Origin of the sequence: Elioraea tepida (assembly GCF_019203965.1) — a bacterium.
GTDB lineage: Bacteria > Pseudomonadota > Alphaproteobacteria > Acetobacterales > Acetobacteraceae > Elioraea_A > Elioraea_A tepida.
Window position 1 is genome coordinate 894,954 of the sequence record NZ_CP076448.1, and the last position, 47,547, is coordinate 942,500.

The 47,547-nt window shown below is 70.3% G+C and carries 47 protein-coding genes, 3 tRNA genes, 2 rRNA genes, 3 pseudogenes and 1 riboswitch (2 of these 56 running past the window's edge); of the genes and pseudogenes, 31 read left to right on the top strand and 24 right to left on the bottom strand.

The features are described 5' to 3' along the window. On the top strand, window positions 1-475 hold the 3' portion of the coding sequence (gene thiE / locus KO353_RS04315; RefSeq protein WP_218286517.1) for a thiamine phosphate synthase. The gene continues 182 nt to the left of window position 1, outside the view; only the last 475 of its 657 coding nucleotides appear in the window; its start codon lies beyond the left edge, outside the window; it ends in the stop codon at window positions 473-475. Continuing rightward, window positions 472-1,017, top strand: coding sequence for a hypothetical protein (locus KO353_RS04320; protein WP_218286518.1), 546 nt, complete (start codon window positions 472-474; stop codon window positions 1,015-1,017). The genes thiE and KO353_RS04320 overlap by 4 nt, the downstream gene beginning before the upstream one ends. Window positions 1,018-1,058: 41 nt before the next feature. Here the strand turns inward: KO353_RS04320 and KO353_RS04325 are convergent, their stop codons facing one another. Together KO353_RS04325 and KO353_RS04330 are read right to left on the bottom strand one after the other, a co-directional pair. Beyond that, window positions 1,059-2,048 carry a M14 family metallopeptidase gene (locus tag KO353_RS04325; RefSeq protein WP_218286519.1) on the bottom strand — a complete coding sequence of 330 codons (990 nt, stop codon included), beginning with the start codon at window positions 2,046-2,048 and terminating at the stop codon, window positions 1,059-1,061. A 262-nt stretch (window positions 2,049-2,310) separates the two neighbouring features. Beyond that, a complete protein-coding gene (locus tag KO353_RS04330) occupies window positions 2,311-2,682 on the bottom strand; it encodes a hypothetical protein (protein ID WP_218287453.1) in 372 nt (123 codons plus the stop codon). 36 nt (window positions 2,683-2,718) lie between these two features. Between KO353_RS04330 and KO353_RS04335 the strand changes: the two genes are divergently transcribed. The 9 genes and pseudogenes from KO353_RS04335 to KO353_RS04370 all read left to right on the top strand — a co-directional run bounded on the left by KO353_RS04335 (window position 2,719) and on the right by KO353_RS04370 (window position 12,107). Next, entirely contained in the window at window positions 2,719-3,690 is a 972-nt protein-coding gene (locus tag KO353_RS04335) for an ArsR/SmtB family transcription factor (protein WP_218286520.1), read from the top strand. A 12-nt stretch (window positions 3,691-3,702) separates the two neighbouring features. Further along, window positions 3,703-7,204, top strand: a pseudogene (gene metH / locus KO353_RS04340) (methionine synthase). 140 nt (window positions 7,205-7,344) lie between these two features. After that, window positions 7,345-8,232, top strand: a complete 888-nt coding sequence (locus KO353_RS04345; protein ID WP_218286521.1) for a cation diffusion facilitator family transporter — start codon at window positions 7,345-7,347, stop codon at window positions 8,230-8,232. Beyond that, complete coding sequence (locus KO353_RS04350; RefSeq protein WP_218286522.1) at window positions 8,216-8,899, top strand: ABC transporter substrate-binding protein; 684 nt, start codon at window positions 8,216-8,218, stop codon at window positions 8,897-8,899. The genes KO353_RS04345 and KO353_RS04350 overlap by 17 nt, the downstream gene beginning before the upstream one ends. A 246-nt stretch (window positions 8,900-9,145) precedes the next feature. Continuing rightward, window positions 9,146-9,883: an iron chelate uptake ABC transporter family permease subunit gene (locus KO353_RS04355; protein WP_268906227.1), complete on the top strand. Its 738-nt coding sequence runs from the start codon at window positions 9,146-9,148 to the stop codon at window positions 9,881-9,883. After that, window positions 9,832-9,945 (top strand): hypothetical protein, encoded by a 114-nt coding sequence (locus tag KO353_RS16660; RefSeq protein WP_268906228.1) that lies wholly within the window; start codon window positions 9,832-9,834, stop codon window positions 9,943-9,945. The genes KO353_RS04355 and KO353_RS16660 overlap by 52 nt, the downstream gene beginning before the upstream one ends. Window positions 9,946-9,986: 41 nt before the next feature. Then, window positions 9,987-10,667, top strand: a complete 681-nt coding sequence (locus KO353_RS04360; RefSeq protein ID WP_235692023.1) for an ABC transporter ATP-binding protein — start codon at window positions 9,987-9,989, stop codon at window positions 10,665-10,667. Then, entirely contained in the window at window positions 10,664-11,482 is an 819-nt protein-coding gene (locus KO353_RS04365) for an energy transducer TonB (protein WP_218286524.1), read from the top strand. Before KO353_RS04360 ends, KO353_RS04365 begins: the two co-directional genes overlap by 4 nt. A 32-nt stretch (window positions 11,483-11,514) precedes the next feature. Then, window positions 11,515-12,107, top strand: a pseudogene (locus KO353_RS04370) (cob(I)yrinic acid a,c-diamide adenosyltransferase). Here KO353_RS04370 and KO353_RS04375 read toward each other — a convergent pair. The 3 genes and pseudogenes from KO353_RS04375 to KO353_RS04385 form a co-directional block, all read right to left on the bottom strand. After that, a pseudogene (locus KO353_RS04375) lies at window positions 12,108-12,878 on the bottom strand (TonB-dependent receptor plug domain-containing protein); the annotation flags it as partial. 30 nt (window positions 12,879-12,908) lie between these two features. After that, complete coding sequence (locus KO353_RS16825; protein WP_218286526.1) at window positions 12,909-13,946, bottom strand: TonB-dependent receptor; 1,038 nt, start codon at window positions 13,944-13,946, stop codon at window positions 12,909-12,911. A 277-nt stretch (window positions 13,947-14,223) separates the two neighbouring features. After that, window positions 14,224-14,441, bottom strand: a riboswitch (cobalamin riboswitch). A gap of 55 nt (window positions 14,442-14,496) precedes the next feature. Next, window positions 14,497-15,180, bottom strand: a complete 684-nt coding sequence (locus KO353_RS04385) for an exopolysaccharide biosynthesis protein (RefSeq protein WP_218286527.1) — start codon at window positions 15,178-15,180, stop codon at window positions 14,497-14,499. A 226-nt stretch (window positions 15,181-15,406) separates the two neighbouring features. On the opposite strand from KO353_RS04385, the gene KO353_RS04390 reads away from it, so the two are divergent. The 17 genes from KO353_RS04390 (at window position 15,407) to KO353_RS04470 (ending at window position 27,320) form a co-directional block, all read left to right on the top strand. Further along, window positions 15,407-16,093 (top strand): DUF1194 domain-containing protein, encoded by a 687-nt coding sequence (locus tag KO353_RS04390; RefSeq protein ID WP_218286528.1) that lies wholly within the window; start codon window positions 15,407-15,409, stop codon window positions 16,091-16,093. A gap of 68 nt (window positions 16,094-16,161) precedes the next feature. Continuing rightward, window positions 16,162-17,301: a 2-aminoethylphosphonate--pyruvate transaminase gene (locus KO353_RS04395; RefSeq protein WP_218286529.1), complete on the top strand. Its 1,140-nt coding sequence runs from the start codon at window positions 16,162-16,164 to the stop codon at window positions 17,299-17,301. Between the two features lie 392 nt (window positions 17,302-17,693). Beyond that, complete coding sequence (locus KO353_RS04400; protein WP_218286530.1) at window positions 17,694-18,758, top strand: tyrosine-type recombinase/integrase; 1,065 nt, start codon at window positions 17,694-17,696, stop codon at window positions 18,756-18,758. Between the two features lie 16 nt (window positions 18,759-18,774). Then, window positions 18,775-18,957 carry a site-specific integrase gene (locus KO353_RS04405; RefSeq protein ID WP_218286531.1) on the top strand — a complete coding sequence of 61 codons (183 nt, stop codon included), beginning with the start codon at window positions 18,775-18,777 and terminating at the stop codon, window positions 18,955-18,957. Then, on the top strand, window positions 18,941-19,516 hold the full coding sequence (locus tag KO353_RS04410) for a hypothetical protein (RefSeq protein ID WP_218286532.1): 576 nt from the start codon (window positions 18,941-18,943) through the stop codon (window positions 19,514-19,516). Before KO353_RS04405 ends, KO353_RS04410 begins: the two co-directional genes overlap by 17 nt. Window positions 19,517-19,621: 105 nt before the next feature. Next, window positions 19,622-19,828: a helix-turn-helix transcriptional regulator gene (locus KO353_RS04415; protein WP_218286533.1), complete on the top strand. Its 207-nt coding sequence runs from the start codon at window positions 19,622-19,624 to the stop codon at window positions 19,826-19,828. A gap of 158 nt (window positions 19,829-19,986) precedes the next feature. Next, entirely contained in the window at window positions 19,987-20,349 is a 363-nt protein-coding gene (locus KO353_RS04420; RefSeq protein ID WP_218286534.1) for a hypothetical protein, read from the top strand. Next, a complete protein-coding gene (locus KO353_RS04425) occupies window positions 20,349-22,433 on the top strand; it encodes a hypothetical protein (RefSeq protein ID WP_218286535.1) in 2,085 nt (694 codons plus the stop codon). The genes KO353_RS04420 and KO353_RS04425 overlap by 1 nt, the downstream gene beginning before the upstream one ends. Further along, the gene (locus KO353_RS04430) at window positions 22,415-23,395 is read left to right on the top strand and encodes a hypothetical protein (protein WP_218286536.1); all 981 of its coding nucleotides are present in this window, start codon (window positions 22,415-22,417) and stop codon (window positions 23,393-23,395) included. Before KO353_RS04425 ends, KO353_RS04430 begins: the two co-directional genes overlap by 19 nt. A 2-nt stretch (window positions 23,396-23,397) precedes the next feature. After that, a complete protein-coding gene (locus KO353_RS04435; protein WP_218286537.1) occupies window positions 23,398-24,579 on the top strand; it encodes a hypothetical protein in 1,182 nt (393 codons plus the stop codon). Next, window positions 24,576-24,869, top strand: a complete 294-nt coding sequence (locus tag KO353_RS04440) for a hypothetical protein (protein WP_218286538.1) — start codon at window positions 24,576-24,578, stop codon at window positions 24,867-24,869. The genes KO353_RS04435 and KO353_RS04440 overlap by 4 nt, the downstream gene beginning before the upstream one ends. Before the next feature lie 64 nt (window positions 24,870-24,933). Beyond that, complete coding sequence (locus KO353_RS04445; RefSeq protein WP_218286539.1) at window positions 24,934-25,530, top strand: hypothetical protein; 597 nt, start codon at window positions 24,934-24,936, stop codon at window positions 25,528-25,530. Continuing rightward, entirely contained in the window at window positions 25,530-25,736 is a 207-nt protein-coding gene (locus KO353_RS04450) for a hypothetical protein (protein ID WP_218286540.1), read from the top strand. Before KO353_RS04445 ends, KO353_RS04450 begins: the two co-directional genes overlap by 1 nt. Further along, a complete protein-coding gene (locus KO353_RS04455) occupies window positions 25,733-25,954 on the top strand; it encodes a hypothetical protein (RefSeq protein ID WP_218286541.1) in 222 nt (73 codons plus the stop codon). Before KO353_RS04450 ends, KO353_RS04455 begins: the two co-directional genes overlap by 4 nt. Before the next feature lie 404 nt (window positions 25,955-26,358). Beyond that, window positions 26,359-26,688 carry a hypothetical protein gene (locus tag KO353_RS04460; RefSeq protein WP_218286542.1) on the top strand — a complete coding sequence of 110 codons (330 nt, stop codon included), beginning with the start codon at window positions 26,359-26,361 and terminating at the stop codon, window positions 26,686-26,688. Beyond that, window positions 26,685-27,008 carry a hypothetical protein gene (locus KO353_RS04465; RefSeq protein WP_218286543.1) on the top strand — a complete coding sequence of 108 codons (324 nt, stop codon included), beginning with the start codon at window positions 26,685-26,687 and terminating at the stop codon, window positions 27,006-27,008. The genes KO353_RS04460 and KO353_RS04465 overlap by 4 nt, the downstream gene beginning before the upstream one ends. A gap of 162 nt (window positions 27,009-27,170) precedes the next feature. Then, the gene (locus KO353_RS04470) at window positions 27,171-27,320 is read left to right on the top strand and encodes a hypothetical protein (protein WP_218286544.1); all 150 of its coding nucleotides are present in this window, start codon (window positions 27,171-27,173) and stop codon (window positions 27,318-27,320) included. Between the two features lie 33 nt (window positions 27,321-27,353). On the opposite strand, the gene KO353_RS04475 is transcribed toward KO353_RS04470, so the two are convergent. The 14 genes from KO353_RS04475 to lepA form a co-directional block, all read right to left on the bottom strand. Beyond that, window positions 27,354-27,926: a DUF6456 domain-containing protein gene (locus tag KO353_RS04475; protein WP_218286545.1), complete on the bottom strand. Its 573-nt coding sequence runs from the start codon at window positions 27,924-27,926 to the stop codon at window positions 27,354-27,356. A gap of 100 nt (window positions 27,927-28,026) precedes the next feature. Further along, window positions 28,027-28,103, bottom strand: a tRNA-Arg gene (locus tag KO353_RS04480). A gap of 95 nt (window positions 28,104-28,198) precedes the next feature. Beyond that, window positions 28,199-29,311: a 3-isopropylmalate dehydrogenase gene (gene leuB / locus KO353_RS04485; RefSeq protein ID WP_218286546.1), complete on the bottom strand. Its 1,113-nt coding sequence runs from the start codon at window positions 29,309-29,311 to the stop codon at window positions 28,199-28,201. Window positions 29,312-29,368: 57 nt separating this feature from the next. After that, entirely contained in the window at window positions 29,369-29,974 is a 606-nt protein-coding gene (gene leuD, locus KO353_RS04490) for a 3-isopropylmalate dehydratase small subunit (RefSeq protein ID WP_218286547.1), read from the bottom strand. A gap of 14 nt (window positions 29,975-29,988) precedes the next feature. Further along, window positions 29,989-31,404 carry a 3-isopropylmalate dehydratase large subunit gene (gene leuC, locus KO353_RS04495; protein WP_218286548.1) on the bottom strand — a complete coding sequence of 472 codons (1,416 nt, stop codon included), beginning with the start codon at window positions 31,402-31,404 and terminating at the stop codon, window positions 29,989-29,991. A gap of 33 nt (window positions 31,405-31,437) precedes the next feature. Next, window positions 31,438-31,854, bottom strand: a complete 417-nt coding sequence (gene rplS, locus KO353_RS04500) for a 50S ribosomal protein L19 (protein WP_218286549.1) — start codon at window positions 31,852-31,854, stop codon at window positions 31,438-31,440. Between the two features lie 57 nt (window positions 31,855-31,911). Continuing rightward, window positions 31,912-32,622 (bottom strand): tRNA (guanosine(37)-N1)-methyltransferase TrmD, encoded by a 711-nt coding sequence (gene trmD, locus KO353_RS04505; protein WP_218286550.1) that lies wholly within the window; start codon window positions 32,620-32,622, stop codon window positions 31,912-31,914. Next, complete coding sequence (gene rimM / locus KO353_RS04510; RefSeq protein ID WP_218286551.1) at window positions 32,619-33,173, bottom strand: ribosome maturation factor RimM; 555 nt, start codon at window positions 33,171-33,173, stop codon at window positions 32,619-32,621. Before rimM ends, trmD begins: the two co-directional genes overlap by 4 nt. A 26-nt stretch (window positions 33,174-33,199) precedes the next feature. Then, a complete protein-coding gene (rpsP, locus tag KO353_RS04515) occupies window positions 33,200-33,529 on the bottom strand; it encodes a 30S ribosomal protein S16 (RefSeq protein WP_218286552.1) in 330 nt (109 codons plus the stop codon). Window positions 33,530-33,582: 53 nt separating this feature from the next. Continuing rightward, entirely contained in the window at window positions 33,583-34,971 is a 1,389-nt protein-coding gene (gene ffh, locus KO353_RS04520) for a signal recognition particle protein (protein WP_218286553.1), read from the bottom strand. Between the two features lie 186 nt (window positions 34,972-35,157). Further along, complete coding sequence (locus tag KO353_RS04525) at window positions 35,158-36,084, bottom strand: ABC transporter permease subunit (protein ID WP_218286554.1); 927 nt, start codon at window positions 36,082-36,084, stop codon at window positions 35,158-35,160. Beyond that, on the bottom strand, window positions 36,081-36,869 hold the full coding sequence (locus tag KO353_RS04530; RefSeq protein ID WP_218286555.1) for a taurine ABC transporter ATP-binding protein: 789 nt from the start codon (window positions 36,867-36,869) through the stop codon (window positions 36,081-36,083). The genes KO353_RS04525 and KO353_RS04530 overlap by 4 nt, the downstream gene beginning before the upstream one ends. A gap of 4 nt (window positions 36,870-36,873) precedes the next feature. Further along, on the bottom strand, window positions 36,874-37,896 hold the full coding sequence (tauA, locus tag KO353_RS04535) for a taurine ABC transporter substrate-binding protein (protein ID WP_218286556.1): 1,023 nt from the start codon (window positions 37,894-37,896) through the stop codon (window positions 36,874-36,876). Between the two features lie 214 nt (window positions 37,897-38,110). Then, entirely contained in the window at window positions 38,111-39,916 is a 1,806-nt protein-coding gene (gene lepA / locus KO353_RS04540) for a translation elongation factor 4 (protein WP_218286557.1), read from the bottom strand. 153 nt (window positions 39,917-40,069) lie between these two features. Between lepA and KO353_RS04545 the strand changes: the two genes are divergently transcribed. Further along, the gene (locus tag KO353_RS04545; protein ID WP_218286558.1) at window positions 40,070-41,860 is read left to right on the top strand and encodes an IlvD/Edd family dehydratase; all 1,791 of its coding nucleotides are present in this window, start codon (window positions 40,070-40,072) and stop codon (window positions 41,858-41,860) included. Window positions 41,861-41,896: 36 nt separating this feature from the next. Here the strand turns inward: KO353_RS04545 and KO353_RS04550 are convergent, their stop codons facing one another. Next, complete coding sequence (locus KO353_RS04550; protein WP_218286559.1) at window positions 41,897-42,226, bottom strand: hypothetical protein; 330 nt, start codon at window positions 42,224-42,226, stop codon at window positions 41,897-41,899. Window positions 42,227-42,248: 22 nt separating this feature from the next. Next, window positions 42,249-42,449 carry a hypothetical protein gene (locus KO353_RS04555; protein WP_218286560.1) on the bottom strand — a complete coding sequence of 67 codons (201 nt, stop codon included), beginning with the start codon at window positions 42,447-42,449 and terminating at the stop codon, window positions 42,249-42,251. 212 nt (window positions 42,450-42,661) lie between these two features. Here KO353_RS04555 and KO353_RS04560 point away from each other — a divergent pair, with 212 nt between their 5' ends. Both KO353_RS04560 and KO353_RS04565 read left to right on the top strand, forming a co-directional pair. Then, a complete protein-coding gene (locus tag KO353_RS04560) occupies window positions 42,662-43,390 on the top strand; it encodes a DUF3450 domain-containing protein (protein ID WP_218286561.1) in 729 nt (242 codons plus the stop codon). A gap of 115 nt (window positions 43,391-43,505) precedes the next feature. Continuing rightward, window positions 43,506-43,595: transfer RNA gene (locus KO353_RS04565), tRNA-Ser, on the top strand. A 1,271-nt stretch (window positions 43,596-44,866) separates the two neighbouring features. Here the strand turns inward: KO353_RS04565 and KO353_RS04570 are convergent. The 3 genes from KO353_RS04570 to KO353_RS04580 all read right to left on the bottom strand — a co-directional run. Beyond that, window positions 44,867-44,943: transfer RNA gene (locus tag KO353_RS04570), tRNA-Met, on the bottom strand. A 47-nt stretch (window positions 44,944-44,990) separates the two neighbouring features. Then, a 5S ribosomal RNA gene (gene rrf, locus KO353_RS04575) occupies window positions 44,991-45,105 on the bottom strand. A 133-nt stretch (window positions 45,106-45,238) separates the two neighbouring features. Further along, window positions 45,239-47,547 (bottom strand): 23S ribosomal RNA (locus KO353_RS04580); it runs 450 nt beyond the window's last position.

The window sequence follows — 47,547 nt, forward strand, 5'->3', positions numbered from 1 at the left end:
GCTTCGCCCAGTGGCGCAGGAGCGCGGCGTGGCGTTCCTGATGAACGACCGCGCCGACCTCGCCGTCGAGACCGGCTGCGACGGCGCCCATCTCGGCCGCGAGGATGGCGACCTCGCCGCCGCGCGCCGCCTGCTCGGCCCCGACCGGACGCTCGGCGCCACCTGCCATGACAGCCGGCACCTCGCGATGGAAGCGGCCGAGGCGGGGGCGGACTACGTCGCCTTTGGCGCCTTCTTCCCCACCGGCACCAAGCCGACGCGCCACCGACCCGACCCGGAGATCCTCACGCTGTGGACGGAGACGACCGAGATCCCGTGTGTCGCGATCGGCGGCATCACGCCGCAAAACTGCGCCCCGCTTGTGCGTGCGGGGGCGGATTTCCTCGCCGTCGTCTCGGCCGTCTGGGGCCACCCCGACGGCGCGGCCGCGGGGGTGCGGGCGATGAACCGGGCGATCGCGGAGGCGCTGGCGTGATGCGCCCGGTCCTCGCGCTGATGCTTTCGCTCGCGCTCGCGGGCCCTGCCCTCGCGGAGACGCTGCGCGACCCGGCCACGGGGCTTGCGATCACCGCGCCCGCGGGCACGGTCGCCACCGCCGCCCCGCCGCTTCCCCCCGGCCCGATCCGGGCGGTGTTCGACATCCGCAGGCCGGGCGAGACCGAGACCGGCTGCCGCCTCTCAACCGTCGAGGCTCCGGCCAACGCCTTTCTCACTCAGGAGGAGCTGAACCAGCGCTCGGCCGCTCCCGACTACCAGCAGGCGATGGCCGCCCAGCTCGCCCAGGCCTACGACCTCCTCGTCCTCGACATCGTGACGCATGCCGGGATCACCGGCCTCGGCGTCGTCGGCGACCTGCGGCGGGCTCCTGGCGACAGCGGGCCGAACCTGCGGTCGCTCCTGATCTTCCTCGACACGCCGCTGCAGCGCGTGATGCTGATCTGTGTCGCCGACGAGGCGACGTTCGACGCCCGCTTGCCCGAGTTCGAGGCGATCCTCGCCGGCGTGGGTCTGCCCTGAGCGGTGGGGGGGGTGGGGCGCCTACGGAGACGGCCTCAGCCTCAGGTGACCCGGCGCGCGAGCCGCACGGCCGTATGCCCGCGGCTTGTGCGCAAGGACGGCATCACGAGGATGCAGTCATCGTGCGGCGTCCTGATCTCGGCATCGCCGTCGAGGGCGATCAGCGTGTTCCGCTCCGGCACCACCTCGCCGCCGCGGAACGGGCGCACGAAGCGGAAGGCGCTGCTCTCCGCCGTCACGGTCATCGTAACTTGGGCGAATACCGGCGCGGGGCGGGGACAGGGCGGGGCGAGCCTGGCGGCGGCGGCTTCGTCGATCTGCCCGGTGTGGCGCAGGGTGCCCGCGATGCTCGCGGCCATGGTGTCCACCGTGCCCGGTTGCCAATGCTGGCCGGCCTCGATGAGCACGGCGGCGCGCGGCGAGCCCGGGTCGGCGAACGGGCGATAGTCGATCAGACGCCTGCCGCCGACATGCCCCTGGTCGCCCACCACGAGCGGCGGGGAGCCGATCGCGAGCGCGAGCCGCCGCGCCTTCTCCGTCGCCCCGCAGAGGATCAGCGGGTCGCCGTCCCAGAGCATCGAGTGGAAATCCACGAGCAGATCGACCGTGTCGAACAGCGGGCGAAGGGCGCGGGCGCGGCGGAGCTCAACGCTGTCGCGCGCGCCGTCGAGAACGGCGCGACACCAGAGGCGGTTGAGATCCTCCTCGACATAGCGGCTCGCCGTCGGCTCCCGCCGGTCGAACCGCGCGAAGGCCTCGAGATTGGCAAAGACGAGGGAGAGACGCCCGCGCGCGGGCAGGCCGCCAAGCCCGAAGAGGCGCAGAAGCGCGATCGCACCGGCATACTCGTTGCCATGGATCAACGAAACCAGGCAGGTGTGCGGCCCGGGCTGCGGCGAGGCGAAGCTCCACACGCCCGGAAGCCCGGTATTGCCCCCGCTCACCGCGGCGAGAGGCGGGGGATCGAGCGCGACGTCGAAGCCCGAACTTTCCTCGCCCGGGCGGGGCGAGCTCGCCCCCTCAGGCGGCATGGCGACCGCTCGCGCGGCATCGGCCGCTCTCGCGACGCTTGCTCTTGACCCTCGCCGCGGTCACGCGCATGAGCGAAACGCTCCGCCTCCCAAGCAGCGCGACCGTTCCGCGTGCCTCCGCCGCCAATGCCGTGAGTCCTCCGCCGCGAGGCCCTGCCAGCGCCCGTGCACGATGATGCCGGGCGGGCGCAACCGGTCAACCCCGCCGCGGGAGCCATGGCGCAGGTGATCGCTTCCCGAAACTGCAGCGGCGGCCGCGCGCTCAGCGCTCGATCCGGAACCGTGCCGAGACCAAAACGTCGCCGAAAGCCTCCTCCACCTCCTCGCCGGGCAGGGCGACGAACACCTCGCGGAAGAACCCGACCTCGCCGCGGGCGCGCCTGACAAAGAGGCGCGAAAGCGCGTTTGCGAGCGCCCCGCGCGGCGCGAAACAGCAGGGGCATCCGATCGCATGGCGGCGCGGCGCCGGGCCGAGGCGCTCGACCACGGCGGCGGCGCCGACCGGGAGTCCGGCGGGGGCAACGACCGCCGTCTCGGCCGGGACGTCCTCTGCCACCGCCTCCGGTGCGACCACACGGAGCGGGATCCGGCCATCGTCCCGACGTGCCGGCTCGCGCATTTCTCCGATCATCATGTGGACATAAGAATATCTTTATGTCATCTGGAGCCCATGGATCAGGTACTCGCCCCCCTGCGCGCCATCGCCGAGCCGACACGGCTGAGGCTCGTCGCGCTCTGCGCCGCCGGAGAATGGTGCGTCTCCGACCTCACCGAGATCCTCGGCCAGTCCCAGCCCAGGCTCTCGCGTCACCTGAAGCTCCTCTGCGATGCGGGCGTTCTGGTGCGCCAGCCGGAAGGGGCAAATGTGTGGTTCCGGCTGGCGCGCGAGGGCCCGGGCGCGGCGCTCGCTGCCGCCGCCCTCAACGCCCTTCCCGCCGATGACCCCACCCGCGCCGCAGACCGGCGGCGCGCCGCCGCCCGCGCGGCCGAGCGCGCGCGCGAGGCGCTCGCGGCGTTCCGAGACAATCCCGCCGCCTGGGACGAGATGCGCGCGCTCGACCTGCCCGCCCGGGCGATCGAGGAGGCTCTGCTCGCCCGGCTGCCGCGCGGGCGGCTCGGCCGCGTCCTCGACATCGGCTGCGGCACCGGCCGGATGATCGCCCTCCTCGGCCCGCGCGCCGAGAGCATGCTCGGCATCGACCTCTCGCGCCGCATGCTCGCGCTTGCCCGAACGAGGATCGCCGAGCTCGGCCTCACCCACTGCTCCGTGCGCCAGGCCGACATGGCGCGCCTGCCGCTGCCCGATTCCTCGTTCGATCTCGTGCTCTTATGCATGGTGCTGCACTACGCCGACGACCCTGCGGTGGTGCTCGCCGAGGCCGCGCGTCTCGTCGCCCCCGGCGGAACGGTCGCGGTGATCGACCTCGCCCCGCACGGCCGCGACGACCTCATCCGCCGTCTCGCCCACACCATCCCTGGGATCGCCCCGGCCGAGGTCGCCCGCCCGCTCGAGGCGGCCGGCCTCGCGGTCGCGCCGCCGGTCGCGATCGAGGGAGCGCTGCCCGTCCTGATCCACCTCGCCACCGCGCCCGCGGCGACGCCCGCCCCGCGCGCCGAGACGCGAATCGCCTCCGTCCTCTGAGGAGACACCGCCATGTCACGCCCGCATCTGCTCGATGCGCTCAAGGACCAGGTTCTGCGCTGCGACGGCGGCTTCGGCGCGCGGATCCAGGCGATGGCGCTCGACGTCGAGCGCGACTTCCTCGGCAAGGAGAACTGCACCGAGGTGCTTCTGATCTCGCGGCCAGACATCGTGCGCGAGATCCATCGCAGCTATTTCGCCGCCGGCGCCGACATGGTGGAGACCAACACCTTCGGCGGCAGCCCGATCACGCTCGGCGAATTCGGCCTCGAGGGCGAGGCCTTCGCGCTCAACAAGCGCGCGGCGGAGCTCGCCCGCGAGGCGGCCGAGGAGTTCGCCGACGGGCGCCACCGCTGGGTGGTCGGCTCGGTCGGGCCGGGAACGAAACTGCCGAGCCTCGGCAATGTCGACTACGACACGCTTGAGGCGGCGCTCACCGTCCAGGCCGATGGGCCGATCGCCGGCGGTGTGGATGCGATCCTGATCGAGACCTGCCAGGACACGCTGCAGATCAAGGCCGCCGTCAACGGCGCAAGGCGGCGCGCCGCAAGGCGGGCCGCGAGGAGCTGCCGATCTTCGTCCAGGTGACGGTCGAGACCACCGGCACGCTTCTCGTCGGCCCCGATATCGCCGCCGCCGCGACGGTGGTGCACGCTCTCGACGTGCCGCTGATGGGGCTCAACTGCGCCACCGGGCCGCAGGAGATGGCCGAGCACGTGCGCTGGCTTGCGCAGAACTGGCCCGGGCTGATCTCGGTTCAGCCCAATGCCGGCCTGCCGGAGCTCGTCGACGGCCGGACCCACTATCCCCTCACCCCGGGAGAGCTCGCCACCTGGATCGAGCGCTTCATCGAGGAGGACGGGCTCAACCTCGTCGGCGGCTGCTGCGGCACCACCGACAGCCATATCGCGGCCCTTGATGCGATGCTGCGCCGGCGTGCGGGCGGCAGGCTCAGGCCCGCCCCGGTGCCGCGCAAGAGCGTGTGGGTTCCCTCCGTCGCCTCGCTCTACGGCGCCGTGCCGCTCAGGCAGGAGAACAGCTACTTCTCGATCGGCGAGCGCTGCAACGCCAACGGCTCGAAGAAATGGCGCGAGCTGCAGGCGGCGAACGACTGGGATGGTTGTGTGGCGATGGGGCGCGAGCAGGTCGCCGAAGGCTCGAACGCGCTGGATGTCTGCACCGCCTTTGTCGGCCGCGACAAACTCTTCGAGATGTCGGAGGTGATCAAGCGTTTCACCTCCTCGGTGAACGCGCCGCTTGTCATCGACAGCACCGAAACAGCCGTGATCGAGGCAGCGCTGAAGCTGCACGGCGGCAAGCCGATCATCAACTCGATCAACTTCGAGGAGGGGGAGCTGCGGCCGCCGAGCGCATGGTGCTCGCGCGCAAGTTCGGCGCGGCAGTGATCGCGCTCACCATCGACGAGGGAGGAATGGCGAAGACCGCCGAGGACAAGCTCCGCATCGCCCGCCGGCTCGTCGACTTCGCCTGCGGCCGCTACGGTCTGCCGCCGTCCGATCTGATGATCGATCCGCTCACCTTCACGATCGCGACCGGCAACGAGGACGACCGCAAGCTCGGCCTCTGGACGGTCGAGGGGATCCGGCTGATCCGCGAGGAGTTCCCAGACATCCAGATCATCCTCGGCCTCTCCAACATCAGCTTCGGGCTAAACCCGGCCGCACGCCACGTGCTGAACTCGGTGTTCCTCGACCATGCGCTGAAGGCTGGCATGACCGGGGCGATCGTGCATATCTCGAAGATCAAGCCGCTGCACCAGATCCCGCCCAAGGAGGTGAAGGTCGCCGAGGACCTGATCTTCGACCGGCGCGCCGAGGGCTACGACCCGCTGCAGGCGATGCTCGCCATGTTCGCCGACCGCAAGGCCGCCGACACGGGCCGAAAGCGGCGCGCCGAGACGGTGGAGGAACGGCTCAAGGAGCGGATCGTCGATGGCGACCGCAAGGGACTTGAGAAGGATCTGGCGCAGGCGATCGCCAAGGGGCATACGCCGCTTGCCATCATCAACGACATCCTGCTCGACGGGATGAAGGTGGTTGGCGAGCTCTTCGGCGCAGGGAAAATGCAGCTTCCCTTCGTGCTTCAGAGCGCCGAGACGATGAAGGCGGCAGTGGCCTATCTCGAGCCGCTGATGGAGCGCGTCGAGGGCCAGCAAAAGGGAACAATCGTGCTCGCCACCGTGAAGGGAGACGTGCACGACATCGGCAAGAATCTCGTCGACATCATCCTGACCAACAACGGCTACCGGGTGATCAATCTCGGCATCAAGGTGCCGCTCGCCGAGATGCTGAAGGCGGCGAACGAGAACCGCGCCGACGCGATCGGCATGTCGGGGCTGCTCGTCAAGTCGACCGTGGTGATGCGCGAGAATCTCGAGGAGATGACGCGGCTTGGCGTCTCCATCCCGGTGATGCTCGGCGGCGCCGCGCTCACCCGAACCTTCGTCGAGCAGGACTGTGTCGCAGCCTAGGGGTCGGGGCGCGTGGCTTACGCGCGCGATGCGTTCGACGGGCTCTCGCTGATGGACAAAGTCGTCTCCGGCCAGTTCGACGACTATCTCGCCGCCGTCCAGGCGAGGCGCAAAGGCAAGCCCTCGAACACGCGCCGCACGCTTGGTGCTGCGACGGAAGCGGCGACCCAGCCCGTCGACCGCGCCTATGCGGCAGCGCGTCGGCGACGCCTTCGCGGCAACGACCCGACGCCGACACCTCCCTTTTGGGGGCCGCGTCTCGTCGAGGCGCCGACCAGGGCGGTGGTGCCCTTCATCAACGAGCGCTCGCTCTACCAGTTCCAGTGGGGCTTCCGCAAACAAGGGCGTCGGCTCGAGGACTTCCTCGGCTGGGCGACGCAGGAGCTCCGCCCGGTGCTGAAGCGCATGCTCAAGCTCTGCGAGGAGGAGGACATCCTCAAGCCCCAGGCGATCTACGGCTACTGGAAGGCTGCCGGCGAGGGCAACGACGTCGTGGTGTTCGACGAGGACGGCACCACCGAGCTTGCGCGCTTCACCCTGCCGCGCCAGGCAAAGGAGGACGGTGAGTGCATCGCCGATTTCTTCCGCGACATCGACGACGGACCCGAGAACCGCGACGTGATCGCGCTGCAGGTGGTCACGGTGGGGCAGAAGGCCTCCGATGTCGCGCGCGAGTGGTTCGAGGCGAACCGCTACCGGGACTATCTCTACCTGCACGGGCTCTCGGTCGAGGTGGCGGAGGCGATGGCCGAGTACGTGCACAAGCGGATCCGTGCCGAGCTCGGCTTCGCCGCCGAAGATGACCGCGACATCGAGAAGATGCTGCAGCAGGGCTATCGCGGCAGCCGCTACTCCTTCGGCTACCCGGCCTGCCCGCGGCTCGAGGATCAGGAGCCGCTGTTGCGCCTGCTGGGGGCGGAGCGGATCGGGGTGAGCCTCTCGGACGAGTGGCAGCTCCACCCCGAGCAGTCCACCTCGGCGATCGTGGTGCATCACCGCCGGGCCAAGTACTTCTCGGTCTGAGCCCCTCACCCTGCCCCTCTCCCGCGCGCGGAAGAGGGGGAGAGGGCAACGCGCACTGCGCTGCGGGCATGTCAGTTCAACAGTTGAACAGCTGTTCAAGTCGCTTCACGCACCCGCATACCCCGTGCTAAGGGGCCGCCATGACGCGCGAGACCAGCCTCGCCGCCACCAGCATCGGCGTCGCCCTGCTGGTGCTCGGCCGCAAGGCCGCTGCCTGGTGGCTCACCGGCAGCGTGGCGCTGATGGCGGACGCGCTCGAAAGCGTCGTCAACGTCGTCGCCACGTCGGCCGCCCTCGCGGCGGTGATCTATTCGCAGCGCCCGGCGGACGCGAACCACCCCTACGGCCACGCGAAGGCCGAGTACTTCTCCGCCGTTCTCGAAGGGGTGCTGATCGTCGTCGCCGCCGGGCTGATCCTCCGCGAATCCTGGCTCGCCCTGCTCTCGCCCCGCGCGCCGGACGAGCCGGTGCTCGGGCTTGCCGCGAACGGGGTCGCGACCGTGATCAACGGCGTCTGGGCGGCCGTCCTGTTCCGCCGCGGGCGGCGGCTGCGCTCGCCCGCGCTGGTGGCCGATGCGCATCTCATCCTCGCCGACGTGGTCACCTCGCTCGGCGTGCTCGTCGGCGTCGGCCTCGTCGCCGTCACCGGCATGCTCTGGCTCGACCCGGCCGTTGCGTCGCTCACGGCGCTGAACATCCTCTGGTCGGGCTGGCGTCTCGTGCGCGAGAGCGTGGGCGGGCTGATGGACGAGGCCGTTCGCCCTGAGCTGCTCGCGCGGATCCGCGGCATTGTCGCCACCCACGCCGCCGGTGCGATCGAGGCGCATGACATCCGCACCCGGCATGCCGGGCGCTTCACATTCATCGAGTTCCATCTCGTGGTGCCGGAGGAGATGCGTGTCGGCACCGCGCACGAAATCTGCGACCGGGTGGAGGAGGCGTTGAAGGCGGAGATCGCCGACAGCGTCATCACCATCCACGTTGAGCCGCCGCACAAGGCGAAGCATCACGGTGTCGTTGTCGTCTAGCCTCGCGGCGCTCTTCTTCGCGCTCGCGCTTGCCGCCCCGGCCGCGGCAGCGCCGCAGCGTGTGGTGTCGCTCAACCTCTGCGCCGACCAGTTCCTCGTCCTGGTTCTGCCGCGGGAGCGAATCGCCGCCCTCTCGCCGCTCGCCGAGGACCCGACACTGTCGGCGGTCGCGGAACAGGCACGCGGCCTCCCGCGCGTGCGCCCCGCGGCCGAGGCGGTTCTGCCGCTCAAGCCCGATCTCGCCGTCGCCGGCCCCTGGGGCGGGCGCGGGGCCGCCGAGGCGCTCGAGCGCCGCGGCGTTCCGGTGCTCAGGCTCGGGCTTGCGGAGGGGTTCGCGGCGATCGAGGAGCAGCTCCTTCGGGTGGGCGACGCCGTGGGCGAGGCGGAGCGTGCGCGCGCCATCGCCGCGGAGATGCGCGCGACACTCGTCGCCATCCCGCCACGGACGGGGGAGCCGCCGCGGGCGCTCGTGTGGCAGGCGCGCGGCTTCGCGCCGGGGCGCGGCACGCTCGCCGACGCGGTGCTCGAGGCCGCCGGGTTCCGCAACGCCGCCGCCCACCCGGGCTACGGCTTCATCCCGCTCGAGCGCCTCCTCGCCGACCCGCCCGCGCTGCTTGTGACGGCGCCCCCGGGCGGCCCTGCCTCTCTCTCGACAGCGCTCACCTAATCATCCGGCGATCGCCGCCGCCGGCATTCGCCGCGCCGTGCTCGACCCCGCCTTGCTTGCCTGCGGCAGCCCCGCCACGGCCCATGCCGCCGTGCTGCTCGCCCAATACCGATGACGCCCGGGCTTGCGACCCTGACCGCGACCCTCTCGGCCCTGTCGCTTCTCGTCGGCCAGGCCGGGATCGGGGTGGTCGACGGCGCGATCCTGTAGGAGCTGCGCGCGCCGCGAACGCTTCTTGCGCTCGGCATCGGCGCCGGCCTCGGCGCGGCCGGGGCGGCGCTGCAGGGCCTGTTGCGCAACCGTCTCGCCGAACCGGGCCTGCTCGGCGTCACGGGCGGCGCCTCCCTCGGCGCGGTGCTCGCCTACTATTACGGTGCCGCCTCGGTCGCCTCGCTCGCCCTGCCAGCGGGAGGGCTCCTCGGCGCGGCCGCCGCCGCGGGCGCAATCCTCGCCCTTGCCTCACGCACCGGAACCGGGGCCTCGCTCGTGCTCGCGGGCATCGCCGTCGCCTCTCTCACGGGGGCGGCAGTCGCGGTCGCCCTCTCCTTCGCCCCCAACCCCTTCGCTCTTGCCGAGATCACGGTGTGGCTCCTCGGCAGCCTCGAGGACCGGGGCTGGCGCGAAGTGGCCCTCGCCCTGCCTGCGGTCGCCCTAGGGCTTGCCCTGCTTCTTGGCCTCGGCCGGCGTCTCGATGCGCTCTCGCTTGGCGAGGCGACGGCGGAAAGCCTCGGCGTCGATGTCGCGGCGACCGTGCGCCGAACCGCCGCCGGAGCGGCCCTCTCGGTCGGCGCAGGCGCTGCCGTCGCGGGCGGCGTGGGCTTCGTCGGGCTGATCGTGCCGAATCTCTTGCGCTTTGCCGCCGGCGAACGGGGCCGGGTGCGCTGCTCCTGCCCTCGGCTCTCGGCGGGGCGTCCCTCGTGCTCGCCGCCGACATTTTCGTGCGCCTCCTTCCGCTTCAGCAGGAGCTTCGGCTCGGGGTGCTGACCTCGCTTCTCGGGGCGCCGATGCTCCTGCAGCTCGCGGTCGCGCAAGCCGGGCGGTCGTGATCGCCGCGCGTGACCTCGTGGTTCGTCGCGGGGAGAGGCGCGTGCTCGACGACGTCTCGCTTATTCTCGAGCGCGGCATGCTCACCGCTCTCGCCGGGCCGAACGGGGCGGGCAAGACGACGCTGCTCTCCGTGCTCGCGGGGCTTTTGGTTCCCGATGCAGGGGGAGTGAGCCTCGAGGGCGTGCCGCTCGCCCGCCTCGATCGGCGCGAGCGGGCGCGGCGTGTCGCTTGGCTCGAACAAGGAGCCCGTGCTGCATGGGGGATGACGGTGCGCGAGGTCGCGGCGCTCGGCCGTCTGCCGCATGGCGACCGGGGAGAGGCAGAGGTCGCGGCCGCGCTTGCCGCCTGTGGGCTCGAGGCGCTCGCCGAACGTCGGGTCGACACGCTCTCCGGCGGCGAGGCAAGGCGGGCGATGCTCGCGCGCGCGCTCGCGACCGGGGAGGACGCGCTTTTGCTCGATGAACCTGCCGCCGATCTCGACCCTGCCCAAAGCTTCGCCCTGATGCGCCTGTTGCGCCGCGAGGCGGAACGCGGCCGGGTGGTGGCGGTGGTTCTGCACGACCTCGGGCTCGCCGCCCGCTTCGCCGACCGGATCGTGCTCCTCGCCGCGGGTCGCATCGCGGCGGACGGCCCGCCCGAGGAGGTGATGACGCCCGAGCACGCAGGACGGGTGTTCGGGGTGAGAATCGGCACCGACGCGATGCCGAGGGTTCTGCCATGAGGGTGGCGGCCGCAGCCGCGCTGTTTCTGCACGCCGCAGCACTTGCCCTGATCCTGCCGACCGGCGTGCTGCGCAGAGGGGCGGACGTTGCGGGCGAAGCCCCTGGCATTCCCGTGGTTCTCTCGCCCGGCGGCGGCGAGGAGGCCGAGGATGTCGAGGGAGTGCCGCCGGATCCGCGTGACGCGCACCGAGCGCCCGAGGCTCGAGAGAGCGCGCCGCCGGCCGCGATGGCGCACGATGCGTCGGCGGAAGCGGCAATGGACCAGGCCGCGTCGGCGGAGGCGACGGTCGAGGCGGTGGCCGAGACCGCGGCACGGACGCCCGCGGAAACGCTTCCGCCCCCTCACGAGGAGGCAGCCACCGCCGCCCCGACGGCCTCCACTCTGCCCCTGCCGCCTCCCCCGCCGCCTGAGCCGCCGCCGCGCCGCGCCGAGGCACGGCGGAGCGGGCAGTCTCCCGGCGCGACGGCGCCTGCCGCCTCGGCCTGGAGCAGAGCGGCGGAGGAGTCGGCCGGGTTCGGTGCCGCCGCCCTCGCCCTCGACACACGCCCGGCGACGGTGGGGCGCCGCGTCGATCCCGTCGTGCCCCTCGAGGCACGGCAGAGGCGGATCGAGGGAACGGTGGTGCTCGCGGTCACGGTCAGCGCCGCGGGCACTCCGTCGGCAGTGGACGTCCTGCGATCGAGCGGCCATCTGCTGCTCGACCGGGCGGCGCAGGAGGCGCTCTGGCAGTGGCGGTTCGACCCGGCCCGGCGCGGCGGCGTGCCGGTCGAGGAACAGGTCGCCATCCCCATCACCTTCCGCATCATCGACTGAACGTCACGGCAACGGAACGGGAGAGGAGGGCAATGGTCAGGCTCGATCGCATCACCACACGCGGCGGCGACCGCGGGCAGACCTCGCTCGGCGACGGCACGCGCGTGGGCAAGGACACGCCGCGGATCGAGGCGATCGGCAAGGTGGACGAGACGAACGCGGCGATCGGCCTGTTGCGGCTCATCACCGGCGCGGGCGAGCCTGGTTCGGATCTCGCCGTGGCCGATGCGATGCTCGCGCGCATCCAGCAGGACCTGTTCGACCTCGGCGCCGATCTCTGTGTTCCGTTCGCTCCCCGCGAGGCGGACGGCGCGGCGCTCCGCATCGTTCCGGGGCAAATCGCGCGGCTCGAGGAGGAGGTCGCGCGCATGAACGGGGAGCTGCCGCCGCTGAAGTCCTTCGTGCTTCCGGGCGGCAGCCCGGCTTCGGCCTGGGCGCACCATGCGCGGACGATCGCGCGCGCCGCCGAGCGCGGGCGACGGTAGCCCTCGCCAACGCCGAGCCGGTCAACCCAGAGGCGGTGCGCTACCTCAACCGCCTCTCCGATCATCTGTTCGTGCTTGGCCGCTGGCTCAACGGCCGCGGCGCCACCGAGGTGCTGTGGCAGCCGGGCGCGACGCGCTGATCACCAGCGCGCCGTGAGCCCGGCGAACACCGAGCGACCGGGCGTGCGGTAGCCGTTCGTCGGCTCGAAGTCGCTGTCGCCGATGTTGCGTGCGAGCGCGATCAGCCTCAGCGTCTCCGTCAGTCGGTAGCTTGCCGAGAGGTTCGCGAGCACGCCGGAGGGGGAAATCCCCCGCCCGGCGAATTGCCCGTCATCCGTGTAGAGCACGTCGCGGAAGCGCCCGACGAACACGAGCTCCGGGCTCAGGGTGAAGCGGCCGAACACGAGTTGCGCCGAGGCCGAGGCCGCATGTTCCGGCCGGCGCAGCAGGCGCGTATCGTCCTGCGCGTCGCGCGCGTCGGTGTAGGTGTAGGTGGCGATGAGCGTGGCCCAGCTTGCGGGCCGCAGCGTCAGCACCGCCTCTGCGCCCTCGATCTTCGCTCGGCCCACGTTCTCGTTCCGGCCGATCGGGAACGGGCCGACATACTGGATAAGGTCGGTGATCCTGCTCGAGAACCAGGTCGCGCCGAGCGTCACGCCGTCAGCCAGACCGAACAGCGGGAGATCGGCTTCCGCCCCCACCTCGACGCTGCGGCCGCGCTCGGGGCGGAGCAGCGGGTTGCCGCCGAACCCGAAGCGATCGAAGAGATCGGGAGCACGGAAGCTCGTCCCGTAGGCGGCCTTGATGCGGCTTGCGATCTCGGGCAGCTGGACGACGACGCCGAGGCGCCAGGTGTTGGCCGTGCCGAAGCCTTCCGCATCCTCCCGCCGCACTTGCGCGGTAAGGTCAAGGCGCCCGAAGAGGCGCCCCTGAAGCCCGGCTTAGAGGCCGTCGCTCCGGTCCGTTTCCTTGAGGCTGGAGAAGCTCGTGTCTGTGTCTAGACCCTCCCACCGGCGCGACGCCCCGAACGTCACCGCCGCGAGGCCGACCGGCCCGAGATCGGGAAGCCGCAGCGTGTTGTCGAGCGAAACGATGTCACGCTGCCCCTCAGAGCGGTCGTCCGTGCGGCTGTTAGAGAACTCGTCCGGCCGGTTCCGGAGCGACCGGACATAGCGTGTGCGCACCACGCTGAGCCGTGTCTCAAGCGCCTCGCCGAGCGGTGTCAGCGTCACCGCTCCCCCGAACACGCCGAGCCTGTCACGCCCCTCGTAGTTCCGGTCGTCGACGAGGCGCCCCGCGTTGTCGAAACCGTCGAGGCCATAGGCCGCGTAGCGCTGCCTGCCGAAGACGTCGAGCCTGACCCAGGGCGCTGGCTGCAGCCCAAGCCGCGCCGCCCCGGTCTGGCCGCGGAAGCCGTCGCGTTCGCCTGTGTTCAAGCGCAACCGGTCGGCGATCGCGTTCGAGCCGTGCCGCGAGAGCGACTCGAGGCTGATCGAGCCGTCGACGGGGCCGTGACGGAGGGAGGCGAAGACTCGCCCCGACGCCTCGCGTGGGTAGCCGGCGCCGATCTGGGCAGAGCCTGCGACGGCGCGGTCTGTGGCACGGCGGGTGATGATGTTGATAACGCCGCCGACGGCATTCGAGCCGTAGAGCGTCGACATCGGGCCGCGCACGATCTCGATGCGTTCGACATCGCCGAGCGTGTCCTTGCCGAAGTCGAACGCGCCGCCCGGGTTCGAGGGGTCGTTGACCGGGACGCCATCGATCAGCACGAGGGTGTGCTTGCTCTCGGCGCCGCGGATGAAGGCGAAAGCCTCGGCGCCGGGCCCGCCGGAGGACCGGATCCGCAGCCCCGGCACGGCCGTCAGCGCCTCGGCGAGCGTGGCGTAGCCCCGCTCCTCGATGGTGCGGCGGTCGATCACCGTCACGCCCGCGGCGATCCGCTCGAGGGGGGTGGGTATACGTGTCGCCGTGACCACCGTCTCTGGCAGGGCGCGTAAGGGCGATGCCTGCTCCTGCGCCAAGGCGGGCGCGGTGTGGCTCAGGGCAAGAGGGCGGCGAGGCAGGTCCCCGCGCTGAAGGCGTTGCGCATGCAGTGCTCCTTTTCTGTCGAGGACAGGCGGAGCGCTGCCGTGCGCGGCAGGACCGAAGCGTCATGACCATGTCCGTCCGCCCCCCAGCGGCACGACACACCCCACCCGGTTGTCGCCGCATGCGGACTTCTGTCCGTTGCGCAGGTTCACCCCGCCCCGCGCGCGCGAATGACTGGCGCCGGCCGGTCTCCTGGCTCGCGAGGGAGGGCGATCGCCCTGCGCTCCTGCCGCCTTCCCAGACGATGCGGTGCCGCATCATCCAGTGGCCTGCGCCACAAACTCCTCGCCTACAGTTGCGGGGGCGGCCGCGGCTCCGGACGGAAGGCCCTCACCCCGTTCCCGTTTCAGTCCTCTCGGGCCACCGACGCCACAAACGAGCGTGCACCGGTCGTCTCCGTGCCGCAACCCCTTGACAGGAGTCGCGACGCGATCCCGGTCAGAAGATGACGCCGAGCCCCTGGGCGAGGATCCATCCGAAGCCGCCGATGATCGAGAGCGCGAGCACCGAGGCGCCGACGCCGACCACGGCCCCGGCGAGGATCAGCCGCGTGTCCTCCTCCATCAGCCCGAAGGCCATGATCGCGCAGGCGAGGCTGGTCGGCCCGTTGGTCAGCGGCAGCGGGATGGTGACGAGGAAAGCGAGCCACGCGCCGTAGAAGCCGATCAGCCGTGCGCCGATCGCGCCGGTCAGAAGCGAGGGCCGCGGCCGGACATGGCGTTCGATTCGCTTGAGCCACGGCATCGACTTCTCGACGATCATCAGAAGGTCGGTCTTCTTCAGCGACCTCCGCGTCAGAACCTCCGGAAGCCGCGGCTCGGGCAGACCGAGCGCCATCTGCATGCAGACGATAAAGAGCGGAATGCCGAAGATCGGCGACCAGCCCGGAATGTAGATCGGGATCAGGTTTGGAATCGCGAAGAGGATGACGAGCACCCCGTAGCCGCGTGTGCCGAAGGCATGGATCAGCTCGCCGAGCGTGATCCGCTCGGCCGGCCAGTCGCGCGCGAGATGCAACATCAACTCAGAGACCGGCAGGTGCGCAGAGGGCGCCATGAAGTCGTCGTGCCGGTGCGGCGGCGCCGTCGTCGCAGGCACGGACTGTCGGGTGGTGTCCAGCACCGAAGCCCCCTTGACCCGGGCCGCCGCGCGCAGCCCGCCCCTGTAGATCAGGATCTGGGCAGGAGTGTCCCCGCCTCGGCATTCGCCGACGTCCCCTCTGCTCTTCATAGCGTAACAGCGCCGTGGTGGAAGGGCAGCTAAATTCGGTGTCACGCACCGCCACCGCGGCGTGCGAGGGCGGACCTGGGGCTGGTGCCGCCGCCGCCTCCTGCGGCAACTTCCGTCCATGCCGATCACCCGACGCGCCGCCCTCGCCTCCGCCCTCCTTCCGACTGCCCTTCCCGTGGCCACGGCAGAGCCGGTCGATCTCGCGCTCGCGCTCGCGGTCGATGTCTCGGCGAGCGTCGATTTCGCCGAGTTCGGCCTGATGATGGGCGGCTACGCCGCGGCGTTCCGGGACGCCGAGCTCATTGCGCGCGCCACCTCGGGGCCGCGCGGGGCGGTCGCCGTCGCCGTCCTCCTCTGGGCCGGCCCGGGCGAGCACGATCTCGCTGTTACCTGGAGCAGAGTCGGCGGGGCGGAGGAGGCGGAGGCCGTGGCGGCGGCGATCGACGCGACCCCGCGCATCCTCCCGCCCGGGGCGACCGCGCTCGGCGAGGCGCTCATGGCTTCCGCTGCCCTTCTCGCCCGCTGCCCCTTCCCGGCGGCGCGGCGGGTGATCGATGTCTCCGGCGACGGGCCCGCCAACGCCGGCGTCCCGGCACGCGCCGGGCGTGCGGCCGCGGAGGCTCTCGGCATCACGGTCAACGCGCTCGCCGTCGTCCACGAGGAGCCCGAGCTCGAGGCCTATTACGCCGAGGAGGTGATCACCGGCCCGGGCGCGTTTGTACTGCGCGCGGAGACCTACGAGGACTTTGCCGAAGCCATTCGACGCAAGCTCCTGCGCGAGATCGGGGCGGCGCTCGTCGCATGAGCGGGGCCGATGGCACCGCCGAACGGCCGGCACTGGAAACCGCACCGAGACGGTGGCATCAGGGGACGATGACAGAGCCCCCGCTTCTCCTCATCCCCGGCCCGGTTCAGACCCACCCGCGCGTAAAGGCCACCATGGCGCAGGACATCGCGCCCTGGGACAACGACACGCGCACGCGCTATGCCGCCCTGCGCGAGCGCCTGCGGGCGATCGCCGGCGGCATCGAGGGTGAGCATGTCTGCCTCCCCCTGCAGGGCTGCGGCCATTTCATCGTCGAGGCCGCACTCCGCACCTTCGTCGCGCCGGGGACGAAGGTTCTGATCCCGAACAACGGGAACTACGGGACGCGGATGATCCGGCTTGCCCGCGAGGCGGGGCGGGTCGCTGTTGCGATCGAGATCCCGGAAGGCGAACTTGCCACCGCGCAGATGGTGGAAAAGGCGCTTGCCGAGGACCCCTCGATCGGCACCGTCGCAGTGGTGCACAGCGAGACGTCGACCTCGGTGATCAACCCGGTCGAGGAGATCGCCGCCGCGGTTCGGGCGGCGGGGCGGCGGCTGATCGTCGATGCTGTCTCGGCCTTCGGGGCGATCCCGTTCGATCTCGGCGCCCATCCGGAGACGGATGCGATCGTCTTCTCCTCGAACAAATGCCTCGAGGCGATGCCCGGGATCGGTGTCGCGGTGGCGCGGGTGGATCGTCTCGAGGCCTGCCGCGGCAATGCCGGGAGCTGGAGCCTCGACCTCTCTGACCTGCTGCACCATGCGCGAAGCTACGGCTGGGGCTCGATCCGCTTCACCCCGCCGATCCAGTCGCTTGCCGCGCTCGAGGTGGCGCTCGAGCTGTTCGAGGCGGAAGGCGGGCAGCCCGCGCGTCTCGCCCGCTACACCGAGAACGCACGTATCCTCTATGACGGCCTCGCCGCGCTCGGCCTCACCCCATGGGTGCCGCGCGATCGCCAGGGGCCGATCATCGTCACGATGCACCAGCCGCCCGACCAGGCCTTCGCGCTTCAGCCCTTCGTCGATGCGCTGAAGCGCCGGGGCTTCTTGATCTCGAACTTCTCGACGACCAGCGTGCCGACCTTCCGCGTCGGCGCGATCGGCCACCTCTTCCCGGACGACATGCGCCGGGCCACGGCAGCGATCGCCGACACGCTCGAGGAGATGGGTGTGCGGCACCTCGCCCGCGCCCCGCTCGCCGCCTGACACGCTGTCGGTTAGCCGCGCGCCGTTGGATCAGGAGCGGGTTCCGCGACGCGATCGCGGCTGCACGGGCACCGGAGGCCGGGCGGTCAAAGCGCCGTCGGGGCGACAGCGTCAAGCAGCGGAGGCGGGACCGGACGTGCCGCGCGGCGGCACACATTGGCGCCGTGCGGCAGGGTCGACTGGCGCGCCCGGCAGGATTTGAACCCACAACCCCCAGATCCGTAGTCCGAGCGGACGAGTGTCCACAAGGCGACAACAGCCGCCAAGCGCCGACTCTGCCTTGCTTTCCGCGCGGCGACCACCATACGGTTGCCGCCATGAGACGCCACGAAACGCCGCCCGCCGTGTCCGATAGGGGTCCGCGTCCGCAATATGATGGTGCGCGCGGCAATATGATGGCCGCGCACCGCCATCCCGTCCGGCTCTCCGAGCGCATGCTCGACGCCGCCTCCTGCCCGCCCGGCCGGCGCGAGCTCTGGCTCTCCGACCTCCTCGTCCGCGGCCTGCGCGTGCGCGTCCTCGGCGGCACCAAGACCTTCTATTGCTCCTGGACCGATCCGCGCAGCGGCCGGCGCTGCCGTGAGAAGCTCGGCCGCTTCGGCGCGATCACGCTCGAACAGGCGCGCCAGGCAGCCCGCGCGATGCTCGGCCGCGTCGCCCTCGGCGAGGACGTGGTCGCCGAGCGCAGGCGGGCGCGTGAGACGGACGGCCTGACCTTCGGCAGGCTGATCGACGATTGGGCGCGGCTCCATCTCGCCTATCGCCGGCCGCGCTACGCCGCCGAGGCGACGCGGGCGCTGAAGACGACGTTCCGCGCGCATCTCGGCACGGCGGCGGTGCGCATCGATCACGCGCTCGCCGCGCGCGTGCTCGATCGCCTGGCGCTCGCCGGCCGGCCCGGCGCGGCGCGCAACGCGCTCGCCTACGCGCGCGCCTGCTTCGGCTGGGCGATGAAGCGCCGGATCGTGACCGTCAATCCGTTCCACGGCCTGCCCGCCCCGAAAGGCTCGGGCGCCGCGCGCGATCGCGCCCTCGGCCCGGAGGAGATCGGCATGGTCTGGCGCGCCGCCGGCACGCTCGGCACGCCCTACGGCCAGGCGGTGCGCTTCCTGATGCTCACGCTCTGCCGGCGCGACGAGGCGGCCGGCATGACCTGGGGCGAGCTCGCGCCCGACATGTCGACATGGACGCTGCCGGCCGGGCGCTCGAAGAACGCCCGCCCGCATGTCGTGCATCTCGCGCCGCCCGCGCGCGCTGCTGCGCGAGCTCCTCCGCATCGGCCTGCGCGAGGACGAGCCCGACCCGGCGCCGGAGCCCGCGCGGCTCGTCTTCGGCGTGCTGCCGCGCGGCGGGCCGATCTCGGGCTGGAACTGGGTGAAGCGGCGGCTCGACGCGGCGATCGCGGCGGAATGCGCCGAAGCCGGGCGCGCGCCGCCCGCACCTTGGGTGCTTCATGACTTCCGCCGCAGTGGCGTGACCTGGCTAGCCGGCGCGGGCTTCCCGCCGCATGTCTGCGACCGGCTGCTGAACCACGTCGGCGGGACGATCAGCGGCGTGGCCGCGGTCTATCAGCGCGCCGAGTTCCTGGCCGAGCGCCGCGCCGCGCTCGAAGCCTGGGCCGGCCACGTGGTGGCGTGCGGTGGCGGCGGCCGATGAAGCCTGGGAGCGGGCGGCCCGGGCGGCGCTGATCCGCGCCGCGCGCCAGGCGCCCGAGTGGAAGCACATCCCGCGCTTCGCCGCGAAGGCGAAGTGGAACGCCTTGATCGACACGATCGAGGCCGCGCTCGCGGGCAGCACCGCCGCCGCCGCCTGGCTGGTCGCCGCCGCCGGTCCGCCGATGTGCCTGCCGCTGCATCCCGAGGTCGCGGCGCTGGTCGCCGCCTGGCTTCGTGATCCCGACGCGGCCGGTCGCGCGGCGAAGCGAACGACGCGGGCGCAACGCGACCGCGTCCGCGCCGAACTTCACCGCGATTACTACATGTGGGGACTGATCGAGCGCGACTTCCGCGGCCCGGCACCGGCGCTGAGCGCGCGGCTCGCGGACGCGCTGGTCGCAGATGAGGAAAAGCGGACGGCCGACGCGATCAGGAAGGCGCGCGCGGCCGTCGCGCGGGCGCGCGAGCGCGGCCCGTGGCCGGGGCTCTACTGGATCGATGAGGACGCGCCGGGCTTCGGGCCGGTAGTCCGGCAGGGGCGCTTTGTTGCACCGCGGTAGGTGGGGAAAAAACGACCCCTGATAATTCCCACGACGGCCCCCGCGCGACCCTATAGATAGATCGGCCGACCGCGCCGCCTGGCGCTCCAGAACGAGGGTCGGCCGATGATGAAGCTCCTCTCCTCCGACGAAGTCGCCGAGATTCTCGGCGTGTCGCTGCGCACTCTGGAACGCATGCGTATCGATGGCCAGGGGCCGGCGTATGTCCGGTTGTCGCCCCGGCGGATCGCCTATGCCGAACGTGACGTCATCGAATGGATCGAGCGCCGCCGGCATCGAAGCCGGGCCGCGGAGGCGCGCAGCGCTGCGTGATTTCAGTGGCGCCGGGCGGCCGTTCCATGGCTGACACGAGAAAGCCCGCGCGGCCGGGGGGCGGCACACGCGGGCGGAGAAACGATCGAAGTCGACACCAATCGTATACTCCGCCCGGCAGCGCCTCCGCAAGCCCGCGCGGCTGAAGGAGGAGAGAGATGAGTAATCGAGACCTCATGCCGGGCCGGCGCGTGGACTTCGCGCTCGCCGGCGCGCTCGCCGCCGAGTCGCTGTCTTTTTGGGGGCCGGCGCTGCTCGGGCGGCGCATCGTGACCTTCAGGCCCGGCGAGACTGTGTGGTGGCCTAACCGTTTCGATGGCGTCCATGTCTTCGTCGGCCCGCCCTCGACCGCGGTCGGCGACTGGAGCGGCCGCTGGCGTCGCGGCGAGCGATGGGGCCGAGACTTGGTCGAGCTCGTCGCTGCGGTTCGAGGCTGCCGGCCGGGCCAGGCGGTAGCATTCATCGCGCGCGCCGCCGGCGTGCCGTTCGAGGCGCTCCTTACGGACCGGAGGGCTCGGTGATGGCCGAGGACCGCGCGCGGGCTGAGATGCGCCGGCTTCATGGGCTTACGGACCCGGCGGAGTCCATCGAGGCCTTTCCAGAACTCGATGCGGAGCCGGACGAGCCGGCGCCGACAATTGATGAGATCGTCGCTGCGGCGGCCGATGATCCCGGCGCCGCCTTCACGCCGGCGGCTATCGAGGTCCTCGCCGCGCTTCGCCGCGACGATCGCGCCGCATTCGAAACGGCGCGCGCTCGGCTCAAGCAGGCCGGCGTGCGCGTCACGGCGCTTGATCACGCAATCGCGGCCGCCGCGGGGGACGAAGGAAGCCAGCGTGCGACCCAGGCCGACATTCTCGTCCGGCTCGGCAGCGAGGCAGATCTGTTCCACGACAGCAATCACGTCTGCTACGCGGACATGGAGATCGCGGACCACCGCGAGACCTGGCCGCTCCGGTCCAAGGGGTTCAGGCGCTGGCTTACGCGCCGCTACTTCGAAGAGACCGACGGCGCGCCGAACTCGGAGGCAGTGCAAAGCGCACTCGGCGTGCTCGAAGCCAAAGCGCATTTTGCGGGCGAGGCGCGCGCGGTGCATCTGCGCGTGGCCGGCGACGATCGCCGCATCTGGATCGATCTCGGCAGCCCGGACTGGCGGGTTGTCGAAGTCACGCCAGCAGGCTGGCACATCATTCCATATTCGGAGTGTCCTGTCAGATTCAGACGCGCCGCCGGCATGCTCGCCCTACCGGATCCGCAGCGTGGCGGATCGATCGATGAGCTCCGGCGCTTCCTCAACGTCGCCAGCGATGAGGACTTTGTCCTCGTCGTGTCGTGCCTGCTTGCGGCGTTCCGGCCGCGCGGCCCTTACCCGGTTCTCGCGCTTGCCGGTGAGCATGGCTCGGCGAAGTCGAGCGCGGCCCGCGCCCTGCGATCGCTGGTCGATCCGAACGCGACGCCGCTCCGCGCCCCGCCGCGGGAGGATAGGGACCTCTTCATCGCGGCGACCAACGCGCACGTGGTCGCGTTCGATAACGTGTCGGGTCTTCAGTCTTGGCTTTCCGACACGCTATGTCGCCTCGCGACGGGCGGCGGCTTCGCGACCCGGCAGCTCTACTCGGACGCCGATGAGGCCCTCTTCGACGCGTGCCGCCCGATCATTCTCACCGGCATCGAGGATTACATCGGGCGCGCGGACCTCGCCGATCGTTCGGTCTTCATCACGCTTGAGCCGATCCAGGAGGCGGCGCGCCGCCCGGAGGCCGAGCTCGACGCGGCACTGAACGCGGCCCGGCCGCGTATCCTCGGGGCGCTGCTTGATGCGGTAGCGCACGGCTTGGCGCATTTGCCGGACGTCGGCCTCTCCCGCCTGCCGAGGATGGCCGACTTCGCGATATGGGCGACCGCCTGTGAAACGGCTTTGTGGCCGGCGGGCACATTCATGGCCGCCTACGACCGCAACCGCGCGGCCGCGACCGAGACAACCATCGAAGGCGATGCCGTGGCGGCGGCGGTGCGGTCGCTGGTGGACGAAAGGGGCAATTGGAAGGGGACGGCAGCGGAGCTGCTCGAGGCGCTTGCGCCGATCGCTGGCGAGCGGGTGGTCGCGGCGAAGACGTGGCCTGCAACGCCCCGTGCCATGGCGGGGCGCCTCCGGCGGGCGGCCCCCCTGCTCCGCTCCGCCGGCATCGATGTTGGCTTCGAGCGAGCGGCCAATCTCAGCCGGGCGCGGACCATATCGCTTCAGCGCCTGGAAAAGGCGGGGGCGCTACCGTCCAAACCGTCCAATCGTCCAGCCCGTCTGAAAAACATAAGGGATATCAATAGCATACCGGCAGGCCGTTCCATGGACGGTGTGGCGGCCAATGCCACGCCTACCGTCCAATCGCCCGCGCCTACCGTCCAGAGGGACCGGCGTTTGGACGGTAGCAGCCCCGACGATCAAGCTACCGTCCATTCTACCGTCCACCAAACGAACCACACTAACCCATTGAACGGCAACGGTTTCGGCGCGGGCCTTGGACGATTGGACGGTTTGGACGGTAGCGCCCCTACCCTTTCTAGCGCCCGCGCGGAGGGTGCCCCGGCATGGCGGGCCAAGCTATGACCGCCTCGGCGCTCATCGCCCGCGCCGAAGCCGCCGGGGTTCGCATGCGGCTCGGGGAGGACGGGGCTCTCGAGCTAGAGGCGGCCCGGCCGCCGCCGCCCGCCCTGCTCGCCGAGCTCCGGGCGCGCCGGGACGAGGTTCGGGCCGCGCTACTTGCCGCCGCTCACTCCGAACTCCCACCCGCCTGGCTTGCCGCGATGAGGCGCCGGGCTGAGGCCGGCCGCGCGCGGATCGAGCGGCACAACTGCACCGATGTGGCCGTGTTCGAGCCGCTCGCGGATGAGCCGGACGGCGCGCCCGGCTTAATCGCGAGCGCCCTGCCGGCCGCGATCAGGATCGCGGAGGCCGCCGCCGAGCGTGCCGCGCCTCCGGCTGAAGCCGCCGGGTGGAGGTCGGGCGACCCCGACCCGCTCGCTGAAGGCTTGCTGATCGGCGCGCTCGACGGCCCGCGCCGTCGCCGGCTCGCGACGTTCCAGCGTGCGCCGGTGATTCACGTCACGGGTTGGCGCGTCGCGGCGGCGGTGCGCGCCAATGGTGTTGAGATGCGGCTCGGCCCTGACGACAAGATCATCCCCACCGGCCTCGGCGCGGTGCCCAAGGCGCTAGGCGAGCATGCCCGCCAGCACGCCGAGCCGTTGCGCGCCTGGCTCGCGCTCGAGCGCGCCGCCGGCGCCCGCGCCCCCGAGGCCCGGCCCCCGTACGGCACAAGGCCCTCGCCGCTGATCGAAGGCCGAGACTTCTGTGTGGTCTGCGGCCCGCCGCAGCCGGGCACGGTCGCCGTGTGGTGGTGCCTGCCCGGGACCGGCTGGCGGTGCGCCGAATGCTGTGAGCCGCCGCACCCCGCCGAAGACGACCGCGTCATGTTCGCCGCCGGCGGCTTGCCGCCCGACGATCCCGACCCCGCCCCGGCTGCGCCGCGCGCCGCGCCGGACGGCCTGACCCCGCGCGCTGAAGGACCATGACCATGCCCTATCGACAGGTGATCCCCTCCGATTTCATGAGCCACCCCCGCCTGGCCGACCTCGCCCGGCGGATGACGGCCGAGCCGCCGGCGCCCGCGCCCGCGCCGCAGCCCGCCGCCGCCTCGGCGGACCTCGATCCCATCTGGTCGCGCGCGATCGACCGCGCGGGCGACCCGACGCCGCGCGACCGCATCGCCGACGCGGCCGAGCGCGAGACCGCGTTCAGCTACCGGACGCCCGAGGGGCTGACGCAGCACCTCCCGCCCGAGGCCGTCGCGCTCCTCCGCCGCCTGGATGACGCGGCGACCGAAGCGCGGGACCGCAGCGTCGCGCTCACCGCGCACATCAATGCCGCCGAGGATCGGGCCGGGCGCGTCTCGATCGACGTCGCCGCCGCGATCCGCTCGGCCGGCCTGCCGGAGGTCGCGACGCTCGACGATGCGCGCGCGATGGCCAAGCGCGATCGCTGGCCCGAGCACTACTCCGACCCCCAGCGCCAGCACGTCCGCCGCATCGTCGCCGAGGGCGACCGGCTCGCCGAGGCGCAGGGCGAGGTGGCCCGCCTGCGCGACCGGCAGCGCCAGCACGCTGCCGAGGCGGCGCCCGTCACCGCGCTGCGCAATCGCATCGTCACCGCGCTCGGCCGTAGCCGCCCGCCGTTCAAGCCGGTGGAACTGCCGGCGGTGGACGCCAAGAAGGCCGAGGCCGCGTTGCGCGGCGCGCGCGAAACCATCGCCGAGGCGGCCGCCGAGATCGAGCGGATCAGCACCGCACGGCCCAATGAGCATGAAGCCTTCGCGCTCGCGCTCGCCGCCGTCGAACGATACGGCGCCGAGTCAGGCTTCGGCGCGGCGGTGAAGTGGAACGGAACCGAATTCACCATCCGCGAGGCGACGCCTGGCCTCAGCACCGAAGATCACCGCCCCCTCCGGCCGCTCGCGCTGCTCGCCGCCGTCGTGCCGCAGGAACTCGCCGCCGCGATCGCGCGCACGATCGGCGCCGACCCCGACGCGCCGCTGCTGCGCGACCGCCCCCGCCTGCTCGCCGAAGCCCGCGCCCGGCTCCGGCAGGCCGAGCTTCTCGAACGCGCGGCGCTTCACGCCCTCGGCGATCCGCTCGACCGGCTCGCCGAGCGGCCCGAGGCCGATCCGCTGCTCATCCTGATGGTGGAGGCCGGCCGATGACCGGGCATGTCGTGCTGATCACGCGCGATGCCGAGACGGGCTTCTGGCACAGGATCATGAGCCCGCAGGAAGACGCTCTTGATGCAGCCGGACGCCTCGAAGGCGTCGCGCTGCTTGTCGATGTCGATGAGACCGCCCGCACGGTTCGCCTCCTGCGCGTCATCAAGGGCGACGGCCCGGCGCGGCTGCATCAATGGGCGCGCCTGCACCGCTACCGCGTCATCGCGCCCGAGCCTGCGCCGCTGCCCGACCCGCTGGCGCTCGCCAGCACGCCCCGCCCCCTCGCATGAAAGGAACCAGACCATAACCGCAACGAATGTCATCACCTGGGCCGTCGCCGCTGATGCCGCCGGCTTGCCCGTCATCCTCGCCAGCGACCCGAACGCCGAGGAATGCCGCTCCGCCCTCGTGCTGGTCAGGCTCAATCCGGCAGCGAAGCGATACGCGGTCGAGCCGGTCGGGGTCACGGATGCCGGCTTCGCGGCGCGGCTGGCACGCGAGGCCGTCGCCGCCGCCTTCGAGGGTGGAGCGGACTGGACCCGCGTCCGCCCCGGCGACCTGGTGCCGCCCGAGCCCGCCGCGCCCAAGCGGGTCGACCCCGCGACTGTCCGCCCCGGCCATCCGGCCTGGGCGCGCCTGGTCGAAGAGACGTTCGCGGTCGGCGCCTCCATGATCCCGCCGGAGGAGCGTGCGGCCACGCGCGAACGGCTGGTCGCCGAGGCCCTGGCGCGCGGCTGGTCGCCGGTCGACCTCGGCAAGCAGATCCTGCGCGAGGCCGCCGAGCGGCAGGACGCGACGCATATCGATCCGAGATGGCATCGATCCGCTCCCGACCCGATCGCCCTCGCGACCGGCACGCAGCCCGATCCGGCGACCCTGTGGTCGCGCGTGACCCGCGCGCCCCGGCAGGGCGAGACGACGCTCGCCGAACGCCAGCGCGCGGGGTTCTGATGCTGCCCCCCTTCGAGCGCCTCATTCGCGAAGCGGCCGCGGCCCTTCCGCGCGACGCCACGTGCGACGAGATAGCCCTATGGATCATCGCCCGCCGCAGCAACGCGCTGAGGCTGATCCTCGGCGCGATCGCCCGCCAGACGCTGCGCCGGCACGACGACGACCCGGCATGGCTCAGGCTCGCGCGCCTGGAACGCCAGCGATGATGCCCCCCGCCACCGCCCGCCTCGGCCGGGCCCTCGCCGCCGAGCAGCGCCTCGCCTCGGCCCGCCGAGCGATCGAGCGCCTCGCCGAGGCCGACCCGCGCCTGGCCGAGGCGATCAAGCAAGCGCTTGGAGACAACGACCCCGACCACCGGGCATCGGCCGCGCGCCGCGCGATCACGTTGATCGCCGCGGCGGCGGAGCGCGGTAGGCGCCGCTAGCCGCACGTGTGGTCGCGGGCACGGCCGACCACACGCAATAGCGGGGCTCGCCCACCCTCCCCGACTCACGCACCATCACGGCCGGCCGGTGCCCGGCCTGGTCTTCGGGCTGAACCCCCTCACGGAGGAGGCAACTAGCGCTCGCCGAGGTCGAGCCGCCGCTCGATGCGCGCCACCCGCCCGGCAAGCCGCGGTTCCACCCTGGCGGTCGGCATATGCGGGGGGCTTCGGCCCGCGGCATCGCTAGCGGCAGCCCCCCGAACCGGGTTCGGGGTTCGGGGTTCGGGGTGGTTCAGTCGCTAGGAGAGCATGCCGGCTCCGCTGTCTCAGAAAGTCCTGCGCCGCCCGCTTTGCGGCTGTGTGTCCGCGTGGCGGCGGATCGCCGCGGATCAAGGAGACCAACCATGAAGCTTACCGACACCCAGCTTGTGATCACGGCGGAGGAGGAGCCGGCCGAGGCGGCGGCGAACGCGCCTCGGGCCGGCCGCGGCTTCTGGCGCGCGGCGGAGGAGGCGGCGGCACGCGGCGAGATCCCGCCCGCGCCGGACTTCTCCGCGCCGACCCACGCGCCCTACCGGCGCAAGTTTGAGCGCTTGGTCGAGCTCGCGAAGGCCGGCGACGCGGCCGGGCTGCGGGCGGTGCCGATCAACCCGATCAGCACCACCCCGAAGGCGCTCGCGCGGTGGCGCGACCTTGCAGTGCGCGCCATCGAGGCGCGGGAGGCGGGCCGATGAGCACCTATAAGGAGTGGGCCGGCTCGCTCTACCGGACGCGGGCCGAGATGCTCGACGCGATCGCCGAGGCGTGGGCGACGGCCTGCGGCCATGCATCGCCGGCTGAGACGCGGCGGAACTTCGACGAGGCAACCGACGCCGAGCTTGCCGCGGAGGCGATCGCCGGCTGGGGTCTTGACCAGCCTCGGGGGAGGCGGTTCTCGCTCGACGACGAGCGCCCATCTCACATGGTTGAGCACGAATATACAGCGGCGGACTTGGCCGAGGCATTCGCGCGGCTGCGGGCGCGGCTTGGCCGACCGGACACGGAGGCCGATTGACGGCGATGCTCTCTGAGCATCCGCCGATGCTCAGACAGCAGTCCACACCGGAGCCGCGTCACGGCTGACTGCGCTTACCGCTAACGCCAAACCAAGGAGGCAACGATGTAGCACTTCGAGATCAACCTGACCAATAGCGCCGAGGGCTGGCACTGGACCCTGATGGCAGAGAAGGAAGGCACGCGGGTGATGGTCGCGGAATCCTACGACCCGCTTCCCACCGCCGCGGCGGCGGCGGAGGAGGCCGAGGCCGAGATCGCCGAGCCGGGCCGCGCCCGGCGGCTCTACCGCGAGACAAAGCGGGCCGCCTGACGGGCCGCGACGCCCCGCCAGCACCGCCCCGGCCTATGCCGGGGCGGTTGCCGTCTCGGGGCGCCGGCGCGGCGCGAGGCCGTAGTGCTTGGCGAGGACGCCAAGCGCGGCGACCAGCACGCCGCCGGCCGCGACGTGATGCATGCCGCGAAGCGTCGCCCATTCGCGGATTGATTGCTCGCAGCCGACCACGTGCCAGACGGCGGAGCCGGCCGGGCTTGCCGGGCCGCCGAGGGCATCGAGGGCCCGTGCGACGCGCTCGCGCGCGGCGGCGGTGCGTTCGGTGAGCGTCTCGCCGGTGGTGGCCGGCACCCAGACGAGCGACCGGGCACGGAGCGGGTCGAGGGCGGCGGCGCGGAAGGCCGATCGGAACACCTGCCCGGCATCGTGCATGTCGGCGGTGATGGTGCCGTTGCTCAGCATCTGGCCGAGGGTGTCGATGGCGCGGCGGTGGATGACGGTGAGACCGGTTTCCGGGTCGGCCTCGCGCACGGGCGGGGTGAAGTCGCCGTGCTGGAGGCGCCAGGCGGATGGCTCGTGCAGGGGCGGCGGGGCCGATGATGCGACCTGGGGTGCATGGCGGCGGGTCCGTGGGCGACGCGGCATGGGGGCATTCTAGCGCCGCTGGCGGTGTCCGCACCGGGTCCATTGGCCGGAAAAGATGTTTTGGGACCGCGCCGGAAAGTGGCTTAGTGCTTGAAGAGATTGGCGCGCCCGGCAGGATTTGAACCCACAACCCCCAGATCCGTAGTCTGGTGCTCTATCCAGTTGAGCTACGGGCGCGCGCCGTCGCCATCGGGCGATGGCGGTGGTCTAACGGAAGCCCACGCAGGCTGCAAGCCCGGCCGCCTCGCCCCTGCCGCGCCTGTGGCGCACGCTCAGGCCGCGAGCTTGTCGAGCTCCCGCGTCACCGCCTCGCCCATCACCTGGGTCGAGACACGCGCCATGCCGGGCTGCATGATGTCGGCCGTGCGCAGCCCGCTCGCGAGCACGTTGGTGCAGGCGCGCTCGATCAGGGCGGCGTCCTCCGTCATGTCGAAGCTGAAACGGAGCAGCATGGCGAAGGAGAGAATCTGCGCCATCGGGTTGGCGACCCCCTTGCCCGCGATGTCGGGCGCGGAACCGTGGATCGGCTCGTAGAGCGCATGCCGGCGCCCATCGGGCCCGAGCCCGCCGAGCGTGGCCGAGGGCAGCATGCCGAGCGAGCCCGTCAGCATCGAGGCAAGGTCGGACAACAGGTCGCCGAAGAGGTTCGTGGTCACGATCACGTCGAACTGGCGCGGGTTGCGCACGAGCTGCATCGCGCAGTTGTCGGCATACATGTGGGTGAGCTCGACATCGGGGAACTCGCGCTCGCGCAGGGCGGTGACGGTCTGCCGCCACAAGAGGCCGCTCTCCATCACGTTCGCCTTCTCGACGGAGCACACCCGCCCCTGGCGCCTGCGCGCGAGCTCGAACGCCACGCGGGCGACGCGTTCGATCTCCGGCGTCGTGTAGACCTCGGTGTTGACGCCCTTCTTCGTGCCGTCGGGCAGGGACTCAATGCCGCGCGGTTCGCCGAAATAGATCCCGCCCGTGCTCTCGCGCACAATCATGATGTCGAGGCCGCGCACCACCTCGGGCTTAAGGGTCGAGGCATCGACGAGCGGGTCGAGCACGGTCGCGGGGCGAAGGTTGGCGAACAGGCCGAGTTCGCGGCGAAGCGTCAGAATCGCGAGCTCAGGCCGCCTGTCGAAGCCGAGGCCGTCCCATTTCGGCCCACCGACCGCACCGAACAGAACCGCATCCGCCGCCTTCGCCTTCGCCACCGTCTCCGCGGAGATCGGCACGCCGTGGACGTCGATCGCCGCCCCGCCGACCAGCGCCTCCTCGATGTCGAAGCGCACCGCGCGGCGACGGTCCATCCAGTCGATGACGCGCCTCACCTCGCGCATCACCTCAGGCCCGATGCCATCCCCTGGCAGGATCAGAAGCTTCTTGTTCGATGCCATCAGAGCCATCCCCGCTTCACGCCCGATCCACGCCCCGGCGCGGACGGGCCGTCCCTGTCACAGCCAGGGCTGTTCCATCCGCCGCCTTGCCTCGAAGGCGTCGATCGCCGCGGCGTGGGCCAACGTCTGGCCGATGTCGTCGAGACCGTTGAGAAGACAATGGCGCCGGAACGGATCGACCTCGAAGCGGATTTCCTCCCCGTTGGGACGGACGATCACCTGCCGCTCGAGATCGACCGTCAGCCGCGCATTCGCGCCGAGCGACGCATCGGCCACGAGCACGTCGCACAACTCCTGCGGCAGCTTGATCGGCAGAATGCCGTTCTTGAAACAGTTGTTGAAGAAGATGTCGGCGAAGTCGGGCGCGATCACGCAACGTATGCCGAAATCGAGCAGCGCCCAGGGCGCGTGCTCGCGCGACGAGCCGCAGCCGAAATTGGGCCCAGCGATCAGGATCTCGGCGCGTCGATACGGCTCGCGGTTGAGGATGAAGTCCGGCCGCTCGCTGCCGTCCGGGTTGTAGCGGAGCGCATCGAACAGGTTCTTCCCGAGCCCCGTGCGCCGGATCGTCTTGAGGAAGCGCGCGGGGATGATCTTGTCGGTGTCGATGTTCGGCAAGGGCAGCGGCGCGGCGATGCCGGTGAGCGTCGTGAAAGGCTGCATCCCCGTTCGTCCCTTCAGCGCGCGAACTCGCGCACGTCCGTGAGCCGCCCGGTGACGGCAGCGGCCGCGGCCATCGCCGGGCTCATCAGGTGCGTCCTCCCGCCCGGCCCCTGGCGGCCCTCGAAATTCCGGTTCGAGGTCGACGCACAGCGCTGGCCGGGCTTGAGCTGATCGGGGTTCATGCCGAGGCACATCGAGCAGCCCGGTTCCCGCCACTCGAAGCCCGCCTCGATCAGCACGCGATCAAGCCCCTCCGCCTCGGCCGCCTGCTTCACGAGGCCGGACCCCGGGACGACCATCGCCCGCACCCCTGGCGCGACCTTCCGCCCCTTCGCGACCGCCGCGGCGGCGCGGATGTCTTCGATCCTCCCGTTCGTGCAGGAGCCGATGAACACCACGTCGATCGGGATGTCCTGCATCCTCTGCCCGGGCGTGAGGCCCATGTAGTCGAGCATCCGCTGCTTCGCCGCCCGACGCGCCTCGGTCGGCTCATCCGCCGGGTCGGGCACCGCACCGGTGACGGGAACCACGTCCTCCGGGCTCGTTCCCCAGGTCACGAGCGGAACGATCGCGGCGGCGTCAAGCGTGACGGTGGTGTCGTAGGCTGCGCCCTCGTCCGAGGGGAGCGTCTTCCACCAGGCGAGCGCACGCTCCCACGCCTCGCCCTTCGGCGCGTAGGGGCGGCCCTTGAGGTAGGCGAAGGTGGTCTCGTCGGGGGCGATCAGCCCGGCACGTGCGCCGGCCTCGATCGACATGTTGCAGATCGTCATCCGCCCGGCCATGTCGAGCGACCGGATCACCTCCCCGGCATACTCGATCACATGGCCCGTTCCGCCCGCCGTGCCGATCCGGCCGATGATGGCGAGGATGATGTCCTTCGCCGTGCAGCCGAAGGGGAGCGTGCCGTCGACGCGCACGAGCATGTTCTTCGCCGGCTTCTGCAGAAGCGTCTGGGTGGCGAGCACGTGCTCGACCTCTGAGGTGCCGATGCCGAAAGCAAGCGCGCCGAGCGCGCCATGCGTCGAGGTGTGGCTGTCGCCGCAGACGATTGTCATGCCGGGCTGGGAGATCCCCTGCTCCGGCCCGACGATGTGGACGATGCCCTGGCGTGCATCGAGCAGCGGGAAGTAGTGGATGCCGAACTCGGCGACATTCCGCTCGAGCGTCTCGACCTGGAGCCGGCTTTCGGGTTCGGCGATCCCGGCGCGGCGATCGGAGGTCGGAACGTTGTGGTCTGCCACCGCGAAGGTCGCCTCGGGGCGGCGCACCTTCCGCCCGGCGAGGCGCAGGCCCTCGAAGGCCTGCGGGCTCGTCACCTCATGCACGAGGTGGCGGTCGATGTAGAGGAGGCAGGTGCCGTCCGGCAGCCGTTCCACGACGTGGCTGTCCCAGATCTTGTCGAACAGCGTGCGCGGACGCTTCTCTGCCATCGCCTCTCTCTCCCGTTCCGATCCCCTTCCGGCTCAGCCCTGCTCGGCTTCGGCTGGTGCCTCGGCGGCGGTGGCCTTGCCCGTGCTCGCAAGCCCCATCTTCTCGGCGATGCGGGCCGCCTTGCCCGTGCGGCCGCGCAGGTAATAGAGCTTCGCCCGACGCACATCGCCCCGGCGCACCACCTTGATCTCGGCGATGTTCGGCGAATAGAGCGGGAAGACGCGCTCCACCCCCTCGCCGTAGCTGATCTTACGCACGGTGAAGTTCGAGTTGATGCCGGCATTCTTGCGGGCGATGCACACGCCCTCGAACGCCTGCAGGCGCGTGCGTTCGCCCTCGATCACCTTCACCGCCACGCGCACCGTATCGCCCGGGCCGAAGGCGGGGATCGGTCGCTGGGCCGCGAGCTTCGCGACCTGCTCGGCCTCGATCTGTTGCAGGATGTTCATCGCCAGTCTCCTTCTCACCTCGCGGCCGCGCGGGAAACCCCGCGCGGCGCTCATCTCTCATGCGGTCGGCGCGGCCTCAGCCAGCGCTCGGTAGGCGGCCCAGAGATCGGGGCGCCGCTCGCGCGTGATCCGCTCGGCCTCGCGGCGTCGCCAGGCGGCGATCTCGGCATGGTTGCCGCTGATCAGCACCTCCGGCACCGCACGCCCCTTCCACAGGGCCGGCCGCGTGTAGTGCGGATACTCTAGGAGGCCCTGCGAGAAGCTCTCCTCGAGCACGCTCTCCGCCGCTCCCATCACCCCAGGCAGAAGCCGCACACAGGCGTCGAGCAGAACCATCGCCGCGGGCTCGCCGCCCGAGAGCACGTAGTCGCCGATCGAGATCTCCTCGAGCCCGCGCGCCTCAATCACCCTCTGGTCGATCCCCTCGTAGCGGCCGCAGACGAGAACCACGCCCGGGCCTGCGGCGAGCTCGGCCACCCTCCGCTGCGTCAGCGGCCTCCCCCGTGGGGTGAGCACGATCTGGGGGGCGTCGGGCAGGGACTTGGCCTCGAGCGCGGCGTCGATCACATCCGCCCGCATCACCATGCCCGCGCCGCCGCCGAACGGCGCATCGTCGACGGAACGATGCCTGTCGGTCGCGAAGTACCGAAGATCGATCGGCTCGAGCGCCCAGTCGCCGCGCTTGAGCGCCCGGCCAGCGAGCGAGTGGCCCAAGGGGCCCGGGAACATCTCCGGGAACAGGGTGAGGACACGCGCGGTCCAGCTCATGCCGCCGCCCCTTCCATCTCCTCGGCCCGAGCGCTGCCTGGCGAGGGCGGAACGATCGTCTCCACGGGCGGAGAGATGACGAGCAGGCGCGCGGCGAGATCGACCACCGGCACGGCGGCACGCGTGAAGGGAACGAGAAGTGCCGGGCGGCCCTCGCGCGCGATCTCGAGGAAGGCCCCGGCGCCATGGTCCTGCACCTCGGCGACGGTTCCAAGGGCCTTCCCGCTCTCGTCCACCGCTGCGCAGCCGATCAGATCAGTGAGATAGTACTCGTCCTCCCCGGGAGCCGGCAGGGCCGAGCGCTCGACATGGAGCCGCGTGCCGGTGAGCCGCGCCGCCGCATCCCGGTCCGTCACGCCCTCGATCCGCACCACCGGCATCGCTCCGGGCGTGACGATCTCGAGCCGGAACGAGCGCGCGCCCGTCTCGTCGGTCAGCGGCCCGTAGCGCGCGATCGCCGCCGGGTCGGCCGTGAAGCTTTGGACGCGCACAAGCCCGCGCACGCCATGCGGGCGCCCGATCACGCCGAGGAGCACGCGGGGAGAGGACATGGCGGGCGGTCGGCTCGCTCGGTGCTTCAGCCGGCGGCGGCGGCGCGTTCCTGCGCCTTCTTCTTCGGCAGGTGCTGCTTGGTCTGCGCCGGCCGCGGCCGCTCGGGGATCAGCCCGGCCTTGACGAGGAAGCGCTCGACCCGATCCGTCACCTGCGCCCCCTTGCCGAGCCAGGCCTTGATCTTCTCCGGCTGGAGCTTCACCCGGTCGGCGTGATCTGCGGGCAGCATCGGGTTGTAGGCGCCGACCTTCTCGATGAAGCGCCCGTCGCGCGGGCTCCGGCTGTCGGCCACCACGATGTGGTAGTAGGGGCGCTTCTTCGCGCCGGCGCGGGAGAGGCGGATCTTGACGCTCATCCAGTCTGTTCCTTCCGTCGGAGACCGTATCGTTTCGAGGTCAACACCTTGTGTCAGAACGGGCGGCGCCCGCCCGGCAGGCCCGGGAACCCGCCGCCGGGCATCAAGCCGAAGAGGCCGTGGCGCAATAGGCCCTTCTGGCCCAGCTTCTGCATCCGTTTCATCATCGTCGTCATGTCGTCGAACTGCTTGAGAAGGCGGTTCACGTCCTCGACCTTCACACCCGCGCCGGCGGCTATCCGGCGCTTGCGCGAGGCCTTGATGATCTCGGGCTTGCGTCGCTCGGCCTTCGTCATGCTGTCGATGATGGCGAGCTGGCGCTTGAGGATCCGGTCGTCGAGCTTCGCCTCGGCGAGCTGCGCCTTCACCTTCGCCACCCCGGGCAGCATGCCGAGCAGGCCCTGGAGGCTGCCCATCTTCGTGATCTGGGCGAGCTGCTTGCGGTAGTCCTCGAGGTCGAACGTCCCCTTCTGAAGCTTGGCGGCGAGCTTCTCCGCCTCCTCCGCCTCGATCGTCGCCGCCGCCTTCTCGACGAGCGAGACGACATCGCCCATGCCGAGGATCCGGCCCGCCACACGCTCGGGGTGGAAGTCCTCGAGCGCGTCGAGCTTCTCCCCCACCCCGATCAGACGGATCGGCGCCCCGGTGACGGCGCGCATCGACAGAGCCGCGCCGCCGCGCGCGTCACCATCCATGCGCGTCATCACGATTCCGGTCACGCCAACCTTCTCGTGGAAGGCTCGGGCGACGGTCACCGCGTCCTGGCCGGTCATCGCATCGACGACGAGCAGCTTCTCGTGCGGGCGCGCCACCGCGGCGACCTCGGCGACCTCGGCCATCAGCGCCTCGTCGATCGCAAGCCGCCCGGCCGTGTCGAGCACGAGCACGTCGAACCCGCCCTGGCGCGCCTCGCCGAGGGCACGGCGTGCGATCTCCACGGGCTTTTGGCCGGGCACGATTGGCAGGCTCATCACCCCGGCACGGTCGGCGAGGGTGGCGAGCTGCTCCATCGCCGCCGGGCGCTGGGTGTCGAGCGAAGCAAGCAGCACGCGCTTGCGGTCCTTCGTCCGCAGCCTCAGCGCAATCTTGCCGGCCGAGGTGGTCTTGCCGCTGCCCTGAAGCCCGAGCATCAGGATGACGACCGGAGCGGGCGCGTTGAGATCGATCCCGGGTGCGGGGGGCCCGAGCATGGCCACGAGAGCGTCGTGGACGATCTTGACCACCTGCTGCCCGGGCGTGACCGAGCGCAGGACCGTCTCGCCCACGGCCTTGGCGCGCACATCCTCGATGAAGCTTCTCACGACGGGAAGCGCGACATCGGCCTCGAGCAGTGCGACGCGCACCTCGCGCAGCGCCTCGGCGACATCGGCCTCGGACAGGGCGCCGCGTCGGCGAAGCCTGTCGAGGATGCCGGTCAGCCTGCCCGAAAGGGCGTCGAACATGGTCGCTCCATCGCGCGGGCAGGCCCCAAACACGAACGCGCCGCTGCGCGAGCCTTCGCGGAGCGGCGTCACCCCGCGCGCCGGGCGGGGCGGTGCGGCAGGGGCTGCCCTGATGACACCTCTATGGCGTCGCGGCCGAGCGCCGTCAAGCAGCCTGGACGGGCCGGGCTCTCGACCGGCCGCCTTTCAGCCGCGGCCCTTCCAGGGAACGAGACGGCGCTCCGCGAGCCGCATCGCGAGATCGAACCCGTAGGCGAACAGCGCGATCACGACGATGCCCATCACCACGAGGTCGGTGCGCAAAAAGTGCGAGGCGTTGAGCACCATCTGCCCCACCCCGACATTCGCCGCCACCATCTCGGCCGCGACCAGCGTCGTCCAGCCGAAGCCGAGAGCGATCCGCATCCCGGTGAGGATCTCGGGAAGTGCGGCGGGCAGGATGACATGCCGGATCAGCTGGAGCCGGGTGGCGCCGAGCGAAAGAGCGGCATTGATCTGCTCCGGCGTAGCGCTGCGCACGCCCGACCGCGCGGCGAGCGCAAGCGGGGCGAAGCAGGCGAGGTAGATCAGGATGATCTTGGCCGCCTCGTCGATCCCGAACCAGATCACGACGAGCGGCAGATAAGCGAGCGGCGGCAGCGGCCGGTAGAACTCGATCGGCGGGTCGAACACGCCGCGGACGACGCGCGACACACCCATGCCGATGCCGATCGGGATCGCCGTGAGGCAGGCGAGGGCGAAGGCGCTCAGCACCCGGAACAGGCTGAGAGCCGAATGACCGACGAGCGTCGCATCGCCGATCGGCGTCGACAGGCCGGCCGCGAGCTGCCGCGCCACGACGATCGGCGAGGGCAGAAAGAGCGGGGCGATCCAGCCGCGCTCCGTCGCCACCCACCACAGGATCAGCAGCGCGACCACGGTCAGCACGCTGATCGAGGTGGCCCGACGCGGGTCGGGGAAGGCGGAGCGCGCCGCGGCGAGCGGAGCCGTCGCCGGCGCAGCGCCCGCCCCGACGGCGCCACCCTGGTCGGCCGAGAGCCGATTCTCGTCGCGCAGGCGGTCGGGCGCGGCAGCGCCCTCGGCCACAGCGGAAAGCGGAGAGGCGGGCCTCATGCCGCGGCGTAGGCGCTCTCGCGCACCATCGTGGCCACCTCCTCGCGCAAGCCGATGAAGCCAGGGTCCGACTTCACGCCGCGCGCATCGCGCGTCGCGACATAGCGTCGGCCGAAATCGACGCTAAGCCGCCGCACGATCCGCCCGGGCCCAGGGCTCATCACCACGAGTTCGGTCGCAAGGAACAGCGCCTCCTCAACGCCATGGGTGATGAAGAACACGGTCTTGCCGGAGGCGGCCCAGACATCGAGCAGGAGCTCCTGCATCGTCTCGCGCGTCAGCGCATCGAGCGCGCCGAGCGGCTCGTCCATCAGCAGCACCTCGGGGTCGGCAGCGAGCGCGCGGGCGATTCCCACACGCTGCTGCTGGCCGCCCGAGAGCGTGTAGACGGCCCGGTCAGCGAAGCCCGCAAGCCCGACGAGGGCGAGCTTCTCCTCGGCGAGCGCGCGGCGCTGCGCGCGCGGCACGCCCGCGAGCATCGGCCCGAAGGCGACGTTCTCCCAGACGCTGAGCCAGGGCAGGAGCGCGTGCTTCTGGAACACCACGCCGCGGTCGGCGCCCGGGGCCTGCACCGCCCGGCCGCCGACCGTGATCCTGCCGGAGGAGGGAGCGGTGAAACCGGCGATGCAGTTGAGAAGCGTCGTCTTGCCGCAGCCCGACGCCCCGAGGGCGACGCAGAACCCGCCCTCGGGGATCGCGAGATCGACCCGGTCGAGCGCCACGAGCCGCCCGCCCCCCGGGAGGGGGAAGACGACAGAGAGGCCCTCGACCGAGACCGCCCCCATCGCCTCAGCCTGCGGCGGTGGCGGCGAAGCGCGGGCTGACGTGTTGGGCGATGTTCTCAGGCACCGCCTGGATACGACCCTGAGCCTTGAGGAACTCGGCGGTGTGGCGGATCGCCTGCACCGTGCCCCCCTCCGCTCCGCCGCCGAGCCATTGGGCGGAGGCCTGCTCAGCAGCGGGGATGAACCGATAGAGGCGCATCATCCCCGGCACGTCCTCAACCCGGGCGCCGGTGATCCGCGCGGTGACGGCGGCGCGCTCGGTGCCCGGGCCCCAGAGGCCTGGGTTCGCGACATACTCGGCGTCGTACTTCGCCATGATCCGGGTGTAGGCGGTGAGGAACTCGGCATTGGCGCGCGCCCAGTCACGGTCGACGATCACGCCGTCGAAGGTCGGCCGCCCCCAGGCGGCGAGCTGGCCCGAGGAGATCAACACCCGGCCGGTGCGCAGAACTGCACTCCGCGTCGGTTCCCAGATAAAGGTGGCATCGATGTCGCCGCGCTCCCAGGCGGCAGCGATCTCAGGCGGGCGCATGTTCAGGATCCGCAGGCTGTTGGCCGGGATGCCGAATTGCTCGAGAGCGTAGAGCAGGTGGTAGTGCGTCGTCGAGACGAACGGCACGCCGACGCGCTTGCCGCGCAGGTCCTGCGGCGCGGTGATGCCGGAGCCGTTCCGGACGACGAGCGATTCGGCTTCGGCGATGTCGGCGATGATCCAGATGAGCTCGACGTTGAGCCCCTGCGCGATCGCCGCCGTGGTCGGCGAGGAGCCGACCTCGCCGATCCGCGCATCGCCGGCGGCCATCGCGCGGATCACCTCGGCTCCGGCCGTGAACAGCCGCCAGTTGATCTTGTAGCCGGTCGCGCGCTCGACCTCCTGCGCGGCCATCGCGGCGCGGAAGGGCACGACCATGTACTGGTGCGCGATCGTCACCTCGCGCGCCTGGGCAATGGCAGGCGCGGCAAAGGCGGTGGCGACGGCAGCGGTGCCGGCAAGAGCGGCGCGGCGGGTGAGCACAGGCTGCGTCATGCTGATCTCCCGGATGGTTCGACACAGCCGTCTCTTGCAAGCAGCGTTCCAAGGCCAAAACCGCCACGGTGCACGCCTGCGCTGCGGCATGCCCGACCCGAACAGACCCAGTTTTGGGCAACCCGCCCGATCCTTAAGCGTTGATCCTCTTCCTGGCAAACCGCTGGCGCGGAACTGCCCATAAAAGAGGCGGGGGCCGCGCTGTCGCGTCCGCTCAGGCGTCCATCTTCAGGGCGGCGAGGAAGGCCGTCTGCGGGATCTCCACCTTGCCGAACTGGCGCATCCGCTTCTTGCCCTCCTTCTGCTTCTCGAGCAGCTTCCGCTTGCGGGTGATGTCGCCGCCGTAACACTTGGCGGTGACATCCTTCGCGAGCGCCCCGATCGTCTCGCGGGCGATGATGCGCGAGCCGATTGCCGCCTGGATGGCGATCTTGAAGAGCTGGCGCGGGATCAGCTCCTTGAGCTTCTCGCAGATGGCGCGGCCGCGCTTTTCCGCCTGGCTGCGGTGCGCGATGAAGGCGAGCGCATCGACCGGGTCGCCATTGACCAGGATCGAGATCTTCACGAGGTCGCTCTCGGCGTAACCGTCCATCGCGTAGTCGAAGGAGGCATAGCCGCGGCTGATCGACTTCAGGCGATCATAGAAGTCGAAAACGACCTCGTTCAGCGGCAGGCGATAGACCGCCATCGCCCGGTTGCCGACATAGGTGAGATCGACCTGCTGGCCGCGGCGTTCGTTGCAGAGCGTCAGCACGCCGCCGAGATACTCGTCGGGGACGAAGATCGTCGCCTTAATCCACGGCTCCTCGATGTGGTCGATCGTCGAGGGGTCAGGCATGTCGGCAGGGTTGTGCAGCTCCTTCACCTCGCCCCTGGTCGTATGGATGCGGTAGACGACCGAGGGGGCGGTGGCGATCAGGTCGAGGCCGAACTCGCGCGCAAGGCGCTCCTGCACGATCTCGAGGTGCAGAAGGCCCAGGAAACCGCAGCGGAAGCCGAAGCCGAGGGCGGCGGATATTTCAGGCTCGTAGTGGAACGAAGCGTCGTTGAGGCGGAGCTTGGCGAGGCTCTCACGGAGCTTCTCGAAATCGTCGGCGTCGGTCGGGTAGAGGCCGCACCACACAACCGGAACCGAGGGCTTGAACCCCGGAAGCGGCTCGGCGGCGGGGGAGCGGTCATCGGTGATCGTGTCGCCGACGCTGCAGTCGGCCACCGTCTTGATGCCGGCGATGATGTAGCCCATTTCGCCGGGGCCGAGGTCGTCGACCGTCACCATCTTCGGCGTGAACACGCCGACCGCCTCGACGGTGTGAACCGCACCGGTGGCCATGAACCGGATCCTCTGCCCGCGCCTGAGGCGACCGTCCTTGACGCGCACGAGGATCACCACGCCGAGGTAGGAGTCATACCAGCTGTCGACCAGCAGGGCCTTGGTCGGCGCTTCGGCGTCCCCTTTCGGCGGCGGCAGGCGTGCGACCAGAGCCTCGAGCACCTCGCCGATTCCGAGGCCCGTCTTGGCGCTGATCAGCACCGCGTCGTCCGCCGGCAGGCCGATCACCTCCTCGATCTGCACCTTCACCCGGTCCGGGTCGGCCGCCGGCAGGTCGATCTTGTTAAGCACCGGCACGATCTCGTGGCCGGCCTCGATCGCCTGGTAGACATTCGCGAGCGTCTGCGCCTCCACGCCCTGCGAGGCATCGACGACGAGCAGCGAGCCCTCGCAGGCGGCGAGCGAGCGGCTCACCTCGTAGGCGAAATCGACATGCCCGGGCGTATCCATCAGGTTCAGGACGTAGGTGTTGCCGTCCCTAGCCGGGTAGGTCAGGCGAACCGTCTGCGCCTTGATGGTGATCCCCCGCTCGCGCTCGATCTCCATGTTGTCGAGCACCTGGTCCTTCATCTCGCGGTCGGAGAGGGCGCCGCAGGCCTCGATCAGCCGGTCGGCGAGGGTGGACTTGCCGTGGTCGATATGCGCGATGATCGCGAAATTGCGGATTCGGGAGAGCGGCGTGTCGGTCATCTCGGCCTTGGCGTCCGGGGCGGCGGCGGCTTGGGCCCTGCCGCGCGCCTGTCATTAGGGGAGCGGGCCCGGGATTGGAAGGGCGCGGCCGGTTGACAGTCGGGCTTCGGGCCGCAGAGCCTCGAGCGACGCAACGGGGAGGGAGACAGCGAGATGGCGGAGGGCAACGGTGGGTCGCGGCGGCTTAGGTCACGGCGCTGGTTCGACGACCCGTCCGACCCAGGCATGACCGCCCTCTATCTCGAGCGCTATCTGAACTTCGGGCTGACGCGGGAGGAGCTCCAGTCGGGCCGGCCGATCATCGGCATCGCCCAGACGGGCTCTGACCTCGCACCCTGCAACCGCCACCATGTCACCCTTGCGGCACGGGTGCGCGACGGGATACGCGATGCCGGCGGCGTGCCGCTCGAGTTCCCGATCCACCCGATCCAGGAAAGCGGCAAGCGCCCCACGGCGGCGCTCGACCGCAACCTCGCCTATCTCTCTCTGGTCGAGGTGCTGCACGGCTACCCGATCGACGGCGTGGTCCTCACGACGGGCTGCGACAAGACCACACCCGCCTGCCTGATGGGGGCGGCGACGGTGAATATCCCGGCGATCGCGCTCAACTGCGGTCCGATGCTCGACGGCTGGTGGCAGGGGCGGCTCGCCGGGTCCGGCACGGTGATCTGGGAGGCGCGACGCCTGCTCGCGAAGGGAGAGATCACGCCCGAGGAGTTCATGCAGATCGCCGCCTCGTCCGCCCCCTCGGTCGGGCACTGCAACACGATGGGCACGGCGCTCTCGATGAACTCCCTTGCCGAGGCGCTCGGCATGATGCTGCCGGGCTCGGCCGCCATCCCCGCGCCCTATCGCGAGCGCGGCTGGGCGGCCTACGAGGCCGGGCGGCGGATCGTCGGCATGGTGCGAGAGAACCTTCGCCCCTCCGACATCATGACGCGCAAGGCGTTCGAGAATGCCATCGCCGTCGCCTCTGCCATCGGCGCCTCCTCGAACTGCCCGCCGCACATCATCGCCATCGCGCGGCACATGGGCGTCGAGCTCACGATCGAGGACTGGCAGAGGATCGGCGCCGACCTGCCGCTCCTTGTCGATTGCCAGCCGGCGGGGCGTTTCCTCGGCGAGCGGTTCCACCGCGCGGGCGGCGTTCCGGCGGTGATGCGCGAGCTCCTGCTCGCGGGCAGGCTGCATGGCGACGCGATGACCGCGACTGGCAAGACGGTCGCCGAGGCTCTCGCGTCCATTCCCGAGCCGGACCGGGAGGTGATCCGCCCCTTCTCGGCGCCGCTGAAGGAGAAAGCGGGGTTCGTCGTGCTGTCGGGCAACCTGTTCGACAACGCGGTGATGAAGGTGAGCGTGATCGACCCCGAGTTCCGGCGCCGCTTCCTGTCGAACCCCGACGCGCCCGAGATCTTCGAGGGGCGAGCGGTCGTGTTCGAGGGGCCGGAGGACTACCACGCGCGGATCGACGACCCGTCCTTGGGCATCGACGAGCGGTCGATCCTCGTGATCCGCAACTGCGGGCCTGTCGGCTATCCGGGCTCGGCAGAGGTGGTGAACATGCAGCCCCCCGCGGCGTTGATCAGACAAGGCGTGACGGCGCTGCCCACGATGGGCGACGGGCGACAGAGTGGCACCTCGGGCAGCCCCTCGATCCTCAACGTCTCGCCCGAGGCGGCGGTGGGCGGGGGGCTCGCGCTTTTGCGCACCGGCGATCGCATCCGGCTCGACCTGCGCGCGCGTCGCGTCGACGTGCTCATCGCGGAGGAGGAACTCGCCGCTCGACGCGCCGCCTGGACGCCGCCCAAGTTGAAGAACCAGACGCCCTGGGAGGAGATCTACCGCTCGATGGTCGGCCAGCTCGGCACCGGCGCCTGCCTCGAGCCCGCGACCCTCTATCTCGACATCCTCGAGACACGCGGCGAAAGCCGGCACAGCCACTGAGCCACCAGAGGGGCGGGCGCGCGTGCGAGCGCGCGTTCAGCCCTTGCCGCCGCGCCCGAAGTAGTAGCCGAGCACCAGCGTCAGGATCGGCAGCAGGACGGGTTTGAGGATGTCCGTCACACTCGGGGCGAGCGTCTCCCACCTGCCGCTAAACAGTCCCGCGAGCAAAAGCACGACGAGCGAGCCGAGCAGGGCGAGGCCGAAGACCGTCATCACCGTGGTGGTGATCGCCGAACGGTCGGCGCTCTCGCGTTCCCGCTCCCGCGCCTCGAGCTCGGCGTCCGCCCGCTCGGCCTCGGCACGCTTGCGCGCCGCCTCGAGGAGCAGCGCCCTCGTCTCGGCATCGACTCCGGCGGGGTCGGGCACGGCGCGGCCTGGGGCCCTGCGGCTACCGGGTCGATCCGGTCATCGACGTCGTGATCTGCCCGGCGATCTCGAGAAGACGCTTCGCCGCGGCCACCATGTGTTGACGCGCCTCCGGGTCCTTGACCTCCTCGGAGGCGCGAAGCAGGCGCTCGCCCTCCTCGATCAGGGCGAGGTTCGCCTGCGAGATGCTGCGCAGTTCCGGGAACTGCCCTGGGCCCGCCATCGTGATCCTCCTTGTGCTGGGTGATGACAGCACCGCTGCCGTGCCCGTGCGACGGACGGTGCGGAGAGGGGGCGTCAGGGCGCCTGGCAGACGGGGCGTGTGCCTGAGGCCGACCGCTCGCGTCCCGTGCGGTCTCGGTGCCGCAGTCCCGCTCGCGCCGGCCCGGTGCTAGAAGCCGTCCCACAGGCGAGGCAGGGGAACCGGGAGACGCCATGAGCCTTGGGTTGCGCGAAGCACGCCGGGCCGAGCGTCGGCGAAGGCGCGCACGGATCGTCGCCTTTCTCGCGACCATCGGCGCCCTGTTGCTCCTCGGTGCGGTCGCCTACGAGTCGGGCAGCCGGCTCGCCCAAGCCGAGACGGAGGGGCTCAGGCGCGAGATCGCGGAGCAGCGGCGGGCCATTGCCGCGCTTGAGCAGAAGCTTGCCGAAGCCGAGGCGCTTCGGCGCCAAGCCGAGGATCGCGTGCGTGAGGGCGAGGCGCGCTACGCCCGCGATGTGCCGACCGGAACGGCCCGCGAGCTATTCCTGCGGGTTCAGGAGAGGCTCAGGGAAGGGCTTGCGGCTGAGCGGCTGAGGCTCGTGCTCGAGAACGCGACCGATGGCAGCCGCTGCGAGCCTGGGCTCGAGACGCGCCGGTTCCTGCTCGCAACACCACTCACCCGTTCGGGCCGGACCTCGGTGTCGTTCGCCGGCGGCATCGTCATCACGGGCGAAGGCCAATCCGCGCGAGCGGCCGATGGCGCACCCGAGGCATGGTTCGACCCGAGGCGGCCGGTGACGATCGTGGCGATCCAGCCCGGAGGCGCGCTGACGGAGACGACGGGGCAGCTGCCGCTCACCTTCTCTGTCATCCGTGGCGGAACGGAGCATCGTTTCGTCGTGTCGGAGGCTGACCTACGCGGCTTCGTGAGCGTGACGGCCGAGCGGTGCGACTATCCGTGAGGGGGCGCCGTAGGCGGGAGGCGCGGGAGGCGACGAGGCCGAGGCGCAGGCTCGGCTGGTCGGACCCGCGGCCGTTGCGCGTGCTCGGCGTGTCGTGTAGGAGGCGCGCCGGCCCGGAGGGGTGCCAGAGCGGTCGATTGGGCCGGTCTCGAAAACCGGAGTACCGGCAACGGTACCGTGGGTTCGAATCCCACCCCCTCCGCCAGATCCTCATCCCGATTCGCTGGCGCTGCCAAGACGCGACGACGCAAGAGCGATCGATGCGGCCATCGCGCCGATAGCATGTCGAGGCGCGCTTGGCGTGTTGAACCGGAGCGCGCGCCTTCTCTTGACGACCGGTTTCGCCGAGTCCGGTGAGCTCCCGTGCGGCTGCCGTCGTTGCAGCAGGGCGGCCGCAACGTCCTTCGACGGGTCCGTCCTTTCCGAACGTTGCGTTTGCTGCGGTTGCTGAAACCGTGTGTGTTGATTCCGCAACAATAGCGCGTTACCGTCGCGGCGCATAGCGAGGAGCGATCGATGCAGTCGATGCCCTTGGTTGCACTTTCCGTTGCAAGCCTTACCCTCACCGCGTGCGCCCCCGACGGTCCTGACGCGCGTCGAAGCGTTCGTCAGTCAGCCTCTCGCGCCACAAGTCGGAGAGACTGTTCACGTCATGCCGGCTGCCGCCGAGGGACGGCCCACCCTTGAGCACCAGGCTTGGGTGGGCCTTGCAGAACGCGAGTTTGCCGCCAAGGCTTTGAGATCGTCCCGTCTCCTGCGCACGCCAAACTGCTGGCGTTCGTCGGCCTTCGCGTGGACGCTGGACGCGACGTCGCGGAGGCGTTCGTAAGGCCGCAGTGGGGGATCACGGGCTACAGCGGCGAGCTGTTCGGCACAGTCTCCTGGTTGGAAAACATCGGTACCTATTGCAGCACGACGACCCTGATTTGTGAGTATGGGGTGACCGGCTACACGACCGGCGTTGCGACCAGACGCGTGTTCACAAGATGCGGGGTGCTATTGGTTTTCCGCCCGTAGTTTTCCGCCCGCCGTCGAGCCCCGACGCCGCGCCAGTGTTCGAGGCGCGCGCCGTTTCCGAAGGATCGTGCGGAATGCTCTCGGCGGTGGCGCCGAGCCTGATCACTGCGCTGTTCGAGAAGTTCCCGACCGGTGGCAGCGGCGTTGTCAAGACGAAGATGCAGGCGTCATGCTGACGAGGCCAGTGCGCCTTTGCTGGGCGCCTCGTCACGGGTTCGCCCGGGCGCGCCCGACCCATGGCCTGGCCGATCGACGATAGAGAGACTCGCCTGCAGCACCTCCGCCCGGTCTCCGGGTGCCATGTGGCAGTCGGTCGGCCAGCCGCTCGGCGGAAGCTTCGGCAGAAGACAATTTCGCGGATGGAACAGGTCGTCTTACGGGCAGCGATTGGCGGCTCGGGAACGCGCATGAGCCGCAGCGCTTTCTCCCGGGGCGGGCAGATCGAGCCCTTCGAGAAGATGGTTGCGGGGCCAGGATTTGAACCTGGGACCTTCAGGTTATGAGCCTGACGAGCTACCGGGCTGCTCCACCCCGCGACTAAGTGCTGGTGGCATTGTGGTGGTTCTGTGGTCCGGATCGGAAGACCTGGCAGCGACCGACTCTCCCGCGCCTTGAGACGCAGTACCATTGGCGCTGAGGGTTTTCACGGCCGAGTTCGGGATGGGATCGGGTGTTTGCCCCTCGCCATAGCCACCAGGTCGTCGGATCCGGACCGCCCCGCCGCGCGAGAACTCGCGCGGTGGGACGGATGTGGCGTGTGTGATGATGGAGGCCGGCCGCAGCCGCCTTTCGTGCTGCGCATGGATAACGGGGAGGCCCCGTCATGGCGCGGATCTCAAGCCGAACGAGCGATTAGTACCGGTCAGCTTCGTGTGTTGCCACACGTCCACACCCGGCCTATCGACGTGGTCGTCTTCCACGGCTCTTCAGGGAGACCTCGTTTCGAGGCGGGTTTCCCGCTTAGATGCTTTCAGCGGTTATCCCTTCCGTACATAGCTACCCGGCTGTGCCGCTGGCGCGACAACCGGTCCACCAGAGGTACGTCCATCCCGGTCCTCTCGTACTAGGGACAGGTCCTCTCAAGTCTCCGACACCCATGGCAGATAGGGACCGAACTGTCTCACGACGTTCTGAACCCAGCTCACGTACCGCTTTAATCGGCGAACAGCCGAACCCTTGGGACCTGCTCCAGCCCCAGGATGCGATGAGCCGACATCGAGGTGCCAAACCTCCCCGTCGATGTGGACTCTTGGGGGAGATCAGCCTGTTATCCCTAGAGTACCTTTTATCCGTTGAGCGATGGCCCTTCCACGCGGAACCACCGGATCACTAAGGCCGACTTTCGTCTCTGCTCGAGCTGTCACTCTCGCAGTCAGGCGGGCTTATGCCTTTGCACTCAACAGCCGATGTCCGACCGGCCTGAGCCCACCATCGCGCGCCTCCGTTACCTTTTGGGAGGCGACCGCCCCAGTCAAACTGCCCACCATGCACGGTCCCTGACCAGGATGACTGGTCGAGGTTAGACGTCAAAAGAGGCCAGGGCGGTATTTCAAGGTCGCCTCCACAGGAGCTGGCGCCCCTGCTTCATCGGCTCCCGCCTATCCTACACAGTCCCCTTCTAACGCCAGTGCAAAGTTGCAGTAAAGGTTCATAGGGTCTTTCCGTCTGACCACGGGTACCCCGCATCTTCACGGGGAATTCAATTTCGCTGAGCCGATGCTGGAGACAGTGGGGAAGTCGTTACGCCATTCGTGCAGGTCGGAACTTACCCGACAAGGAATTTCGCTACCTTAGGACCGTTATAGTTACGGCCGCCGTTTACCGGGGCTTCGATTCAAGGCTTGCACCTCTCCTCTTAACCTTCCGGCACCGGGCAGGCGTCAGACCCTATACGTCCTCTCTCGAGTTCGCAGAGCCCTGTGTTTTTGATAAACAGTCGCTACCCCCTGGTCTGTGCCACCCCCTCCCGGTTGCCCGGAAGGAGGTCCCGCTTATCCCGAAGTTACGCGGGCAATTTGCCTAGTTCCTTCAGCATCGTTCTCTCAAGCGCCTTGGTATCCTCTACCAGCCCACCTGTGTCGGTTTCGGGTACGGTCCTATGCCAGAGCTGTTTCCTGGAAGGATCCGGCTGCACCCCCAATCCGGTAAGGAGACACAACGGTTCACCTTCGTCACTTCTGGCGGGCCCAGGAATGTTGACCTGGTTTCCATCGACTACGGCTTTCGCCCTCGTCTTAGGGGCCGGCTGACCCTGCGCGGATTAACCTTGCGCAGGAACCCTTGGGCTTTCGGCGACAGGGTTTCTCGCCCTGTTTGTCGCTACTCATGTCCGCATTCGCACTTCCGATACCTCCACGGGACCTCACGATCCCGCTTCGCAGGCCTACGGAACGCTCCGCTACCGCGCATCTTGCGATGCGCCCAAAGCTTCGGTGCGTGGCTTGAGCCCCGTTACATTTTCGCCGCAGGATGGCTATTAGACCAGTGAGCTATTACGCTTTCTTTAAAGGATGGCTGCTTCTAAGCCAACCTCCTGGTTGTTTTGGCCTTCCCACATGCTTTCCCACTTAGCCACGACTTAGGGACCTTAGCTGTTGGTCTGGGCTGTTTCCCTCTCGACCCGGGACCTTAGCACCCCGGGACTGTCTGCCGCGGTCACGCTCCTGGGTATTCGGAGTTTGGTTAGGTTTGGTAAGCCTTTGGGGCCCCCTAGCCCATCCAGTGCTCTACCCCCCAGGGCGAAGCACGCGACGATCTACCTCAATAGATTTCGCGGAGAACCAGCTATTTCCGAGTTTGATTGGCCTTTCACCCCTAGCCACAGCTCATCCCCGACTTTTTCAACAGGCGTGGGTTCGGCCCTCCAGTGGGTGTTACCCCACCTTCAGCCTGGCCATGGCTAGATCACCCGGTTTCGGGTCTAGTACCGGCAACTGAACGCCCTGTTCAGACTCGCTTTCGCTTCGCCTACGCCTAGCGGCTTAAGCTTGCTGCCGACACTAACTCGCGGACCCATTATACAAAAGGTACGCCGTCACCACACGGACGCGACCGAGGCCGCATCCGGAGGCTCCGACTGCTTGTAAGCATCCGGTTTCAGGTCTCTTTCACTCCCCTCATCGGGGTGCTTTTCACCTTTC

Excerpts from the sequence above, each read along its gene's own strand:
- KO353_RS04400 (WP_218286530.1), top strand. The coding sequence starts at position 17,694 with ATGATGGCCGCGCACCGCCATCCCGTCCGGCTCTCCGAGCGCATGCTC.
- KO353_RS04365 (WP_218286524.1), top strand. The coding sequence starts at position 10,664 with ATGAGGGTGGCGGCCGCAGCCGCGCTGTTTCTGCACGCCGCAGCACTT.
- KO353_RS04330 (WP_218287453.1), bottom strand. The coding sequence starts at position 2,682 with ATGATGATCGGAGAAATGCGCGAGCCGGCACGTCGGGACGATGGCCGG.
- KO353_RS04525 (WP_218286554.1), bottom strand. The coding sequence starts at position 36,084 with ATGAGGCCCGCCTCTCCGCTTTCCGCTGTGGCCGAGGGCGCTGCCGCG.
- KO353_RS04415 (WP_218286533.1), top strand. The coding sequence starts at position 19,622 with ATGATGAAGCTCCTCTCCTCCGACGAAGTCGCCGAGATTCTCGGCGTG.
- KO353_RS04465 (WP_218286543.1), top strand. The coding sequence starts at position 26,685 with ATGAGCACCTATAAGGAGTGGGCCGGCTCGCTCTACCGGACGCGGGCC.
- KO353_RS04470 (WP_218286544.1), top strand. The coding sequence starts at position 27,171 with ATGGCAGAGAAGGAAGGCACGCGGGTGATGGTCGCGGAATCCTACGAC.
- KO353_RS04345 (WP_218286521.1), top strand. The coding sequence starts at position 7,345 with ATGACGCGCGAGACCAGCCTCGCCGCCACCAGCATCGGCGTCGCCCTG.
- KO353_RS04460 (WP_218286542.1), top strand. The coding sequence starts at position 26,359 with ATGAAGCTTACCGACACCCAGCTTGTGATCACGGCGGAGGAGGAGCCG.
- KO353_RS04425 (WP_218286535.1), top strand. The coding sequence starts at position 20,349 with ATGGCCGAGGACCGCGCGCGGGCTGAGATGCGCCGGCTTCATGGGCTT.
- KO353_RS04430 (WP_218286536.1), top strand. The coding sequence starts at position 22,415 with ATGGCGGGCCAAGCTATGACCGCCTCGGCGCTCATCGCCCGCGCCGAA.
- KO353_RS04530 (WP_218286555.1), bottom strand. The coding sequence starts at position 36,869 with ATGGGGGCGGTCTCGGTCGAGGGCCTCTCTGTCGTCTTCCCCCTCCCG.
- KO353_RS04420 (WP_218286534.1), top strand. The coding sequence starts at position 19,987 with ATGAGTAATCGAGACCTCATGCCGGGCCGGCGCGTGGACTTCGCGCTC.
- KO353_RS04435 (WP_218286537.1), top strand. The coding sequence starts at position 23,398 with ATGCCCTATCGACAGGTGATCCCCTCCGATTTCATGAGCCACCCCCGC.
- KO353_RS04325 (WP_218286519.1), bottom strand. The coding sequence starts at position 2,048 with ATGCCGCCTGAGGGGGCGAGCTCGCCCCGCCCGGGCGAGGAAAGTTCG.
- rplS (WP_218286549.1), bottom strand. The coding sequence starts at position 31,854 with ATGAACATCCTGCAACAGATCGAGGCCGAGCAGGTCGCGAAGCTCGCG.
- KO353_RS04440 (WP_218286538.1), top strand. The coding sequence starts at position 24,576 with ATGACCGGGCATGTCGTGCTGATCACGCGCGATGCCGAGACGGGCTTC.
- KO353_RS04395 (WP_218286529.1), top strand. The coding sequence starts at position 16,162 with ATGACAGAGCCCCCGCTTCTCCTCATCCCCGGCCCGGTTCAGACCCAC.
- tauA (WP_218286556.1), bottom strand. The coding sequence starts at position 37,896 with ATGACGCAGCCTGTGCTCACCCGCCGCGCCGCTCTTGCCGGCACCGCT.
- KO353_RS04560 (WP_218286561.1), top strand. The coding sequence starts at position 42,662 with ATGAGCCTTGGGTTGCGCGAAGCACGCCGGGCCGAGCGTCGGCGAAGG.
- KO353_RS04545 (WP_218286558.1), top strand. The coding sequence starts at position 40,070 with ATGGCGGAGGGCAACGGTGGGTCGCGGCGGCTTAGGTCACGGCGCTGG.
- trmD (WP_218286550.1), bottom strand. The coding sequence starts at position 32,622 with ATGAGCTGGACCGCGCGTGTCCTCACCCTGTTCCCGGAGATGTTCCCG.
- KO353_RS04450 (WP_218286540.1), top strand. The coding sequence starts at position 25,530 with ATGCTGCCCCCCTTCGAGCGCCTCATTCGCGAAGCGGCCGCGGCCCTT.
- leuB (WP_218286546.1), bottom strand. The coding sequence starts at position 29,311 with ATGGCATCGAACAAGAAGCTTCTGATCCTGCCAGGGGATGGCATCGGG.
- KO353_RS04555 (WP_218286560.1), bottom strand. The coding sequence starts at position 42,449 with ATGGCGGGCCCAGGGCAGTTCCCGGAACTGCGCAGCATCTCGCAGGCG.
- KO353_RS04475 (WP_218286545.1), bottom strand. The coding sequence starts at position 27,926 with ATGCCGCGTCGCCCACGGACCCGCCGCCATGCACCCCAGGTCGCATCA.
- leuD (WP_218286547.1), bottom strand. The coding sequence starts at position 29,974 with ATGCAGCCTTTCACGACGCTCACCGGCATCGCCGCGCCGCTGCCCTTG.
- rpsP (WP_218286552.1), bottom strand. The coding sequence starts at position 33,529 with ATGAGCGTCAAGATCCGCCTCTCCCGCGCCGGCGCGAAGAAGCGCCCC.
- KO353_RS04335 (WP_218286520.1), top strand. The coding sequence starts at position 2,719 with ATGGATCAGGTACTCGCCCCCCTGCGCGCCATCGCCGAGCCGACACGG.
- ffh (WP_218286553.1), bottom strand. The coding sequence starts at position 34,971 with ATGTTCGACGCCCTTTCGGGCAGGCTGACCGGCATCCTCGACAGGCTT.
- KO353_RS04455 (WP_218286541.1), top strand. The coding sequence starts at position 25,733 with ATGATGCCCCCCGCCACCGCCCGCCTCGGCCGGGCCCTCGCCGCCGAG.
- leuC (WP_218286548.1), bottom strand. The coding sequence starts at position 31,404 with ATGGCAGAGAAGCGTCCGCGCACGCTGTTCGACAAGATCTGGGACAGC.
- rimM (WP_218286551.1), bottom strand. The coding sequence starts at position 33,173 with ATGTCCTCTCCCCGCGTGCTCCTCGGCGTGATCGGGCGCCCGCATGGC.
- lepA (WP_218286557.1), bottom strand. The coding sequence starts at position 39,916 with ATGACCGACACGCCGCTCTCCCGAATCCGCAATTTCGCGATCATCGCG.
- KO353_RS04390 (WP_218286528.1), top strand. The coding sequence starts at position 15,407 with ATGCCGATCACCCGACGCGCCGCCCTCGCCTCCGCCCTCCTTCCGACT.